Source organism: Aeromonas sp. 25-248 (assembly GCF_053005425.1).
Map to the genome: position 1 here is coordinate 679,656 of NZ_JBRKTB010000001.1, position 51,957 is coordinate 731,612.

Annotated in this window: 46 protein-coding genes, 2 tRNA genes, 1 pseudogene and 1 other annotated feature (1 of these 50 cut by a window edge); of the genes and pseudogenes, 22 read left to right on the forward strand and 27 right to left on the reverse strand. The window is 61.1% G+C overall.

What is annotated here, in order from left to right:
* From ACVDHI_RS03145 to ACVDHI_RS03175, 7 genes are all read left to right on the forward strand, one after another.
* Nucleotides 1-60, forward strand: partial view of an efflux RND transporter periplasmic adaptor subunit gene (locus tag ACVDHI_RS03145; protein ID WP_447211673.1) — the 3' portion only. 1,098 nt of this gene lie to the left of the window's left edge; only the last 60 of its 1,158 coding nucleotides appear in the window; its start codon lies off the left edge, out of view; its stop codon occupies nucleotides 58-60.
* A gap of 14 nt (nucleotides 61-74) precedes the next feature.
* Nucleotides 75-3,209 (forward strand): multidrug efflux RND transporter permease subunit, encoded by a 3,135-nt coding sequence (locus ACVDHI_RS03150; protein WP_447211674.1) that lies wholly within the window; start codon nucleotides 75-77, stop codon nucleotides 3,207-3,209.
* A gap of 33 nt (nucleotides 3,210-3,242) precedes the next feature.
* A complete protein-coding gene (locus tag ACVDHI_RS03155; RefSeq protein WP_447211675.1) occupies nucleotides 3,243-3,656 on the forward strand; it encodes a hypothetical protein in 414 nt (137 codons plus the stop codon).
* A 362-nt stretch (nucleotides 3,657-4,018) separates the two neighbouring features.
* The gene (locus ACVDHI_RS03160; protein ID WP_447211676.1) at nucleotides 4,019-5,368 is read left to right on the forward strand and encodes a putative glycoside hydrolase; all 1,350 of its coding nucleotides are present in this window, start codon (nucleotides 4,019-4,021) and stop codon (nucleotides 5,366-5,368) included.
* A 61-nt stretch (nucleotides 5,369-5,429) separates the two neighbouring features.
* Nucleotides 5,430-6,719, forward strand: a complete 1,290-nt coding sequence (locus ACVDHI_RS03165) for a carbohydrate porin (protein WP_041214661.1) — start codon at nucleotides 5,430-5,432, stop codon at nucleotides 6,717-6,719.
* Nucleotides 6,720-6,793: 74 nt separating this feature from the next.
* The gene (locus ACVDHI_RS03170) at nucleotides 6,794-7,663 is read left to right on the forward strand and encodes a MalM family protein (RefSeq protein ID WP_039041337.1); all 870 of its coding nucleotides are present in this window, start codon (nucleotides 6,794-6,796) and stop codon (nucleotides 7,661-7,663) included.
* Between the two features lie 139 nt (nucleotides 7,664-7,802).
* Complete coding sequence (locus ACVDHI_RS03175; protein WP_447211677.1) at nucleotides 7,803-8,825, forward strand: LacI family DNA-binding transcriptional regulator; 1,023 nt, start codon at nucleotides 7,803-7,805, stop codon at nucleotides 8,823-8,825.
* Nucleotides 8,826-9,152: 327 nt separating this feature from the next.
* On the opposite strand, the gene ACVDHI_RS03180 is transcribed toward ACVDHI_RS03175, so the two are convergent.
* From ACVDHI_RS03180 to ACVDHI_RS03190, 3 genes are all read right to left on the reverse strand, one after another.
* Nucleotides 9,153-10,484, reverse strand: a complete 1,332-nt coding sequence (locus tag ACVDHI_RS03180) for an ABC transporter substrate-binding protein (protein WP_447211678.1) — start codon at nucleotides 10,482-10,484, stop codon at nucleotides 9,153-9,155.
* A 10-nt stretch (nucleotides 10,485-10,494) separates the two neighbouring features.
* The gene (locus ACVDHI_RS03185; RefSeq protein ID WP_447211679.1) at nucleotides 10,495-12,468 is read right to left on the reverse strand and encodes a methyl-accepting chemotaxis protein; all 1,974 of its coding nucleotides are present in this window, start codon (nucleotides 12,466-12,468) and stop codon (nucleotides 10,495-10,497) included.
* Nucleotides 12,469-12,561: 93 nt separating this feature from the next.
* Nucleotides 12,562-15,240 carry a glycoside hydrolase family 3 N-terminal domain-containing protein gene (locus tag ACVDHI_RS03190; protein ID WP_447211680.1) on the reverse strand — a complete coding sequence of 893 codons (2,679 nt, stop codon included), beginning with the start codon at nucleotides 15,238-15,240 and terminating at the stop codon, nucleotides 12,562-12,564.
* 754 nt (nucleotides 15,241-15,994) lie between these two features.
* Here ACVDHI_RS03190 and ACVDHI_RS03195 point away from each other — a divergent pair.
* From ACVDHI_RS03195 to ACVDHI_RS03220, 6 genes are all read left to right on the forward strand, one after another.
* Nucleotides 15,995-18,310 carry a glycoside hydrolase family 9 protein gene (locus tag ACVDHI_RS03195; RefSeq protein WP_226043867.1) on the forward strand — a complete coding sequence of 772 codons (2,316 nt, stop codon included), beginning with the start codon at nucleotides 15,995-15,997 and terminating at the stop codon, nucleotides 18,308-18,310.
* Between the two features lie 832 nt (nucleotides 18,311-19,142).
* Nucleotides 19,143-19,448, forward strand: coding sequence for a PTS sugar transporter subunit IIB (locus ACVDHI_RS03200; protein ID WP_010673339.1), 306 nt, complete (start codon nucleotides 19,143-19,145; stop codon nucleotides 19,446-19,448).
* A gap of 27 nt (nucleotides 19,449-19,475) precedes the next feature.
* Nucleotides 19,476-20,828, forward strand: coding sequence for a PTS cellobiose transporter subunit IIC (locus ACVDHI_RS03205; RefSeq protein WP_010673338.1), 1,353 nt, complete (start codon nucleotides 19,476-19,478; stop codon nucleotides 20,826-20,828).
* A gap of 57 nt (nucleotides 20,829-20,885) precedes the next feature.
* Nucleotides 20,886-22,265 (forward strand): glycoside hydrolase family 1 protein, encoded by a 1,380-nt coding sequence (locus ACVDHI_RS03210; RefSeq protein WP_447211681.1) that lies wholly within the window; start codon nucleotides 20,886-20,888, stop codon nucleotides 22,263-22,265.
* 10 nt (nucleotides 22,266-22,275) lie between these two features.
* Complete coding sequence (locus ACVDHI_RS03215) at nucleotides 22,276-22,587, forward strand: PTS lactose/cellobiose transporter subunit IIA (RefSeq protein WP_010673336.1); 312 nt, start codon at nucleotides 22,276-22,278, stop codon at nucleotides 22,585-22,587.
* A 240-nt stretch (nucleotides 22,588-22,827) separates the two neighbouring features.
* Entirely contained in the window at nucleotides 22,828-23,523 is a 696-nt protein-coding gene (locus ACVDHI_RS03220; protein ID WP_080560416.1) for a family 16 glycosylhydrolase, read from the forward strand.
* Nucleotides 23,524-23,617: 94 nt separating this feature from the next.
* Here the strand turns inward: ACVDHI_RS03220 and ACVDHI_RS03225 are convergent.
* Nucleotides 23,618-23,705, reverse strand: a tRNA-Ser gene (locus tag ACVDHI_RS03225).
* Between the two features lie 198 nt (nucleotides 23,706-23,903).
* Here ACVDHI_RS03225 and ACVDHI_RS03230 point away from each other — a divergent pair.
* The gene (locus ACVDHI_RS03230) at nucleotides 23,904-24,653 is read left to right on the forward strand and encodes a DsbA family protein (RefSeq protein WP_167825342.1); all 750 of its coding nucleotides are present in this window, start codon (nucleotides 23,904-23,906) and stop codon (nucleotides 24,651-24,653) included.
* Nucleotides 24,654-24,827: 174 nt separating this feature from the next.
* Here ACVDHI_RS03230 and galE read toward each other — a convergent pair whose 3' ends face one another.
* From galE to ACVDHI_RS03330, 20 genes are all read right to left on the reverse strand, one after another.
* On the reverse strand, nucleotides 24,828-25,853 hold the full coding sequence (galE, locus tag ACVDHI_RS03235) for a UDP-glucose 4-epimerase GalE (protein WP_104454618.1): 1,026 nt from the start codon (nucleotides 25,851-25,853) through the stop codon (nucleotides 24,828-24,830).
* Between the two features lie 85 nt (nucleotides 25,854-25,938).
* Nucleotides 25,939-26,958, reverse strand: a complete 1,020-nt coding sequence (locus ACVDHI_RS03240; protein ID WP_447211682.1) for an FAD-binding oxidoreductase — start codon at nucleotides 26,956-26,958, stop codon at nucleotides 25,939-25,941.
* A gap of 100 nt (nucleotides 26,959-27,058) precedes the next feature.
* Nucleotides 27,059-28,708, reverse strand: a complete 1,650-nt coding sequence (gene hcp, locus ACVDHI_RS03245; protein ID WP_447211683.1) for a hydroxylamine reductase — start codon at nucleotides 28,706-28,708, stop codon at nucleotides 27,059-27,061.
* Nucleotides 28,709-28,944: 236 nt separating this feature from the next.
* Complete coding sequence (locus ACVDHI_RS03250) at nucleotides 28,945-29,412, reverse strand: Dps family protein (protein ID WP_447211684.1); 468 nt, start codon at nucleotides 29,410-29,412, stop codon at nucleotides 28,945-28,947.
* Between the two features lie 130 nt (nucleotides 29,413-29,542).
* Nucleotides 29,543-30,085 (reverse strand): DUF3833 domain-containing protein, encoded by a 543-nt coding sequence (locus ACVDHI_RS03255; protein WP_223956357.1) that lies wholly within the window; start codon nucleotides 30,083-30,085, stop codon nucleotides 29,543-29,545.
* Nucleotides 30,086-30,096: 11 nt separating this feature from the next.
* On the reverse strand, nucleotides 30,097-30,639 hold the full coding sequence (locus ACVDHI_RS03260; RefSeq protein ID WP_029313899.1) for a chalcone isomerase family protein: 543 nt from the start codon (nucleotides 30,637-30,639) through the stop codon (nucleotides 30,097-30,099).
* Nucleotides 30,596-30,814, reverse strand: coding sequence for a TIGR02450 family Trp-rich protein (locus ACVDHI_RS03265; RefSeq protein WP_010673326.1), 219 nt, complete (start codon nucleotides 30,812-30,814; stop codon nucleotides 30,596-30,598). The genes ACVDHI_RS03260 and ACVDHI_RS03265 overlap by 44 nt, the downstream gene beginning before the upstream one ends.
* Nucleotides 30,811-31,290, reverse strand: a complete 480-nt coding sequence (locus ACVDHI_RS03270) for a DUF2878 domain-containing protein (protein WP_052816343.1) — start codon at nucleotides 31,288-31,290, stop codon at nucleotides 30,811-30,813. Before ACVDHI_RS03270 ends, ACVDHI_RS03265 begins: the two co-directional genes overlap by 4 nt.
* 2 nt (nucleotides 31,291-31,292) lie before the next feature.
* Nucleotides 31,293-32,549, reverse strand: a complete 1,257-nt coding sequence (locus tag ACVDHI_RS03275) for an SAM-dependent methyltransferase (RefSeq protein ID WP_039041352.1) — start codon at nucleotides 32,547-32,549, stop codon at nucleotides 31,293-31,295.
* A gap of 106 nt (nucleotides 32,550-32,655) precedes the next feature.
* Nucleotides 32,656-33,435: a DUF1365 domain-containing protein gene (locus ACVDHI_RS03280; protein WP_039041353.1), complete on the reverse strand. Its 780-nt coding sequence runs from the start codon at nucleotides 33,433-33,435 to the stop codon at nucleotides 32,656-32,658.
* Entirely contained in the window at nucleotides 33,432-34,691 is a 1,260-nt protein-coding gene (locus tag ACVDHI_RS03285; RefSeq protein ID WP_447211685.1) for an NAD(P)/FAD-dependent oxidoreductase, read from the reverse strand. The genes ACVDHI_RS03280 and ACVDHI_RS03285 overlap by 4 nt, the downstream gene beginning before the upstream one ends.
* Nucleotides 34,688-35,422: an SDR family NAD(P)-dependent oxidoreductase gene (locus ACVDHI_RS03290; RefSeq protein ID WP_010673321.1), complete on the reverse strand. Its 735-nt coding sequence runs from the start codon at nucleotides 35,420-35,422 to the stop codon at nucleotides 34,688-34,690. The genes ACVDHI_RS03285 and ACVDHI_RS03290 overlap by 4 nt, the downstream gene beginning before the upstream one ends.
* Complete coding sequence (locus ACVDHI_RS03295; protein ID WP_010673320.1) at nucleotides 35,419-35,847, reverse strand: nuclear transport factor 2 family protein; 429 nt, start codon at nucleotides 35,845-35,847, stop codon at nucleotides 35,419-35,421. Before ACVDHI_RS03295 ends, ACVDHI_RS03290 begins: the two co-directional genes overlap by 4 nt.
* A 1-nt stretch (nucleotide 35,848) precedes the next feature.
* Nucleotides 35,849-37,273 carry a deoxyribodipyrimidine photo-lyase gene (gene phrB / locus ACVDHI_RS03300; protein WP_447211686.1) on the reverse strand — a complete coding sequence of 475 codons (1,425 nt, stop codon included), beginning with the start codon at nucleotides 37,271-37,273 and terminating at the stop codon, nucleotides 35,849-35,851.
* Nucleotides 37,270-38,157 carry a MerR family transcriptional regulator gene (locus ACVDHI_RS03305; protein ID WP_324031190.1) on the reverse strand — a complete coding sequence of 296 codons (888 nt, stop codon included), beginning with the start codon at nucleotides 38,155-38,157 and terminating at the stop codon, nucleotides 37,270-37,272. Before ACVDHI_RS03305 ends, phrB begins: the two co-directional genes overlap by 4 nt.
* Nucleotides 38,158-38,296: 139 nt before the next feature.
* The gene (locus ACVDHI_RS03310) at nucleotides 38,297-39,241 is read right to left on the reverse strand and encodes a YbgA family protein (RefSeq protein WP_010673317.1); all 945 of its coding nucleotides are present in this window, start codon (nucleotides 39,239-39,241) and stop codon (nucleotides 38,297-38,299) included.
* 174 nt (nucleotides 39,242-39,415) lie between these two features.
* Nucleotides 39,416-40,045, reverse strand: a complete 630-nt coding sequence (locus ACVDHI_RS03315; protein ID WP_447211687.1) for an outer membrane beta-barrel protein — start codon at nucleotides 40,043-40,045, stop codon at nucleotides 39,416-39,418.
* Nucleotides 40,046-40,223: 178 nt separating this feature from the next.
* Entirely contained in the window at nucleotides 40,224-40,778 is a 555-nt protein-coding gene (locus ACVDHI_RS03320; protein WP_042864298.1) for a DUF3157 family protein, read from the reverse strand.
* Between the two features lie 88 nt (nucleotides 40,779-40,866).
* Nucleotides 40,867-41,697: a hypothetical protein gene (locus ACVDHI_RS03325; RefSeq protein ID WP_045523647.1), complete on the reverse strand. Its 831-nt coding sequence runs from the start codon at nucleotides 41,695-41,697 to the stop codon at nucleotides 40,867-40,869.
* A 147-nt stretch (nucleotides 41,698-41,844) separates the two neighbouring features.
* Complete coding sequence (locus tag ACVDHI_RS03330; protein ID WP_447211695.1) at nucleotides 41,845-42,444, reverse strand: HAD family hydrolase; 600 nt, start codon at nucleotides 42,442-42,444, stop codon at nucleotides 41,845-41,847.
* Between the two features lie 191 nt (nucleotides 42,445-42,635).
* Nucleotides 42,636-42,769, forward strand: a sequence feature (Phe leader region).
* A gap of 38 nt (nucleotides 42,770-42,807) precedes the next feature.
* Here ACVDHI_RS03330 and pheA point away from each other — a divergent pair.
* Nucleotides 42,808-43,980, forward strand: coding sequence for a prephenate dehydratase (pheA, locus tag ACVDHI_RS03335; RefSeq protein ID WP_103244400.1), 1,173 nt, complete (start codon nucleotides 42,808-42,810; stop codon nucleotides 43,978-43,980).
* Nucleotides 43,981-44,559: 579 nt separating this feature from the next.
* On the opposite strand, the gene ACVDHI_RS03340 is transcribed toward pheA, so the two are convergent.
* Both ACVDHI_RS03340 and ACVDHI_RS03345 read right to left on the reverse strand, forming a co-directional pair.
* Complete coding sequence (locus ACVDHI_RS03340) at nucleotides 44,560-44,985, reverse strand: LPP20 family lipoprotein (RefSeq protein ID WP_010673311.1); 426 nt, start codon at nucleotides 44,983-44,985, stop codon at nucleotides 44,560-44,562.
* A gap of 88 nt (nucleotides 44,986-45,073) precedes the next feature.
* On the reverse strand, nucleotides 45,074-45,694 hold the full coding sequence (locus ACVDHI_RS03345) for a FlgO family outer membrane protein (protein ID WP_010673310.1): 621 nt from the start codon (nucleotides 45,692-45,694) through the stop codon (nucleotides 45,074-45,076).
* A gap of 265 nt (nucleotides 45,695-45,959) precedes the next feature.
* On the opposite strand from ACVDHI_RS03345, the gene ACVDHI_RS03350 reads away from it, so the two are divergent.
* The 5 genes and pseudogenes from ACVDHI_RS03350 to ACVDHI_RS03370 all read left to right on the forward strand — a co-directional run bounded on the left by ACVDHI_RS03350 (nucleotide 45,960) and on the right by ACVDHI_RS03370 (nucleotide 50,291).
* Nucleotides 45,960-47,111 (forward strand): flagellar assembly protein FlgT, encoded by a 1,152-nt coding sequence (locus ACVDHI_RS03350; protein WP_039041370.1) that lies wholly within the window; start codon nucleotides 45,960-45,962, stop codon nucleotides 47,109-47,111.
* 50 nt (nucleotides 47,112-47,161) lie between these two features.
* A tRNA-Arg gene (locus ACVDHI_RS03355) sits at nucleotides 47,162-47,238 on the forward strand.
* Between the two features lie 235 nt (nucleotides 47,239-47,473).
* Nucleotides 47,474-48,424: a DUF932 domain-containing protein gene (locus ACVDHI_RS03360; protein ID WP_324063479.1), complete on the forward strand. Its 951-nt coding sequence runs from the start codon at nucleotides 47,474-47,476 to the stop codon at nucleotides 48,422-48,424.
* 94 nt (nucleotides 48,425-48,518) lie between these two features.
* Nucleotides 48,519-49,314: pseudogene (locus tag ACVDHI_RS03365) on the forward strand (YqaJ viral recombinase family nuclease).
* The gene (locus ACVDHI_RS03370) at nucleotides 49,311-50,291 is read left to right on the forward strand and encodes a recombination directionality factor (protein WP_447211688.1); all 981 of its coding nucleotides are present in this window, start codon (nucleotides 49,311-49,313) and stop codon (nucleotides 50,289-50,291) included. Before ACVDHI_RS03365 ends, ACVDHI_RS03370 begins: the two are co-directional and overlap by 4 nt.
* Nucleotides 50,292-50,302: 11 nt before the next feature.
* Here ACVDHI_RS03370 and ACVDHI_RS03375 read toward each other — a convergent pair whose 3' ends face one another.
* Nucleotides 50,303-50,653, reverse strand: a complete 351-nt coding sequence (locus tag ACVDHI_RS03375; RefSeq protein ID WP_447211689.1) for a helix-turn-helix domain-containing protein — start codon at nucleotides 50,651-50,653, stop codon at nucleotides 50,303-50,305.
* Between the two features lie 161 nt (nucleotides 50,654-50,814).
* Here ACVDHI_RS03375 and ACVDHI_RS03380 point away from each other — a divergent pair, with 161 nt between their 5' ends.
* Nucleotides 50,815-51,648 carry a hypothetical protein gene (locus ACVDHI_RS03380; RefSeq protein WP_447211690.1) on the forward strand — a complete coding sequence of 278 codons (834 nt, stop codon included), beginning with the start codon at nucleotides 50,815-50,817 and terminating at the stop codon, nucleotides 51,646-51,648.
* A 3-nt stretch (nucleotides 51,649-51,651) separates the two neighbouring features.
* Nucleotides 51,652-51,885, forward strand: coding sequence for an IrmA family protein (locus ACVDHI_RS03385; RefSeq protein WP_447211691.1), 234 nt, complete (start codon nucleotides 51,652-51,654; stop codon nucleotides 51,883-51,885).
* Nucleotides 51,886-51,957 lie beyond the last annotated feature (72 nt).

Here is a 51,957-nt window from a genome sequence, read left to right on the forward strand (position 1 = left end):
ATTGCCCATCCCTGGCAATCCCCCGCCCTCAGCCAGCAGGCCGACGCCGGTAACCGTTGAATCGGAGACATTTCATGCCGCAGTTTTTCATTCATCGCCCGGTGTTTGCCTGGGTGATCGCCCTCTTCATCGTGCTGGCGGGGGTCATCGCCATCCCCAAGCTGCCCATCTCCCGCTATCCCTCGGTGGCGCCGGTGTCGGTGACCCTCTATGCCACCTATCCGGGCGCCACGCCGCAGACCCTGAACGATGCGGTGGTGAGCCTGATCGAGCGCGAGCTGTCTGGGGTGAAGAACCTGCTCTACTTCGAGTCGTCGGTAGATGCCTCCGGCAGCGCGCAGATCACCGCCACCTTCAAGCCGGGCACCGATCCGGAGCTGGCCCAGATGGACGTGCAAAACCGCATCAAGGCGGTCGAGCCTCGCTTGCCACAGGCGGTGCGGCAAACCGGCCTGCAGGTGGAGTCCGCCTCGTCCGGCTTTCTGATGATGGTCGGCATGACTTCACCGGATGGCCGCTTCGATGAGGTCGCGCTGAACGACTACATGGCCCGCAATATCGTGCAGGAGCTGCGCCGCATCGACGGCGTGGGGCGAGTGCAGCTGTTCGGCGCCGAGCAGGCCATGCGCATCTGGGTGGATCCGGGCAAGCTCGCCGCCTACGGGTTGACCATCAGCGAGGTGGCGCAGGCCATCGAGCAGCAGAACGTGCAGATTGCACCGGGGCGCCTCGGCGACGAACCCGCCCTGCCTGGCCAGCGACTGACGGTTCCCCTCACGGTAGAGGGGCAACTGACCACTCCCGAGGCGTTCGCCGCCATCGTACTGCGGACAGGTGCCGATGGCGCCAAGCTGGTGCTGGGTGACGTGGCCCGGGTCGAGCTGGGGGCGCAATCCTACGCCTTTTCCAACCGCGAGAACGGGGTGGCTGCCACCAGCGCCGCCATCCAGCTCTCCCCCGGCGCCAACGCCGTGCGCACCGCCGATGCGGTGCGCACCCGTCTCGCTCAGCTCGCCCCCACTCTGCCGGCGGGCATGGCCTATTCGATCCCGTTCGACTCGGCCCCCTTCGTCAAGGTCTCCATCGACAAGGTGATCCACACCCTGCTGGAAGCCATGGTACTGGTGTTCCTGGTGATGTTTCTCTTCCTGCAGAACCTGCGCTACACCCTGATCCCGGCCATCGTCGCCCCCATCGCCCTGCTTGGCACCTTCGCGGTGATGCTGCTGGCCGGCTTTTCCATCAACACCCTCACCATGTTCGGCATGGTGCTGGCCATCGGCATCATCGTCGACGACGCCATCGTGGTGGTGGAGAACGTCGAGCGCCTGATGGCCACCCAGGGGCTATCGCCCAGGGAGGCGACATCGCGGGCCATGAAGGAGATCACCGGGGCGGTGATCGGCATCACCCTGGTGCTCACGGCGGTGTTCATCCCCATGGCGTTCGGCAGCGGCTCCGTGGGGGTCATCTACCAGCAGTTCACCCTGTCGATGGCGGTCTCGATCCTGATGTCCGCCTTCCTCGCCCTGACCCTGACGCCGGCGCTCTGCGCCACCCTGCTGCGTCCGGTCAGCCCGAGTCACCATGAGAAGCGCGGTTTCTTCGGCGCCTTCAACCGGGGCGTCGAGCGGCTCACCACAGGCTACAGCGTTCGGGTCACCCGGCTGGTCGGGCGCAGCGGACGCGTGATGACTACCTTCGCCGCCCTCTGCGCCGTGCTGGCCATTGCGGCCACCCAACTGCCCTCCTCTTTCCTGCCGGACGAGGATCAGGGCTATTTCATGACCTCCATCCAGTTGCCGACCGGCGCCACCAGCGAGCGCACCCTGGCCGTCATCAAGGAGTTCGAGGCCCATGTGGCCTCTCGCGAGGCGCTCGACACCAATCTGGTGGTGCAAGGCTTCAGCTTCTCCGGCGCCGGCCCCAATGCGGCCATGGCCTTCACCATGCTCAAAGACTGGGACCAGCGTCATGGTGCCACGGCTGCCGAAGAGGCTGAGCTGGCACAGGCCGCCATGGCCAACAGCAAGGAAGGCACCGTGATGAGCCTGCTGCCGCCCGCCATCGACGAACTGGGCACCTCTTCGGGTTTCACGCTCTTCCTGCAAGACAGGGCCAACCAGGGGGAGGCCGCGCTGCTGGCCGCCCAGGCGCAACTGCTGGCACTGGCGGCCCAAAGCGAAGTGGTGAGCGATGTCTATCCCGACAGCCTGCCCCCCGGCGAGAGCATTCACCTCGAGATCAACCGGCAGAAGGCCGAGGCCATGGGACTCTCGTTCACCAGCGTGAGCAGCACCCTCTCGGCGGCGATGGGGTCGCTCTACATCAACGATTTCCCCAACGGCGGGCACATGCAGCAGGTCATCCTGCAGGCCGACGCGTCGGCGCGCATGCAGCTTGATGACGTACTCGGCCTGCGGGTGCGCAATGCCAGCGGCGGCATGGTGCCCCTGCGGGAGGTGGTGACGCCGACCTGGCGCCAGTCGCCGCAACAGATGATGCGCTTCGAGGGCTTCCCCGCCGTGCGTCTCTCCGGGAGTGCCGCCCCCGGGGTGTCCAGTGGCGCCGCGATGGCGGAAATGGATCGCCTGGTGGCGCAATTGCCGCCAGGCTTCGCCCTGGCCTGGACGGGACAGTCGCTGCAGGAGCGCCAGTCGGCGGCCGAGGCCCCCCTGCTGATGCTGCTGTCGGCGCTGGTGGTCTTCCTGGTGCTGGCCGCGCTCTACGAGAGCTGGTCCATTCCGCTCTCCGTGATGCTGGTGGTCCCCCTGGGCCTGCTCGGCGCCGTGGCGGCGGTGATGCTGCGCGGCATGCCCAACGACGTCTTCTTCAAGGTGGGCATGATCACCATCATCGGCCTGTCGGCCAAGAACGCCATCCTCATCGTGGAGTTTGCCCGCCAGTTGCACGGCGAAGGGCGCTCGCTGCTTGACGCTGCGGTGACCGCCGCCCGCCTGCGCCTGCGCCCCATCCTGATGACGTCGCTCGCCTTCACCCTCGGCGTGGTGCCGCTGATGCTCGCCAGCGGTGCCAGCGCGGAGACCCAGCATGCCATCGGCACCGGCGTGTTCGGCGGCATGATCAGCGGCACCCTGCTGGCCATCTTCTTCGTGCCGGTCTTTTTTGTCTTCGTCATCGGCACCCAGGCGCGCATTCAGGCCTGGCGGGCACAGCGAGCACAGCGAGCACAGCACCGATCATGCTGACCGCTGCGCGGGTTTGCTGGCCCTGGGGAGGCGATGATCATGCTATGCATGCCTGGCACCATTTTGCGTTCCTTCGAAGAGGATGAGCGCGCCATGGTGCCGGGCCTGTGGTTCATGACCGATGCTGCGGGGCGACCCTATCGCGGGTTGCCTCTCCTGGGTTTGTGTCCAGCCCTCCGTCGCCGGTGCATCCTTGGTCTTCTCCAAGATGGCGATCTGCTATCTGGCACAGGGGGCTTGCACCATCCCGGGTCGGTGCCGACCCAGCAGGAACCCGGCCTCAGCATCGCTCTGACGGCCGACTCCCTTGGCCTCATCGACTGCATGCTGTCTGCCATCACCAGTCAAGGCTGGACACTCCTGGTGCTTGAACCGCTGAAGAGGCCCCGCAAGGTTGATGACAGCCTGGTTCTCATGCAATACACCATGAAATCGAAGTCAATTTAAGTGTTGCTCAGAAATCGACACATCGCAATCACCTCAGATACATTGCAGATCTACTCCGATACTTTCCCTCTGATCGTCAGTCTCAAGAGAAAAATAAAATAAACCATTAAAAACAACGCAATAAACTCTTTTCATTTAAAGATAACTCTTTCTTGCACATCCCATCAGCTGGTCGTCAGGACACGTTTTCTGTGATTTGAAACACAAACTTTGATCATCACAGGGGATAAGCATTGCATTGGAAATCGATTTCAAGAAAATGAAGCCAGCATGATTTGTCTTGGCATCGATTGCATAGCGTCTGTTTGAGTCTTGACGGTTCATCGCGGTGGATATTTTTCCCATTGATTGGAGTGGTCAGTATGAATGCATCAAAAAAAGGACTTTTGGCGTCGTTGATCGCCGCTGCCCTGCTTGGCGGGTGTGGTGGGGCCGATAATATCGACTCGAATAGTGGCAACACCGGTGGTAATAACGGTGGCGACAACGGTGGCACCACGCCCCCTGGCGACAGCACCCTGATCCTGTTCGGGGTCGGTGCCAATGGGGGTACAACCCCCAGCATCCAGTCAGAGAAGGACAACTGGAGCTTGCAACCGGTCACCGCTTCTCCCGTCGCCATGACCAGCATCAGCGCCGTGCTCATCAACAATGCCGGTACCGATGACACCGCCGATGTGCAGGTAGCCGGTGACGGAGATGGCACCTTCATGCTCAAATCCGCCACCCCTCTGAACCTGAGCAAATACGCCTCCGGTTTCATCGAGTTCCAGCTGCGGACCAAGAGCAAGGTGCCGGAAGTGCTCAATGCCTCCATCGACAACGAGTATCCCAACCGCAGCAGCCTGCCCATTGCCAGCGCCCTGACCGGTTCGGGCGACTGGGAAACGCTCACGCTGCCCATCAACTGCATGAAGCCCTTCCCCGGTGCCACGGCCATCAACCTCGCCACTGTGGGCACACCGTTCCACCTGGCCACCAAGGAAGCCTTCAACTACGAAATCACCAACATCAAGTACCTGCTCACCACCTCGGCCAAGCCCGTTGTCGACCCGGTCACCTGTGAAGCGCCTGGCGGTGCTACCGACCCGGGCACAGACCCAGGCACCGACCCGGGAACCGATCCTGGCACCGATCCAGGTACCAATCCGGACACAGGCTCCGGCGTCAACAATGCCCCCGCGCTGGTGGCCACCGATGCCGCACTCTACTACTCCGGTGACAAGAGCCAGGCCTTGGACCGCAGCTCCGATTACCCGGCAGCCAGCTTCGGCGGCACCCTGACCGATGAAAACCAGGTCATCACCATGGACCTGCCAGGCAATGGCGCTGCCTTCCTCGGGACCGACAGCGCCAATGGGGATCTCTCCGCCTATCAGGACGGCGCCATGCTGCTCGACCTGAAAGTCTCCAGCTACGGTGACTCCCCCAACATCCAGATCCGCATGGACGGTACCGCAGGCCCGGACTTTGGCACCTTCTTCACCATGGACAGCAACATCGTGCCCGATGACGACACCTGGTACCGCTGCATCCTGCCGGTCGCCTCTCTCATTCCGGCGGCCAACACCGGCTCGGTGCAAAAGGCGCTCTACCTGAGCGGGGCCTGGGACTCCATGGCCGGTCTGCGCTTCGCCTTCACCAACGTGGCCCTGAAAACAGCCATCCCGGCAGACTTTGACAGCAATCAGCCCTGCCAGCAGATCAAGTGACAAGGCATTGAATCTTCGAGAAATCGATTGAAAATAATTTTCTACGGATTGGAGCAATAAGATGAAATTGAAGTCACTCGCCTTGTTTGTCGGGGCATGTTGCGGGCTGGCAATGCCCGCAGTATCGAATGCCGCCGAGAGTTTTGGCTTCCACGGTTACATTCGTGCCGGCTCGATGTTTGACGCCAAGGACAACTTCGCCAAGGCGGGGTACGAATATGAGATGGACAAGACCATGGGGCGCCTGGGCTCCGAGCTGGACAACAGCTGGGAAGCGGGCCTGAACAAGTTGTGGGATCTGGGCAGCAACAAGTCGGTCAACATCCACTTCAAGGTGGAGTCCGATGCCGACGGCCTGCAAACCCGTGCCGCGCCTCGCGAAAGCGGTGTGTCAGAAACCTATGTGGAGCTGGGTGGCATCACCCCGACCGGGACCATGTGGGGCGGCCTGCGCTATTACGACCGCGAGAACTACATCTGGACCACCGACTATTTCTACACGGACTACTCGGGAACCGGCGTCGGCATCAAAGCCATGGAGATGGCGGGTGGCAAGTGGGACTTTGCCTATATCAACAGCAACGACACCAGCCACTCCGACCGCGCCAATGGCACTGAAGCCACCATGCACACCCTCCACACCAGCGCCCTCTATGGTGCCTGGGACATGGAGATCGCACTCAAGCAGATGCCCAGCAACGAGTTCACCGGCGACAACAAGCAATATGCGACCAAGGGGGCAGAAGGAACCGTCATCTATTCCCGCGACGACTTCTTCTTCATGCCGGGGGGCTTCTCCAAGTTCATCGCCCAGGCAGGACGTGGGCTGGGTTCAGGGGACTTGCTGGGTGCCAACCTGACCAATACCGCCATGTATCGCAAGGGCTCCCTGTATCAGAAGACACTGCAGGACAAGGCGGATGGCTATAAACCCTACCAGTCCAAGGTGATGGAAGGCGATCAATCCTACCGCCTCTTCCTCTGGGGTGGCTGGTATGGCGCCAATATTCATCTGCTGCCGACCCTCTCCTACCAGTACAACGACTACGAGCTGGGTGGCCATGATTCCTGGTATGCCGCATCTCTGCGCCCGGTATTCCCGATCAATGAGTTCTTCTCCATCCAGACGGAAGTCGGATATGTGAAAAACAACCTGATCATCGACAACGTCGAACGGGGTGGCACCTCTCACAAGGTCAGCATAGTGCCGACCTTCACCGTCAATACCGGCATGGGGCCCTCACCGGAGATCCGCATTCTGACGACCTATGTCGATCACAACAACGAGACCCCCTGGCAGGAAGACCGGGAAGATTTCCTGGTCGGTGTACAGGCGGACATGTGGTGGTAGGTTAGGTCGCGATACTTATCTGCACTATAATCTCGGGTCCCTTGGGGGACCCGCATTGCATACGAGGAAACACGATGAAGGGAACGAAGCAGTGTCTGCCTTTCCTGGTCAGTCTGCTGATGGCCGGATGCGCCGGCATGGGCCCGGAGCATTCGCCAGGATCGGCAGTCTCCGCCCTGCAGCAACAGGTTGAACAAGGTCGGGAACAATTGTCGAACAAGGTGGCGGTCGAGTCGTTCAAGGAACTTCGCTTCCAGTCCCTCGGGCAGGAGAGCCGCTGGGTCGATGTGAGCACCGACAGCCAGGTCTATGCATTTGATTCAGGCAAAAGCTATGTAATGGCCTTCTCGCTGCCCGAAGTCAGCCAGGCGACTCGCGTCAAAATAACCATTCCGGTCGACTATACCGTCTTCCTGCCCAGCATCCTGTTGCTGGACGAGCAATACAACGCCGTTCAAACCATTCCCGGTTCCACATTCAGTTATGACGGTCGTTCGTTAATTTCAGGGCAGAACATTCAGGGGGAATTCACCATTCCAGCCCCCATCGGCAGCGCTCGGGCCGCCTATATGGTGATCTATTCCACGGCGAAGGACATGCAGGGCAGTACCCGGCTCAACCCGGACGATCTCCAGCGCGCCATGCAATATGATCGCACCACGGATGTCGCCCGCCTCATCAATGTGGAAGTGCCTCACTCTGCTACCGGACGCCTATATTTGACGCTGGACGCAGAGCCCGCTGCAAATGCGACGCAGATCGCAAAAACCATATCACCCGTGATGGTCTCACCCGATAAATCGTTGGGTGAACTGGATTATTATCAGCATATTCGCACTGCCGTTCAGAGCAAAAACTATGAGCAGGCGCTCGCCTGGGTCAAAGCCGCCGAGCAAGCCGGTTTTACCAAGGCAAAAGAGGTCTTTTTTGCCGCCCAGCAGTAGCATTCCCTCCCCTGGCAAGGCGCATCATCGCTTGTCACCACCAGGGGAAACGGGTATCCTAACTTGCTGATTTATTAAGAAGATATTCATATAACACTGGCCATGACCAGGGGTTTTCACAGTCGAGTACGGAGGGGGGATGTCGAAGTCAGCTCAGGAGAAAAAAGCCACTGTCTATGATATCGCCCGCCGAGCCGGTGTCTCGGCAAGCACTGTATCCCGGATATTGAACGGCTCGGCCAAAGTGGCCGCAGATAAACGTCAGGCGGTGGAAGATGCCATTCAGGAATTGAATTTTCGTCCCAACCTGATGGCGCAATATTTGAAAACGGGTCAGTCCATGACCCTGGGTGTTTTGACCCAACATGTGGAGAGTCCATTTTCCAACGAAATGTTGCGGGGTGTTGAACACACTCTTCAGGGCATGGAGTATGTGCCGCTGATTGTCAGCGGTCACTGGAATGCGGAAGAAGAAGTTGAGCGGTTGCGCCTGCTGGTGGCACGGCGGGTTGATGGCCTTATTATTTTGACCGGCCACGTCAATCAGCAAACACTGCTCGAGTTTTCCCAGCAAATACCGATTGTGGCCACAGGTCACAATATCATGACCGAGCGGGTACACTCCTTCAGCATCAATAACCGGCTGGGTGGCTACATGGCGACTCGCTATTTATTGGATCTGGGTCATCGTAACATCGCCCATATCGTCGGTTTGCCGGATCATAACGATGCCATCGAGCGTCATCATGGCTATCGCCAGGCCCTGGTGAGCGCAGGTATCGAATATGACCCCTCCCTGGTCATCCAGGGGGATTTCGCCGAAGTCGGCGGGCTCAATGCCGTCAAGAAGCTGGTGGAGAGCGGCCGGAAATTCTCCGCCATCTTCTGCGCCAACGATCAGACCTGTTACGGGGCCATTCTGGGTCTCAAGCAGTGCGGCTTGCGGGTGCCTGAGGATGTTTCTCTCATCGGTTTTGACGACCTGCCCTTCTCCACCTTTTCCAACCCGCCATTGACCACGGTGCGCCAGCCCATCTACGAGATGGGTGTCAAGATGGTCAAGACTCTGTTGGGTTTGATCGAGAACACGGAGCTGAACTCGGACGAACTGCCCGAATTGAGCATTGTGGTGCGTGATACCACACTGCCGTATAAGGGGTGAACACAGACCGGGGCAGTTCTCTGCGCAGCATCAGATCCCAGCACAGCATCAGCGCAAAGCGGCCTTCGGGCCGTTTTTCTTTTGTCAGCCACCTGTCCAGCGAGCGACGAGTCCCTGCCGCGACTTCCACCTTGACTCTCTGACATAGCACAGAGACCACACACAACCTGGCGTCCCTCTTCTGCCGGCCCCTCAATCCGGCCTGGCCCCATGACACCAGCCAAAGCCTGGCAATGGCAACCCGATGGACCCGGTCGACCTGAATGAAACAAGGCGCCTGAAGGCGCCTTGGGGAGTGTGCAGATCCCTGCGGGAGCGTGGCCACCGTCAAGGCGCTGCGAAGGGGGATTCCGTCCCGGTGGCCGCGCTGGTTGCCAGCGTGGGGAGAGGCTCGTCCGCTTCACACAGACTGGCTCTTCTCGTGGCCGCCTTCTGGGGGGGATACCAGCTTGCCAACCCCTGCTGGATGCGCGCGGCGGCCGCTTCCGGCGTCATGGTGCCGAGCACCACGGATTGCGATACCTCCGCAAGCTCTGTGGTAAGCAATGGCTCACCCCGGGTGAGGAACTGCGCCCCCAGACGCAAGGTGGAATCGCAGGTATCCCGCCAGCCCATCATGGTGCTCGCCACCGGGTCCTTGAGCTCGAAGAAGTGATTGGAGAGGGAGAAAAAGCCGGGCACCGAATTGGAGAAACGCTCGGCAAAGTCGGCGCTTGCCATCCACTCCACCAGTTTCAGGGCGGCCTCCTTGTTCGGGCTGGCGGCATTGATGCCGATCCCCATGTCGGTGTGATCGGTGAAATAGCAGGTGTCCCCCTCCCGCGCGACGGGGGGCGGGAAGGCACCAAAATTGACCTTGCCGGTGAACTGGGCCAGCGACCAGGAGCCCGCCACTATCATGGCGGCCTTGCCCGCGGCAAAGGCATCCACCGCCTGTGCTTCGGTGGCATCGGCCGGATGATCCCCTATGTAGGGCCGCCAGCTCGCCAGCTCACGAAACGCCGCCACATAAGGGGCATCGGTCACTCGCGCCTGACCGTTGATCAGCGCCAGGCGGCCATCTTCCCCATGCCAGTAATTGGGACCGATATTCTGATAACCAAGCTCGGAGACCACCCAGCTGTCGTGAGCCGCCAGTGCCAGCGGCAGATAGCGGCCATCCTGCTTCACCTTCTCCAGCACGGCGAAGAAGTCGGCACGGGTTCGCGGCGGTGTCAGCCCAAGGGCGTTGAAGATATCGACATTGAAGTAGAAACCCTGGATCACGGAGGCAATGGGCAGGCAGAAGGTCTGGGCCCCGGAGTCGGTCTGCCAGGCGGCCTTGGCAAAGCTCGGGAAGTTCTCCATCCCGGGCAGGTCCGTCAGATCCAGCAGATGCCCCTGCTGGAACAGCCGCAGGGACTGATCATAAGGACGGCAAGTGATGAGATCCCCCGCCTTCCCCGCTGCCAGCCGCTCGGCAAGCTCCCGATCGTAATCCGCCGAGCGCTGCGAATGCAGCTTAAGGGTGATCTCGGGATGGATCGCCTGAAAACGGGGCAGAAACTGCTCCTTCCAGAGTGCCTCGTCATCCACGCGCCTGGTTTCCAGCACCAGCTCCTGGGATACCGTCGCCGTACTCAGCCCCCAGACCAGCAGGGCACTCACAGATTTCCACATCGCCTCTCTCCTACACCTTGAAACGGGCCACCAGACTCTGCTGCTGGCTGGCCAGCCCCGACAACACCTCACCACTGCTCGCCGATACCCGGGACGCCTGCTCGGTCTCGTGAGCCACGTCTGCGATGGCCGCCACGTGCTGGGCCACTCCCTGACTCACCGAAATCTGCTCCGCTGCGGCATAAGCCATGTGATCCGCAATCTCCTTGATGGCCTCCATGCGCGAGGCAATCCCCGCCAGGGCACTTTCGACATCCCGGGTCTGCTGCACACTCTGCTGGGTCTGCTCATGGCTCTGGGCCATCACGCTCGCCACATCGCGGGCGCATCCCTGCAGGTTGTCGATCATCACCTGGATCTCCTGGGTCGCCCCTTGTGAACGGGTAGCCAGCGCCCGCACCTCCTCGGCCACCACGGCAAAGCCCCGCCCGGCCTCCCCGGCACGGGCCGCTTCGATGGCCGCATTGAGGGCCAGCAGGTTGGTCTGTTCAGCCATGCCACGGATCACCTCGAGAATGTTGCCAATGTTGCTGCTGTAGCCTTCGAGCTTGCGGGTGATCGCCATGGCCCCGGCGATGTCGGTCGCCAGTTGCTCGATGCCATCCCGATTGGCCTGCATCAGATGACGTCCGCGCCGGCTCTCGTCATTGGCCTCCCCCACCTCCCGACGAACATGATCGCTCGAGCGCGCCACTTCGGTCGCACTGGTCTCCAGCTCGAAGATGGCGGCCGCCACCTGATCGGTCTGGGCCTTCTGCGCCTGCACCTGCGACATCACCTGCTCGCCGATCTCCGCGGTCTTGCGCGTCTCGCTCACCAGGTACTCAGAGCCGGTCTGGACCTCCATCAGAAGCGTCTTGGTGTGGTGGGCCAGTTGGTCGATGGAGTTCGCGACCTCACCAAGCTCGTTCCTGGCGGGGTAGCGAACCCGCAGCGTCATGTCCCCTTGTGCCATCAGACCGAGAACCCGATTGATCCGCACCAGCGGCACCTGGATGCTGCGGGCCGTACTCCAGGCAACAATGAGGGCGATGAGCACGGAACACAGGGCCACCATCACGATCCAGGTGCGGGCGCTGTCAACCGCGACGTCGGCACTCAGCCTGTCCTCCTGCATGCTCTGGTTGCTGATGGCGATAAGCCTGTCCAGGACCTCTCCCAGTTGGTGGCTCTGCGCCTCCTGCTGTTCACGCAAGCCATGGAGTTGCTGGCTGATTTGCTGACGGCGCACCAGGGTGGCAATCAGCCCCTTGTCGCCAAATACCAGCTGGGGAATGCGCGCCACATGGCGGGTGAACCTGGCCTTGACGTCATCGGGGACAACAATCCGCTCCAGACGCTGGTTCGCAATGTCGATGTCTTTGGCCAGCACCCCCTGTAGCGCCACCAGATCCGTGTTGCCGTCGGCACGCAGGATCAGCTTGAGATCCCGTGCAATACCGCTGGTGATGAGCTCCGCCTTGTTCTGCAAAGAGCGCCGCCCCGCCGTGTAACGCACCAGCAGGTCTGCCGCCGAACGGTAGTTGTCGTCCAGGTGCAGCAGCTCGCTCCGCATCCGTGAGAGCACCCGCTCCAGCTCGACCGACTCTTCGTGCAGGCTCATCAACTGCTCAGAGATGGTAAACAGCCGGGGGGCCTGGTCGGTGACCCGGGCGAGTTGCCGCTCACTCTCGGTATCGAGTGTCAGGGCCGCGAATGCCTTGATGTGCTGCTCATAGCGGACCTTGTCATGGGCAACACGCTGACGGGACTCGGGGAACGCCGACGTCTCCCAGATGGCGAGATGCGCCAGGCTGTCCCTGTCAGCCATCAGCAACGCGGCGCGCAGCCGGCTGGCGGTCAGGGCTTGAGGCGTCGCCTCTTCGGTCACCTGCTGGAAACGACCGTGAATGGAGGTCGTCTTCAGGTAACTGATGGCCCCGAGCAATAGCAACAGGACCAGCAGCAGCGTAAAGCCCAATCTGATCCGCTGTACGATCGACATCCTTCTCTCCCACCTCTCCCTCCGCATCGGGGCGGAGCCGGTTATCAAGGCACCAGGAGCCCGACAGGCATCCTGGTGCATCTGGCTGACGGCTTATCGACTCAACCTGCCCTGGCAATCGAGCCTGACCACTTCCCCTGAGGCCCCCAGCAGAGAAGCCGGTACCCAGCGTACGGTCGCCATGTCGATACGCGCCTGTCCACTGGTGCCCAGGATGAAGGGGGTATTGACCTTCGCGAAGTCCATGCCCTCTTCGAGGCAGCGCAGGGGCAGACTCAGGGTCACCCACTTCTGCGGGGGCAACTGGCGCAAGGCCGGAGCAATCTCGATGGACTTGCCGCAGGGCCAGCCACACTGCAGCCCCAGCGTCATGTCCCCCGCTGGCGCCTGCTGCACCCGCAGCGTCACCTGCAGCTCGCTCTCGCCCTTCAGGTAGGTGCGACGATCCGCCCCCTTGACCTGGGTGGTCTGCAACTGGATCGTGGCCCCGGAGTCGACACCCGGCTTGTCCGCCCCGAGGAAGGTGACCGCTCGCGCATCCTGCTGGCGCAGGTAGTCGATGGGCTGAACCTTGATGAAGGTCATCTCGGTCACGCTGTTGCCGGAGACTTCAGTCCCCGTCCAGTTGCTGGCATCCCCCATGCGCAGACGGTGTTCTTCACCCGCCTTTGGCCCGAACAGCTCGAGCACCTTGTCAGCGGCGCTCAGTTTGGCGGGGTCGCTCTCGTTGCAGCCGAAGGTACGTTTATCCAGGGTCAGGGTATTGAGGTTGCTGACCCGGGCCGCCACAGGGGAAGGTTTGCCGTAGCTGAGCCCGTAGCCATAGGGGAAGAGCGGTGCGTACTCACCCGCTGGATCCTGCTCGAAGGCTGGACGCTGCCAGCCCGGGATATGGGTGGGCGTGTGATTGATGGTGGTGGCGCACTTGCTGAAGGGCCACGAGAAGGAGAGGCGTCCCTGGAAGTCATGGGCCACCTTGCCCTTGGCATCCCTGAACAGCAGATCGGTGATCCCCTCCCCCTCGGTGCCCGGCAGCCAGGCGGCGACAAAGGCGGAAGAGAGATTGAGCTCCTCGTTGACGTAGAGCGGACGTCCGGAGAAAAGCACGGTCACCACGGGGATGCCGGCCGCCTTCAGCCGCTTGAGGGTCAACAGGTCCTCGTGATAGCTGCTCTTGAGATCCCCATAGGCAAGGGTTTTGTTGTCAGGAATGTCGCCGAACCACTCGGCATAGGGATCCTCCCCCATGACCAGGATGGCGACATCGGGCTTGGCTCCCGCAAACTCACCGGATCCCGTGCTCACCTGCACATGATCCGCACCGACGGTGGCGGTCACCGCATCCAGCACGCTCTGGGCACCGGGGAAATCACCGCGCCCGTTTTCGCTGCCTTGCCAGGTCAGGCTCCAGCCCCCCACCTGCTTGCCCAGATCATTGGCGGCGCTCCCAGCCACCAGCACCCGGCTCTGCCGGCTCAGGGGCAGGATCCTGCCCTCGTTCTTGAGCAGCACCAGCGACTTGCGTACCGCCTCCCGGGCCAGCGCCTTGTGCGTCACGGCACCAAGTTCACCCTGCTTGCCCGCCAGCTCACGGGCCGATGGCATGGGTTTCTCCCACAGCCCGGCCCGCATCTTGACCCGCAGGATACGCGTCACGGCATCGTCGATCCGGCTTATCGGGATCTGCCGGCTCGCCACGCCATCGAGCAGGCTCTGGCGAAACTCCATCCAGTCCTTGCGCGCCGTGACCATGAAGATGTCGACCCCGGCCAGCACCGCAGGCAGGCAGCTCCCCATGGTGCAACCGGCGATCTCGCTGTGACCGTTCCAATCAGAGACGACAAGGCCATCAAAGCCCATCTTGCCCTTGAGCACGTCGGTCAGCAGATAGCGGCTGCCGTGCAGCTTGCCGTTGTACTCAACCCCGTCTTCTGGCAGCACGTCGCGGTTGAGCTCGTTGTGCCAGCTGTTGAACGAAGCCATGACCACCTGGGCACCGGCATCCAGCCCCGAGAAGTAGCCCACCGCGTGCAGGTTGCGCAGGTCCTCTTCCGAATAGAAGTTCTGACCCCGGTCGACCCCGTTCAGGGTACCGCCGTCCCCCACGAAGTGTTTCACGTTCGAGATGACATGGCGCTGGCCGCGCAGATCCGTCGCGGAACCTTGCAGGCCACGCACCATCTCGCCGGCATAGTGATAGACGATGGCGGGATCTTCGGAATAGCCCTCATAGGTCCGGCCCCAGCGATCATCCCTGGGCACCGCCACCGTCGGGGCGAAGGTCCAATCCAGCCCGGTGGCGGCCACTTCCCGCGCCGTCACCTGGCCGATACGGTAGATGAGATCCGGATCCCGCGCCGCCCCCAGGCCGATATTGTGCGGGAAGAGGGTCGCCGCGAAGACGTTGTTGTGGCCGTGCACCGCATCGGTCGCCCACATGAAGGGGATGCGATACCCCCTGCCCTCAAAGCCCGCTTCCGCCGCCTGCCAATAGGTGTCGGCCTGGTGTGCCCAGTCCTGGGCCGACGCGTGTTTGTTGTTGCCGGGCCAGCCACCCCCCCCGTTGAGGACGGAGCCAATCTTGTAGCGCGTCACCTCCTCAGGTGTCACTTCACGAAAGTCGGGCTGGATCATCTGGCCAACCTTCTCCTCCAGGGTCATCCGGGAGAGCAGAGCCTGGATCTGGCGCTCCATCCCCTCGTCCCTGGCAATGGCGCTGTGGATCTGCGGCCAGGTGGAAAAATAGGGCATGGTCGACAACTCATCCGCCATCCCGGCACTCCAGATGCCGCACCCCACGAATAGGCAGGTCATAGACCTGGTGAGACCTGTAGTTTTACGCATTTTCCTTATGACTCTCCGGATGTTCTCGTTCATCGCCTGGACTCATCGTTCATGGCGAGTCGTCTTGAAAAACAGTCGAATTTGAAATCGATTGCAAGAATATTAAATGGTAAACAGAAATCTCTTCGTCATTCCAGCAGTATCTTTGTCATGCCATGACAAAGATCCCGCTGAAAGAGAAAATAGTGATGCAACTCACAAACTCGGGGGCGTGTCTCATCAGCAGAATACCCAGGAAGGAACAGAGAGAAGGGGTAGACTCATTGCAGGAAGATCAACAAAGTAAAATCAAAACAATGATTTAAATGCAGCCAATCACGTTGACTTGCCGCATGAGCTTCCTGGAACGACACCGATATGGCCAAACGGCTGGGGAGTCAGAGGAATGTTGAAAGGATTCAATTGAATTCAATTCAAGTGCATGAATATATCAATAAACGAAAATTTGCCGTCTCCATCACATTTCATAAAAGCAAACTTGATCTGCCAAAAAATTTACTGTTACCTGAATCGTGAAATCGATTTCCACTCAAGGATTGTGTGTGAATCTTGACAGTGAAATGCGGGCCGCAGGATGACTCGGTCATTTTCTGCGTGAGTGCGAAAATCGACGCCATTATTTCCGTCTGTGATCAAAGGGGTAACAATGAAAACATCTCGGCTTAGTGCCCTGACGCTTGCCATGTCTTGCGTCATTGGCTTGCATGGCTGCTCCCTGCCCAGCGCAGGAGCATCTGGTTCAGCGACCTCCTCGGCATCTGCCGGGCCTGTGGGTGAATTGCTGACCAATGGGGGCTTCCAGGGAACCGATGGATGGTGGACGGCCGGGGGGACCCTGAACGCCGAGAACCAGATGGGCTGTATCACCTTCACCGAGTCGGGCTCCAATCCCTGGGATGTCATCCTGGGTCAGTCCAATCTCGGCCTGGTGCAGGGGCAAACCTACAAACTCCATTTCACTGCCATGGCCAAGAGCGACATCAACGTCAAGGCCCTGATCCAGCATGATGGCGCCCCCTACACCAACTACATGGTGCAGGACCTCGCCCTCGGCAGCACGCCCAAACCGTTCGATATCCAGTTCACACCTTCTGCCACTGACGAGAAGACCCAGTTCCAACTTCAGATGGGCACCCAGACACCGACCACTGTCTGTATCGGTGAAGCCACGCTATCGGGCCCCTCCTTGATCAAGAAATCGGAGCTGGGCAGCGTGCGCGTCAACCAGGTCGGCTATCTGAGCAAGGCTCTGAAACGGGCGACCATCGCCACCGACAGCAAGGACGCGCTCCCCTGGACCCTGCGCAATGCCCAGGGTGAGACCATCGCGGAAGGCAAGACCACGCCCTTTGGCCTGAATGCCGCATCCGGCGAGAACGTGCAGATTGCCGACTTCAGTCAGGTCACCACCCCGGGCACCGGCCTGGTACTGGAGGTCGCCGGCCAGAAGAGTCATCCGTTCAGCATCGGCGATGACATCTATCACACCATGAAATTCGATGCCCTCTCCTTCTTCTATCAGCAGCGTAGCGGCATCGACATCGAAGCCAAATATGTCCAGCGCCCCGACCTTGCTCGCCCGGCAGGACACAAGCCCGAGAACGTAACCTGCTTCAACAAGCAGGACGCCAAGGGCAACCAGTGGCCTGGCTGTGACTTCACGCTGGATGTGACCGGCGGCTGGTACGACGCTGGCGATCAGGGCAAGTACGTGGTCAACGGTGGGATCTCGGTATGGACCTTGATGAACCTTTATGAACGGGAGCAGCTGGCGAAAGAGGGTGACAAGAGCGCCTTTGCCGACGGCAAGGTCAAGATCCCGGAACAGCACAACGGCTACAACGATCTGCTGGACGAGTCCCGCTGGATGATGGAGTTCTTCCTCGCCATGCAGGTGCCCGAAGGCAAGAAGGCCTGGGTGCCGGTAGGCGATCAGTCCAAGCAGCTCGACAGCCTGAAACTGACCGAGATCGATGCCTCCGGCATGGTCTTCCACAAGGTCGCCGACGAAGCCTGGACCGGGATGCCGCTCCCGCCCCACAAGGATCCACAACCCCGTTTCCTGAGCCACCCCAGCACGGCTGCGACTCTGAACCTGGCGGCCACCGCCGCCCAGTCTGCTCGCGTATGGAAAGATCTGGATCCGGCCTTCGCACAGCGCAGCCTGCAGGCAGCGGAACGAGCCTGGAAGGCGGCCAACCGCCATCCGGACGTCTATGCCTATGACAACTTTGTGGGATCCGGTCCCTATGATGACACCAACCTGAAGGACGAATTCTACTGGGCTGCCGCCGAGTTGTTTGCCACCACCGGCAAAGCCGAGTACAAGCAGGCCGTTCAGCAGTCCCCTCTCTATCTGGCCGCCCCCAAGGGGGATCGCAGCGCAAGTGGTGATCTCTACTGGCAGGATCTCAGCAGCGCAGGGACCATCACGCTGGCCATGGTGCCCAACAAACTGGGAAAACAGGAAGTGGAGAAGGCGCGCGCCGCTATCATCGCCGCAGCTGACGGCTACCAGAAGAGCGTGGCGACGGAGGGTTACCTTATCCCCTATCAGGCGACCGAATACCCCTGGGGCTCCAACTCCAACCTGATGAACCGCAGCATCTTCCTCGGGTTGGCCCATGACTTCACGGGAGAGCGCAAATACCTGCAGGCCATGTCCGATGCCATGGACTATGTGCTCGGCCGCAACCCCCTCGACCAGTCCTATGTGTCGGGCTACGGCAGCCGTCCGCTGAAGAATCCGCACCACAGGTTCTGGGCTCACCCCATCGACCCCGCGTCTCCCCTGGTTCCGCCAGGTGTACTCTCGGGCGGGCCGAACTCCATCAACTTCAGCGATCCCGTTGCCTCCACCCTCAAGGGCAAGTGTACCGGCCAGACCTGCTGGAAAGATGAGATTGGTGCCTGGACGCTGAACGAGGTCACCGTCAACTGGAATGCCCCCTTCTTCTGGACGGTCAGCGTACTGGATGAAGGTGGATTGACCCGCTGATCACCCTTCCAATGCTCCGTCCCCGTGACGGAGCATTGTTTTACTCCCCTGCCGTTCTTGCCCAGGACAGCTCCCGCACCTGTCGCCGCCCTCCACTCTACGTTTTCCGTTTCCCTTTTCCGTCATCATTCAGAGGCTGACGGCAGCAGAACCCTCTCTTATCGATCATTTCATTGCATCTGACCGCACCTTCGCAACCCTGCCTTTACATGTCCGTCTCTTGGCCACCTTATTTGCGCATCCACTTGATCCCTCATTTGCCATCAGATCTGCTGACGCCATCTGGGCATCACCGGCTCCCCGCCTCTTCTACAGTGCCCCCCCGCGCGAAGAAGGCGGGAAAGAAGGATACCCGGCTCCTGAATCGGGTTTCGTGACCCTCAGCGAGCACCACAAGGCAACCCCAGGCTGAGCCCGCCATCTGAGCAAGACACTGTACAGAGCCCCTTAGCCGACACCATGACCCCCTGCCACCAGGGGGTGAAGGATCACGGCAATGGGCTCGGTTACCCGGGGTTGCTGGCATGGGCGCCGGATCGGCACCATGCAGAAAGCGCCCCCTGCATCATGCAGGGGTCCAGGAGCAGCATGAAAACCACGACAAACTTGAAATCGATATTTCAACAATCCAAGTCGAACAAACATGGCGAAAGCCACATCACAAAAACAACGCCAATTTATTGATAAATAACGATATTTTATCTACACCGCCTTATATGAAATATCCATCAAGTGATCGCGATCACAATTACAAAACCCGATTCGTGAAATCGATTTCCCGTTTTATTGCATCGATCTATAGTGAGCCCAGCTTAATAACTGAGGAATGATCATGAAAAAAATCATGTTGTGCTGCTCTGCCGGGATGTCCACCAGCCTGCTGGTGAAAAAAATGCTGGTAGAAGCCGAAAAACGGGGCCTGGCTGCCGAGATCAAGGCTTTTGGCGCATCGGAGTTCGATGACCAGATGCCCCATTACCAGGTGGTCTTGCTGGGACCGCAGATCAAGTACATGCAACCGGAGTTGCAAGCCAAGGCGGCGGCTCACGGCATCAAGGTACAACCTATCGACATGATGGATTACGGCATGCAGCGCGGCGACAAGGTGCTGGACTACGCCCTCTCCCTGATTGGTTAAGCGTGCTCACAAGGAAGGACACACACTATGAGTTCACTCTATGGGATGCTGGTCAAGTTGATCGAACAACGGATCGGCCCATTGGCAGGAAAACTGGGCCAGCAACGCTATGTTCTGGCCATCCGTGACGGTTTTATTGCCGCGCTGCCGTTCATGATCGTCGGCAGCTTCATGCTGGTCTTCATCTTCCCACCCATCTCCAGCGAAACCACCTGGGGCTTTGCCAGAGCCTGGCTCGATTTTTCCAACACCTATCGTGCCGAACTCATGTTGCCCTTCAACATGAGCATGGGGCTGATGACGGTCTTCATTTCGGTGGGCGTCGCATCCAGCCTGGCCAAGCAATACTCCCTGGACCCCATCACCACAGGTCTACTCTCCCTGATGTCGTTCATGCTGGTGGCGGCGCAATATAAAGACGGCACCATCTCCACCCAGTATTTCTCCGGTCAGGGCATCTTTACCGCTCTTATTTGCGCCATCTATTCGACCGAGGTCTACGCCTGGCTCAAGCGCAACAACATCACCATCCGTCTGCCCGAGCAGGTGCCGATGGGAGTGGCGCGCTCCTTCGAGGTGCTGATCCCGGTCCTGGCGATTATCCTGACCCTGCACCCCTTCAACATGCTGCTGCAGGAAACCACTGGCATGATCCTGCCCGAGGCGATCATGTCCATGCTCAAACCGCTGGTGGCGGCTTCCGACAGCCTGCCTGCCGTCTTGCTGGCGGTGCTGTTGTGCCAGATCCTCTGGTTTGCCGGCATCCACGGCACCATGATCGTCACCGGCATCATGAACCCCTTCTGGATGGCAAACCTGGCCAGCAACCAGGCCGCATTGGCCGCCGGCCAAGCCATTCCCCACACCTTCCTGCCCGGTTTCTGGGATCATTTCCTCTTTATCGGCGGCGTGGGCTCCACCTTGCCACTGGCATTCCTGCTGATGCGCAGCCGTGCCGTGCACCTGCGCACCATAGGGCGAATGGGCGTGGTCCCCGGGTTCTTCAACATCAACGAGCCTATCCTGTTTGGTGCTCCCATCATCATGAACCCGGTCTTCTTCCTGCCCTTCATCCTGGTGCCGGTGATCAACGCCATCCTGGCCTGGTTCGCGGTGGATCTGGGTCTGGTTGAGAAGGTCGTGATGCTGACCGCATGGACCACACCGGCCCCCATCGGCGCCTCCTGGGCGACCAACTGGGCCTTCAGTCCGGTCATCATGTGCTTCATCTGCATGGGGATCTCCGCCCTGATGTATTACCCCTTCGTGCGGGCTTACGAACGCACCCTGCTCAAGCAGGAAGCCGAGACGGCTGAAGCGGAAGAAGCCGCCAGATCAGAAAAAGCAGACACAATCACACCGATTCAGAGTCAGGCGTAAGCGCCAGGCGTGCGGGCGCCACGCCGCCTGCACGCCGGTCATCAAGAGGAAACTGCAATGCAATATACATTCCCCGAAGGCTTCTGGTGGGGTAGCGCCTCGTCGGCCGCACAATCGGAAGGAGCTGCCAATATGGGCGGCAAGGCACCGACCATCTGGGATCACTGGTTCGAGACGGAGCCACACCGTTTCCACGGTCAGGTTGGCCCGGCCAACACCTCCACCTTCTACGATCGTTATCGTGAAGACATCGCATTGATGGAACAGATTGGCCACAACAGCTTCCGCACATCCATCTCCTGGGCCAGGTTGCTGCCGGATGGCCACACCGTCAATCAGGAGGCCGTCGACTTCTACAACAAGGTTATCGATGAGCTGCTGGCCAAGGGGATCAAACCCTTCATCGGCCTGTTCCACTTCGACATGCCGATGTACTGGCAGGAGCAGGGGGGCTGGGAGAGCCGCGAAACCGTGGCGGCCTATGCCGAGTACGCAGCGCTCTGCTTCAAACTGTTCGGTGATCGCGTCGCCTGCTGGATGACCTTCAATGAACCCGTTGTGGTAGTGGAAGGAGGGTATCTGTATGACTTCCATTACCCGAACCAGATGGACTTCAAACGGGCAGCCCAGGTGGCCTATCACATGATGCTGGCCCACAGTCTGGCGGTGAAGCGTTATCGCACACTCTCCCTGCCCGGCCAGATCGGCATCGTCCTGAACCTGACCCCCTCCTATCCGCGATCTTCAAACCCGGCAGACTTGAAGGCCTCGTTCATTGCCGACCTGTTCTTCAACCGCGCCTTCCTCGATCCTGCGGTGAAGGGGGTTTATCCCCAGGAGCTGATCGATATCCTGCGCGAGCACGATCAGATGCCCGTGGTGCAAAGCGGCGACTGCGAACTGCTGGCCGCCGGCAAGATCGATCTGCTCGGCATCAACTACTACCAGCCGCGGCGAGTGAAGGCACGCATGACGGCCATCAACCCGGACTCCCCTTTCCTGCCTGACTGGTTCTTCGAGAATTACGAGATGCCAGGCCGAAAAATGAACCCTTATCGCGGCTGGGAAATATATGAGCGCGGTATTTATGACATATTGATCAACCTGCGCGACAACTATGGAAATATCCCAAGCTATATCTCCGAAAATGGTATGGGTGTCGAAGGGGAGCACAGATTTATTGGTGAAGATGGTCAGGTAAAAGACGATTATCGTATCGACTTCATTCGCGGCCACCTCCAGTGGATTCATACCGCCATTGCCGAAGGAAGTAATTGCCGTGGTTATCACCTGTGGACCTTTATTGACAACTGGTCCTGGATGAATGCCTACAAGAACCGTTATGGATTCATCAACCTTGATTTGGAAAGCCAGCAGCGCACCGTCAAGAAAAGTGGTGAATGGTTCGCCAACGTCTCTCGTAATAATGGATTTTAAGGAGTCATAAATGATGGATCTTGAAGAAGCAGTCATGGGCATCATCGTCAATGCCGGCCAATCTCGCAGTCTCTGTTTCGAAGCCCTGCGTCAGGCTCGTGCTGGCCAGTTCAGCGAAGCGGATGCCTTGCTGCTCCAGGCCACCGACGCGGGGAAGGCTGCCCATGCCGTACAAACCAAACTGATTGAAGCCGATGAGGGCGAAGGCAAGACCAAGATGACACTGGTCATGGTACATGCCCAGGATCACCTGATGACCTCCATTCTGTGCCGCGAACTGGCCACCGAACTGGTCGAGATCTATCGCCGCCAAGCCAGCTGATTTTAACTCATCGGATCGGGAGTCCGTGCTTTTGCCACCGTTATATACGGTGGCTTTTTTTATTCTGGTTATACCAGCCAGCCGTCATGTCTTTCATACCTTTTTCAGGCAATTTCAAAAATATGAAACTGTCATGACGCGATACCAGTATAAGTTTCAATATCTGTTTATGGCTATTCTAATGCTGCTTGTAGTCATCAATAAAACACTCATTAATAAACACACAGGAATGTGGATAATATGCGTAAACTTGGACTGATGTCAGTATTGCTGATGGCGGGAGGATTATATTCCACTCAGGCATCGGCATGGTGGTGGAGCAATCAGGATTGGCAGGTCTCTGATGGTTGGCGCAATGGCGGGTCAGAATTCGACTGTACCTGGCGCGCCGCCAACGTCTGGATGGAGTCCGGCACGGCCATCCTCCATGCGAAATCCGACAAAGGAAACAAGAGCTGTGCTGAACTGCGAACCTACAACTACACCCGCAAGGGTCGTTATGAGGTGCAGATGCAGGCAGGATCGGTGCCCGGCACCATCAGCTCCTTCTTTACCTATACCGGAGATGCAGGCACCAGCTCTCACTATGAAGTCGACATCGAGCTGATGGGGGGCACCAACCTGCTCCATACCAACGTCTGGATCCAGGGGCGTCAGTATCCCCAGGACATCGACCTGGGCAAGTACGGTATCTCCATCTGGAACATGGAGCGCTACGCCTTCAACATCGACGAGGCGGGAGTCACCTGGCAGGTCTTCAGCCGTACCCAGAACAAATGGGTGAGCGTGCGCCGCGAGAGCCGCCCCGTCACCAGCTGGATGCAGACGTTTGTAAATAACTGGATCAGCGCCAACCCGAGCTTCCCGCCCAGCTCCTACAACGGCCAGCCCGTCTACGCCAAATACAAGTACGCCAATGTGACGCCCTGGGAGTGATTGCGATGGTCAACTAAATCCGGGCACACGGCGGCATACCCAAAACCGAAGACACAAAAAAGCCCAACTGAATAAATCAGTTGGGCTATATAGATGGCGGAGGAGGTGGGATTTGAACCCACGGATGGTCGCCCATCGCCGGTTTTCAAGACCGGTGCATTCAGCCGCTCTGCCACCCCTCCGCAGCAGTGCGACGCATATTACCCATGCCCCCAGCCCTTGTAAATCCCCACTCCGTTTGTTTGCCCATTTATTGGGCTATCTGGCGCACAAAACCGGCAAAACCGCTGCAAACCGTGCTTTTTCAAGCGGATGGCTTGACTTGAAAACAGACTCACCCACTATAGGGGCCACTACCACATCCCCAGCAAGATGGACTTATGAGAATCAAACATGCCCTGTTCGCCGCCCTGACCGGCGCGACCCTGCTTGTGGCGCCCGTGCAGGCGAGCGAGCTGACCAAGAGCGATGTCGAGCAGATCGTGCGCGACTATCTGGTCAAGAATCCGGAGATCCTGGTCGAGATGTCCAACGCCCTGCGTGCCAAGCAGGAGAGCCAGCAGGCCGAGAACGACAAGACGCTGATAGAAGCCCATGCCAAGCAGCTCTTCGCCAACCAGGATCCCGAGAGCGGCAATCCCAAGGGCAGCCTGACGGTGGTGGAGTTCTTCGACTACAACTGCGGCTACTGCAAGCGCGCTCATCCCCTCATTCAGCAACTGCTCTCTGAGGACAAGGAGATCCGCTACATCTACAAGCAGTTCCCCATCCTGAGCGAAACCTCCTACTACGCCGCCCGCGCGGCGCTGGCGGTGAAGCTCGGCCAGCCCGACAAATACCAGGCCTTCCACGACAAGCTGTACGCCCATCAGGGGCCCCTCTCCGACGAAGCCCAGGTGAAAGACGTCGCCAGGGCAGCCGGCGTGGACTGGAGCAAGGTAGAGGCGAAGATCAAGGACGGCAGCATCGATCAGAATCTGGGTACCAACCGGGCGCTGGCCGAAGCCATGGCCATTTCCGGTACCCCGGCCTTTATCATCGGCGATCAGATCCTGCGCGGCGCACCGCGGGATCTGGCCAGCCTCAAGGCCATCATCAAGGATGTCCGCGCCGGCAAGAGCATCCAGTAACCCGCGCATTGTTCATGAAAAAACGCCCCGGCATGCCGGGGCGTTTTGCTATTCAGGCTGCAAACCATCAGGCCTGATGGGCCGTCGCGAGAAACTGTCAGCAAGGCGAAGAGCAGCGCAGGGACCCGAGTTTATATGAATAAATGAGGTTTCCGAGCAGCCCATGACCCTTGATCACGGCTTCGCAGCAGGGCCATAACCGTTCGGGTTCTGACTTTGCCAGCGCCAGGTATCGATCATCATCTGCTCCAGCCCCCGCTCGGCCTGCCAGCCCAGCTCATCACGGGCCAGGGCCGGTTCAGCCCAGCACTCGGCGATGTCGCCGGGGCGACGGGGCTTGATCTGGTAGGGAATGGCACGGCCACTGGCTGCCTCGAACGCCTTGACCATCTCCAGCACGGAATAGCCCTGACCGGTGCCGAGGTTATAGGTGAAGACGCCGGTATCACTCTTGATGCGGGCCAACGCTTTGAGGTGACCGATGGCGAGATCCACCACGTGGATATAGTCGCGCACCCCGGTGCCGTCCGGGGTCGGATAGTCGTTGCCAAAGACCCCCAGCTCCTTGAGCTTGCCCACGCCGACCTGACTGATGTAAGGCAGCAGGTTGTTGGGGATGCCGTTGGGATCTTCACCGATGAGGCCGCTCTCGTGAGCCCCCACCGGGTTGAAGTAGCGCAGCAGCACGATGGCCCAGCGAGGATCGGATTTGGAGAGGTCACGCAGGATCTCTTCGACCATCAGCTTGGAGCGGCCATAGGGATTGGTGGCGCTGGTGGGGAAATCTTCCCGCAGCGGTACCGAGGCCGGATCCCCATAGACGGTGGCCGAGGAGCTGAACACCAGCCGGAACACGCCGGCCCTGGCCATCTCTTCGCACAGCACCAGGGTGCCGGTCACGTTGTTCTGATAGTAGGTAAGCGGGATCTGGCCGGATTCCCCCACCGCCTTGAGGCCGGCGAAGTGGATCACGGATGCTATCTTGTGTTCGGCAAACAGCCGCTGCAGGCAGGCTCTGTCCAGAATGTCCCCTTCCACGAAGGTGACCGGCTTGCCGGTGATCCGCTCGACCCGTTTGAGCGATTCGGGGGAAGCGTTGGAGAGGTTGTCCAGTACTACGACCTGCTGCCCGGTACCAAGCAGCTCGACCAGGGTGTGGGAACCGATGTAACCGGCTCCCCCCGTCACCAGAATTGTCATTTTTTATCCCGTACTTTGCTGAAACTGGGGTTGAGTCTACCCGCACGACCCGCCCGGGAAAAGCTCGGGATACCAATGACGCCCGTCAGTACTCCAGGCTCACATCCCCTCTGGCGGTGCAGGAACAGGCCAGCGCCACCCCGTTCTCGAGATCTTGCGCGCTCAGGGTCATCACGCTCTGGCGCTCGATTTCGCCTTCCGTGGTGCAGCGACAGGCGCCGCACACCCCGGCGCGGCAAGCGGCCATCATGGTCTCCCCCGCCCCCTCCAGTGCTGCCAGCAGGGTCTGGCCAGGCAGTATCTTCACTTTCTTGCCGCTCTTTTTCAGGGTCAGCCAGAAGTGGTCGCTATCGGCCGCAACTGGCGCCGCGCCCGATGTAACAGCAGGCAGACCGAATGACTCCTGGTGCAACTGTGCTGCCGGCAGTCCCAGCTCCGCCAGCATGGTGCAGACGGCGGTCATGTAGGGGGCTGGGCCACACAGATAGACATGGCGGCTCAAGAGATCCGGCGCCAGTTCCTTGAGCATCCCCGGTGTGAGCCGGCCAACCCAGGGATGAGCCGTTGGCGCCTCTTCCCCTACTTTCTCCAGCACTAAAGCATGGCGCACACCGGCATGAGCCTCGGCCAATGAAGCCAGTTCTCTCGCGAAGATCACATCCCCGGGGGTTCTGGCGCTGTGAATAAAGCGGATATCGGCGTCTGGCCGCTTGGCGAGCTCGTCCCGCAGCATGGCCCACATGGGGGTGATGCCGGAGCCGGCGCTGAGCAGCAGCGGCCGCTCGCAGGGCAAGGCAGTCAGGTGGAAGTCGCCGAAGGGGCCGTCTACCCGGATCTCGTCCCCCACTTGCAGGCTCTGGTGCAGATGGTGAGAGACCAGCCCCACATCCTTGATGGTGACCTGCCAGAAAGGATCCTGCGGGCTGGAGGAGAGGGTGTAGGCGCGGCAGTGGGGCTGGCCGTCAATCATCGTGTGCAGGGTGACGCACTGGCCGGCCAGCACGGGGGGCAGGTCGCCAGCCAGGGGTTCAAATTGCCAGCTCGCCACGTCGTGGGTCTCTACCCGGCGGGCTATACAGCGCAGGCTCAAAGAGGTGGAGGTCATCGCAAGGCTCCTCTTGCTCGGAAATAGCGTTGAAAAAAGGCGAGCCATCAGGCTCGCCAAAGGCTTACAACATGCTGAGCGTGTAAGGCTGTGTCTTTGCTCAGGCCGCCAGGATCTCGGCGAGATCCGCGTCTGCCGTGGTGGTGCCTTTCAGGCCAAACTGCTCCTCCAGCACCTTGAGCAGGGCCGGGGTGAGGAAGGCCGGGGCGGTCGGGCCGGTGCGGATGTCCTTCACGCCGAGTGCAAGCAGGGTGAGCAAAATGACGATGGCTTTTTGCTCGAACCAGGAGAGCACCAGGGTCAGGGGCAGATCGTTGACGCCGCACTCGAACGCGTCGGCGAGCGCCAGGGCCAGCTGGATGGCGGAGTAGGCATCATTGCACTGACCCACGTCCAGCAGACGCGGAATACCACCGATGTCGCCGAAGTCGAGCTTGTTGAACTTGTACTTGCCGCAGCCCAGGGTCAGCAGCAGGCTGTCCTGCGGGATCGCCTTGGCAAACTCGGTGTAGTAGGCGCGCTCGGCACGGTCACCGTCACAGCCACCGACCAGGAAGAAGTGGCTGATTTCACCAGCCTTGACCTTGTCGATCACCGCCGGGGCGGCCTGCATCAGGGCGTCGCGGGCAAAGCCGATGGTGATGAAGTGCTCGAGCTCAACGTGCTTGAAGCCTACCAGCGCTTGCGCCTTGGCGATCACGGCAGAGAAATCTTCCCCTTCCAGATGAGTCACGCCCGGCCAGCCGACGATGGAGCGAGTGAAGATGCGATCCGAGTAGTTGCCCACGTTCGGGTCGATGATGCAGTTGGAGGTCATCACCACGGCGCCCGGGAAGTTGGCAAACTCCTTCTGCTGGTTCTGCCAGGCAGAGCCGTAGTTGCCCACCAGGTGCGGGTACTGCTTGAAGAAGGGGTAGGCCAGGGCCGGCAGCATCTCGCCATGGGTGTAGACATTGATGCCGGTGTCCCTGGTCTGCTCCAGGATGAGCTTGAGATCCACCATGTCGTGACCGGAGACCAGAATGCACTTGCCCGGAACCGGAGTGACGCGAACCTGGGTCGGCTCGGGGTGGCCGAAGGCGGTGGTTTCACCGAGATCCAGCATCTCCATGATCTTGAAGTTGAGCAGGCCAATGTCCATGGCGCACTTGAACAGGGGATCCAGATCGCTCGGATCCGTACCGAGCCAGCTCATGATGCGATGGAATTCGGCGGCTACCCCAGCATCCTGCTGATCCAGCACCCGGGCGTGCTCCATGTAGGCGGCTGCACCCTTGAGGCCGTAGAGGCAGAGCAGGCGCAGCCCCATGATGTCTTCGTTGACTTCGTTCTTGCCGCGGTTGACCGCGGTCTGCGGCGCCTGGGCCAGCTGGGCCAGCAGATCGGCACCCGGCTCGAAACGGGCGGCAGCGGGCAGTGCATCGGCCTGCACCGCCAGCGGTGCCAGCTTGGCGGCCAGTTGCTGGCGATAGGCCAGCGCCTGGTTGACGTAGGCGACGATGCGAGCGGAGTCGAAGTTGACGTTGGTGAGGGTGGCAAAGAACGCCTTGGGCACGAAAGCGTCTATTTCGCTGTCGACGATGCCGTGCTCGCGGGCCGCCAGGGCCCAGGCGCTGAGCCCTTGCAGGGTATAGATCAGCACATCCTGCAGGTCGGAGGTTTCCGCCGTCTTGCCGCACATGCCTTGTGCATAGGCGCAGCCGTTGCCTGCCGGGGTACGAATAGTCTGTTCACATTGCACACAAAACATCATGTCTCTCCTAATTGGACATTTCAGTTATCTGTTTTGTGGCGATTCTATTCCCCTCCTGGAAAACTTAATAGGCATTCAATTTACCAATTAACATTTCATTGATGCAGATCAAATAGAAAAAAGCCGCCCAAATCGGGCGGCAAGCGGGTGGGAAATCAAGGAGAGACAACTCGGGTGTGCAACAACAGGGGCAATGATACGGGCCGGAGCATGGGCAGCCGGCCCCAGGTTCATCAGGCCAGATAGGCGCGCAGCATCCAGACCAGTTTTTCCTGCTGCTGCACATAGTCGGAGAGGATGGATGCAGTCCCTTCATCACCGGCATCGGCGGCCTGACCCAGGATGCGGCGCTGGGCAACCAGCAGTTCGCGGAAGCTCGCCAGCAGGGATCCCACGCAGGCACGACCGTCATGCAGCCCCTTCTGCTCGGGGATGGCGGACACCTGGATGTAGTCGCTGAAGCTGTGCAGGGGCACGCCATCCAGGGTCAGAATGCGTTCGGCCAGGGCATCGACTTTCAGCAGCAGGTCGTTGTAGATCTCTTCGAATTTCAGGTGCAGCTCGAAGAACTGGTTGCCGCGGATGTTCCAGTGGAAGCCACGGACGTTCATGTAGAGGATCTGGTAGCTGGCCAGCAGCTTGTTGAGCTCGGCGGCCAGGGCTTGTGATTGAACGGTATCAAGACCAATGGGGCTCTTCATGATTCACCTCCAGGTGGTAAGCATTATCGGGAACGGAGTCAGTTTATCCAGAAGCAGACTCAAAGGACAATCGTCTGTGCCTTGCCGATCCATAGCCAATGGCTATCGTCAGCAAAAAATGCACCGGCTTTCATTGCTCAAGCCGTTCGATATAGAGGATCACCTCGCCGAGATGAATGCCGAACTTGCTGATCTTCGCGCGGTTGATCAGGCGATCGTCGTCCAGCAGATACATCCAGTCATCAAAGCTCACCCTCACCACGCTCTCATCCGGCAGTGCCAGATCGAGTTGATAACGCCAGTTGAGGGCAAAGCCCTCTGTCTTGCCTACCGCCTCCCCCACCACGTCTGAAGCCGTGCCGCGCCAGTGGCCATCCGCCCCCTTGCTCAAAAACCAGGTGCGGGTCTGCCGACGGCCATCATCGAAGTAGAACTGCTCGAACAGCTCCCCCTTGCCCTCTCGCCAGTGCCCCTGCATCTCGACCCGAAAGCGACTGGTCACTTCGCCGCTGCGGTCCGTCACCAGGCCGTGGGCCATCAGCTTGCCATTGAAGAAACGGGCGAGATCCCAGCCCGGCCGGGAGCCGCGATAATCATCAAGACCCGCGCCGCAACCAGAGAGCCACAGCAGGGGCAGCAACCAGGCAAGACGCCACCAGGAAGAGAATTTCATGGAATACTCCATCAGGATTGGCCGCGCAGGCGGCGGGTCAGGGCGGGATCCCGGCTGTCGTCAGTCAGCCAGATGGCAAGAAACGCGGGGGCGAAGGCGGGATCATCAAGAGAGCCAAGGAGGCGATCTCGCAACCAGAAGTGGCCCGTGCCTTGCTCGTCCACATAAAAAACAAGCTTGTCGCCGGGGGCGACATCCGGCCAGAGCGTGGCCAGTCGAGCCAGCCAGCGTTGGCGCTCACTCTCGCTGCCAAGGCCGAGCCGCTGCCACTCGGCGGCGGTCGCCTCCAGCAGATCCTGGCGCTCGATGGCCCTCGCGTAGGTAATGCTGAGGGCCTGCGGGTAGCGCCCCGGCTGATAGCGACCGCTCTCGCTGTAGAGGGTGGCGTCATAGAGCTTGAACCAGAGCCAGCGCATCTCCCCCTGTCCCACGGTACGCAGCCCCTGCCAGGGGGCGGCAACGCTCTGGGCGGTCGCAAACAGTGGCAGGCTCAAGGCCGCCAGCAGCAGACTAGTTCCACCCCATGTGCCAACGGGCGGGATCCTCCAGTTCATGCCAGTCCATCTCCTGTTCCTGCAGGGTGTTGATATCCTGCATCACCACGCTCGCCAGATGCCCCTGGGCATCGCGCTGGCAGGCCACCACCAGGTAGAAACGCTCGGCCAGCTCGCACTGGCCATCCCTGGTCCACTTGGAAAACAACAAGGTGTCGGTCGAAAAGGTGTTCATCTCGTCTCACCCTCCAGCTTGACCGTTACCCACAGGAGTACGGGTAACCACCACATCCAGATCACCGCCAGCAGCACTGCGCTTGTCCAGATGCCCCAGGGTAAGTTTACTGCCCCCATGGCGGCCCCCGCCATATAAGAGGAGGCGCCCCCTACCATGCCGAACAGCCCCTGTTGCCAGCGCGGCAAGAGGCGAAGCCAGGGAAGGCCGTGGGAGAGGGTCAGGGCGAAACCGCACCAGAGCAGCAACAGCCAGAGCGGAAAACCGGACGGAAAGTGAAACAGGCCGAGGCGCCAGAGCAGGATGTCGAGCAGGCAGCCTGCCAGGGCGACCGGGATGAGGCGCCAGTCCTGCCCGCGGCGGGGGGAGAAGATGAAATGGAGCAGCAGCATCCCGAGCAGCGGGCCCGGTTGCTGCCATCTCACCGCCAGCAACCAGTAGAGGTTGAATCCCAGCAGGTGGGCCCACTGCCACATGATCAGCGACCGTGTGCCGGCAAGTCCCCGGACCAGCCATGGGGCCCCGGCTTGGCGGCCTCCAGTTGCACCAGGCTGATGGCCCGCTCCCAGAATCCCCCTTCACAGTAGGCGAAGTAGAAGTGCCAGAGCCGGATGAAATCCTGGCTGTAACCGAGTTTGGGCAGCTCCGGGGCCAGCGCCAGGAAGCGTTCGCACCAGTGGGCCAGGGTGCGGGCATAGTGGTGGCCGTGATCGTGCAGCCGTACCAGCTGCATGTCGGTCTCCCTCGCCAGCAGACCCGCCATCTGGGAGACGCAAGGCAGGCAGCCTCCCGGGAAGATGTAGCGCTGGATGAAGTCCACCCCGCGCAGATACTGGGCGTGGCGCTGATCGGCGATGGTGATGGCCTGGATCAGCAGGCGTCCGCCGGGCTTGAGCAGGCGCGACAACTGGCGGAAATAGTCGGGCAGGAAGGCGTGCCCCACCGCCTCGATCATCTCGATGGAGACCAGCTTGTCATAGCGTCCCTCCAGCTTGCGGTAATCCTCCAGCAGCAAGGTGATGCGATCCCCCAGCCCCTCCCGCTCGATCCACGCCTTGGCATAGTCGTGCTGGGCCCGGGAGATGGTCGTGGTGGTGACCCGGCAGCCGTAGTGACGGGCCGCATAGACGGCGAGACCGCCCCAGCCGGTGCCTATCTCCAGCAGGTGGTCATCCGGCCCAAGCTCAAGCCGCTCACAGATGGTGCGCAGCTTGGCCTGCTGCCCCTCCTCCAGGGTGGCATCCGGGTGGGGATAGATGGCGCTCGAATACTGCATGTGATCGTCGAGAAAGCCCTGATAGAGGGTGTTGCCAAGGTCATAGTGGGCGGCGATGTTGGCGCGCGAACCGGTCAGGGTATTGCGATTGAACCAGTGGCGCACCTTGTTGAACGGGAAGCTGAGCCAGCCGAGGCGCCGTTCCAGGGCGTCGAGCAGCGGCAGATTGCGGGCCAGCAAGCGCACCAGTGCCACCGGCTCCGGGCTGGTCCAGAGACCCTCCACCCAGGTCTCTCCTGCGGCGATGCTGCCCCCCAGCAGCAGGCGGCGATAAAACGCCGGATCCTGCACCACCAGCTCGGCATGCAGGTCGCTGCCCGCCTTGCCGAAACGGTGGCACTCGCTGCCGTCGTGAAGCACCAGTTGACCCTGCTCAAGGCGCGCCAGCAATTTGAGCAGCAGTTGCTTGGCCCCCTTGTCGATGAAAGAGGCAGAGAGGGTTGATTGAGCAAGTTCCATTAGCGGCTCTCCGAATGGGTCAAGAGTGAGGTCGTTCGGTTGGGATGAACCCGCACCATGGGCTGCTGACAACACCAGGAAGCGGAATTAAACGGGTGTGTCGGCGTCATGGGCGGCTCTCCGGATGGGTGAAGACGGGGGTGCGTTTGATAAAAAGGCGCAGGGCCTGCCAGTAGATCCCGAGCAGCACCTTCAGGGTCATCCAGGGCCAGCGAACCAGCAGCGCCGCCAGCCCCTTGCGCGACAGCGGCGCGCGGCGCAGGGCCAGGGTGGCGTCAAACAGCTTGCTCTCACCGGATACGGGGTGGCTCTCGATATGGATCAGCGCCTCCTCTTTCGGCGCCCGGATGCGCCAGTGGTAGCGCATCCCCAGTCCCATGAAGGGGGAGACATGGAAATCCTTGTCATGGGGGGAGAGCGCCGCCAGATCCAGCAGGTAGTAGTGGCGCTCGTTCCAGGGGGTATTGGAGACCTCCGCCAGCAGGTAGCGGGTCTCCCCCGCCCGATCGCAAAAGTAGAAATTGACCGGGCTGAAATAAAACCCGAGGCAGCGCACGTTGCCAAGGAGCAGCACCCGCCCGCCGGGCTCCGCATCCCCCCCAAGGGCCGCCACCTTGTCCCAGACCGCCTGCTTGAGGGGCCCTTCGCTGCCCCGCAGATAGTCCTCGCGGCGAAACGAGAGCAGTCCGGCCCGCTCCACGGCAAACCAGCGCCCCTGCTCAAGCCCGGGCAGTTCGTCCAGATCCAGCCCCAGCATGAAGAGGCTGTATGAAAAAGCGTGGGCCCTGGGGGCGAAGCGGCGATGGCGCACCGAGCCTTGCCAGATGGCGCTGATCCCCTCCCCCATTCCCTCGTCCCCTTGCGTCAAGGCCGCGGCGCCGCTCATAGCTCGGCCCCGAAGCGTCTGGCCACGTCCAGGGCGCTGCGCACCCCGTCCTCGTGAAAACCGTTGTACCAGTAAGCCCCGCAGAAGTGGGTGCGCTGATGGCCACAGATCTCGCCCCGTCGCTGCTGGGCGGCGATGGAGCCCTGATTGAATACCGGATGATGATAGACGAAACGGCGCAACACCTTGCTCTCGTCCACCCGTCCACGGGGATTGAGGCTGACGCAGAAGGGCGCGGGGGAGCTCACCCCCTGCAGGATGTTCATGTTGTAGCTCACCAGGGGGCGCGCCCCGTCATCCTCACCGAGCTGGTAGTTCCAGCTCGCCCACGCCTTGCGGCGCATCGGCAGGCAGGAGGCGTCGGTGTGCAGCCAGACGTCGTTGGCCTGATAGGGCATGTTCCCGAGGATGGCCCTCTCTGCGTCGCTCGCATCCGCCAGCAGGGCCAGGGCCTGATCGCTGTGACAGGCGAAGATCACCTCGTCAAAATGGGCCTCCTGCCCCTGGCTGGTGACCACGACGCCATCCGCCCCCCGGCGCACCGCCTCCACCGGGGTAGCGAGGCGGATGCGCGACTGCCAGCCCGCCGTGAGCGGCCCTATGTACTCTCGCGAGCCACCCGGGATCACATACCACTGGGGGCGGTTCGCCACCTCCAGCAGCCCGTGGTTGGCGAAAAACCGCAGGAAGAAGCTCAAGGGGAAGGCACGCATGTCCGCCAGGGTGGAGGACCAGATGGCCGCCCCCATGGGCAGGATGTAGTGACGGGCGAAATAGTCGCTGAATTTCCCCGCCTGCAGGAAGTCCCCCAGGGTCAGCTCGGGGGTCAGCTCCCGCTGGCGATGCGCGGCCAGCCAGGTCCGCGCCTCCCGGTTGAAGCGCAGTATCTCGGCGACGAAGCGATAGAAGCGCGGGCTCAGCAGATTGCGGCGCCGGGCGAACAGGGTATCGAGGTTGTGGCCGTTGTACTCCATCCCCTCGGGACTCTTGACCGAGAAGCTCATCTCGGCGGGTTGGCGCCCCACCCCGATGCGCTCCAGCAATTTGAGGAAGTTGGGATAGGTGCGGTCATTGAAGACGATGAAGCCGGTGTCGATGGCATAGTGGCGCCCAGCCTGTTCCACCTCCACGGTGGCGGTGTGGCCTCCCAGGGTCGGCGCCGCCTCGAACAGGGTGATGTCATGCAGCTTGTGGAGCAGAAAACCGGCGGTGAGACCGGAGATACCGGAGCCGACGATGGCGATCTTTTTCTTCATGAAGGGCGTCCTTTCGAAACGAGTGTGCGGCCAAGGCGCAGCCAGAGCCCTGTCGGCAGGGCGCCGAGCAGGCGCAGCAGCCAGATGAAGCGACGGGGAAAGTGGATCTGGTGGCGACCGGCGGCAAGCCCCGTCATGATGGCGCGGGAAGCCTCTTCCACCGTCACCAGGCAGGGCATGGGAAAATCATTCTTGTCGGTGAGCGGCGTCTGCACGAAGCCCGGGCGGATCAGGGTCACCCCGATGCCCTTGCTGGCCAGATCCAGGCGCAACGTATCCGCCAGATAATCGAGAGCCGCCTTGGAGGCGCCATAGGCCTCCGCCCGTGGCAGGGGCAGCCAGCTCACCGAGGAGCTGACGATGGCAAGCCGTCCACCCGCCCCCAGCCGTGGCAGCAAGGCGGCCAGGGCGTTGCCGGTGGCGATGAGGTTGGTCTCGATGACCCGGGCAAACAGGGCGCCGTCAAAGCCTTCTGCCGGATCCATGTATTCACAGTTGCCCGCATTGAGAATGAGCAGGTCGAGGGCGGGCAGGCTCGCGGCCACCCCGGCCATGGCGGCGCTGTCGCGCGCATCGAATCGCAAAGGGGTGATCCCCAGGTCGGCCAGTGCCTGCAAGCGCACCTCGTCCCGGCCACAACCCCACACCTGCCAGCCGGCGCGCCGATAATCCAGCGCCAGCTGGCGGCCGATGCCCGAGGTGGCCCCGGTGATCAGCACCCGGCCGCTCATGTCCCCAGCCTCCCCTTGATGGCCCGTACCACGGGCCCCAGCAGCGGCAACTGCTCGTAGAGCATGGCCCCGAGATCGAAGTAGTCCCGGTGCAGGCACACCTTGCCCCAGGAGTCGAACGTCAGCCGGGTGGCCCCCTCGACCCTGACGGCCCGGCCACCGGCAATTCTGGGGTGGGAGAAGGTCATGACCCAGGCGAGCCAGGCTTCGTTGCCCGACTGCTGCTGACTCGTTATCTCGAAACTGCACTGGGCAAGGCGCTCATAAAGGGAGGAAAAGTAGCGGGTGAGCGCAGCCAGCCCCTCTATCCGGTGCGCAGGATCGATGAAGAGCACCTCATCGGCATAGACCTCCGGCAAGCGGTGCAACTGATGCTTGTCCAATTGCAGGTAGAGGATGACAAAGCGGGCCAGCGCGTCATTCATGCTAGTTTTTCTCCAGTTCGCGGAACATCTCGATGGCCCTCACCCGTGCAACGGCATGATCCACCATGGGGGCCGGATAATTCTGCCGCCCCTTGAGCCGCAACCAGTCGTGGGGCTCGTGGAGATAGGCAGCAGGCACATCCGCCAGCTCAGTGACCCAGGTACGAATGAACTCCCCTTGTGGATCAAATCGTTGCCCCTGGGTGGTGGGGTTGAAGACCCGGAAATAGGGCGCCGCATCGGCCCCGGTCCCCGCCGCCCACTGCCAGCCACCATTGTTGGCCGCCAGATCCCCGTCGATGAGCCGACTCATGAAGTAGTCCTCCCCGAGCCGCCAGTGGATGTGGAGATCCTTGGTGAGGAAGCTCGCCACTATCATCCGCAGCCGGTTGTGCATCCAGCCGGTGGCGTTGAGGCAGCGCATGGCCGCATCGACCACGGGGTAACCGGTGCGCCCCTCGCACCAGGCGGCGAAGGCATCCGGATCCCAGCTCCACGGCAGGGCCGCCGTCTCCGGCTTGAAGGGGCGGTTCATGGAGAGGCTCGGGATCAGCACCAGCAAGTGGCGGTAGAACTCGCGCCAGATAAGCTCGTTGAGCCAGACAAAACCGGGTTGGGCCTTCGACAGGGGCCGGTAGCCGAGACGCTGCTGCAGCGCCCCCACGCACTGGCGGGCACTGATGATGCCCGCCGCCAGATAGGGGGAGAGCACGGAGGTGCCCGCCAGCGCCGGAAAGTCCCGGGTCTCGCCGTAATCGAGCACAGCCTGATCCAGAAAAGCGTGCAACCGGCGGCTCGCCTCGGCCTCCCCCACCGGCCAGCGGGTGTCCGGCGTCAGATCCCCCAGCCCGTCGTCCACCCACTCCCGCTCGGCCAGGGGCAGCCACGGCAACGGCTCGCCGCGTGGTGCGGGGGCACGGTGAATGACGAAGCCATCCTCCTCGAGAGCCTTGAGCCAGGCGCGGCTGAAGGGGGTGAAGACCTTGAACATCTCCCCCGACCCGGTCAACACCCGACCGGGCGGCAGCACGCAGCAGCCGTTGAACCAGTGGCTGGTCATGCCCTGCTCCCCCAGCGCGGCGCTGACGGCGTGGTCGCGGCGCAGCTCGTCGATCTCGATGGCCTGGTTGGCGTAGAGCTGGCTCACCCCGAGATCCCGGCAAAGCGCCGTCAGCGCTGTCGGCACCTCGGCAAAGGTCTCGACCCGCAGCAGATGAAGCGGAATGCCGAGGGCCGCCAGCTCGCGGCCCATGGCATCCACCTGTGCCAGCATGAAGCGCTGGCGGACCGGGGCCAGCTTGTGCGTCTGCCACTGGGTCGGCGAGACGATGAAGAGTGCGGCGACCGGTTCATCTCCGGCGCAGGCGTGGCGCAGGGCCGGGTTGTCGGCCAGACGCAGATCGTTGCGAAACCAGACCAGCCTCATGACGGTGTTCTCCCGCCCTTGCCCTTCGCCTTGGCAGTACGGGGCGTCGCACTGACCTCTGCCAGGGTGGCGTGCCAGTTGCGGGCACGCCGCCACGGCTCATCGTAGAGGCGTCCCAGCTCGCCAAAGAAGCGGGTACCCGCAGGCCATTCGGCGGCCTGGTCCTGCTTGCCGAGCCCGGCCCCCAGCAGGATCAGCCAGGGGGGAGTGGCGCGCCCCTCCAGCAGGGTGGCATGGCGGGGCTCCACCGCCCCCAGCAGTTGCACCTCATATCCCTGACCGATGAGCTCATACGCAGCCCAGACCAGATCCAGCGGCCCCACCTGCCCCCAGCTTGCCAGGGTGACGGGGACGCCCTTCTCCTGCTCGATGAGGTGGCGGGCGAAGCGGGTATGCAGCCAGCCGAGCCACACCTGTTGCAGCAGCTCGCCATCGGGGCGCTCGCGCCACAGCCCCAGCAGCCGCTCCACCAGGGGCTGCAGCACCCGGTTGCGCACCAGCTCGAAGGGGTAGCTCGCCAGCAGATCGCCAAGCTCGGCCTCCGCCTTGCGCTGGTTGAAGGCGAGCAGCGCCTGGCTGAATTGCTCCAGGGTCTGCTGCCAGTGATCGCTCACCGGCGCACTCTGGGGCTCGCTCAGCAGCCCCTTCACCTGACCTATGCTCACCCCCCGCTCCAGCCAGCTCAGGATCTCGCCTATCTGGCGGATATCCTGCTCGCTGTAGAGGCGATGGCCCTTCTCGGTTCGGGCCGGTTGCACCAGCCCGTAGCGGCGCTGCCAGGCGCGCAGGGTGACGGCGTTGACGCCGGTGAGGCGGGAGACCTCGCGAATGGGGTAGACGCCCTCGTCGGGGAGAGGCGCGGCTGCTTGTGATTCATCAGACATGAGAGAGTCCATCAGACGTTGGGAAGAGGCCCCGGTCATCCGCCGGGGCCTGCACAGGGTGTTCAGAGCCCGTAGCGCAGCTTGAGCGTGTCGGGATGAAGGTCGAGGTAGGCCTGATCGGCCAAATCCAGCCACTCCTTCACAGCCCGTAACGCAATTTCAGCGTGTCGGGATGGGGATTGAGGTACACCTGCTCGGCGAGATAGGGGTTCGGGTACTCGCGCAGGTAGTGGCGGATCAGGGTAAGGGGCACCAGTAACGGGAAGACCCCGGTGCGGTACTTGTCGATGGTGTCACACAGCTCCTGCTTCTGGGCCGGGGTCAGCACCCGCTTGAAGTAGCCCTGCAGGTGCATCAGCACATTGGTGTGGCTGCGGCGGTTGGCCCGCAGGGTCAGCGCCGCCATCAACCCCTGGATGTAGCTGTCGGCCACCTCCTGCAGGTTGGCCTTGCCAAGGTTGGCGAGCAGGCGCCCCAGCGCCCGGTAGTGGGTGGTGGCGTGGGAGAGCACCAGGTACTTGTAGCGTGAATGGAAGCGGATCAGGGCTGAGGCAGTGATCCCCCGGGCGCAAAGCTGCTGCCAGTCGTGGTAGGCGAAGACCCGCAGCACGAAGTTCTCCCGCAGGATGGGGTCGCACAGGCGGCCATCTTCCTCCACCGGCAGCAGGGGGTTGGCCTCCATCAGCGCCTTGGCGAAGAGGCCGACCCCCTCCTTGGCGCTCCCCTCGTTGTTGGCGCCATAGATGCGCACCCGCTCCATGCCGCAGCTGGGGGACTTGGCGCAGAGGATGTAGCCAGAGAGGAAGTCGAGCTGGCGTGCCTTCTGCTCGCTGAAGGCAATCAGCTTGTCGGTGACGTCGAAGCTGCCGTTGCTTGCCTCGGCCCGCACCTCGCCCTGGCGCTTCACCAGCCGTATGGCGGCGCGGGGTGCCCCCAGGCCAATGGCCATCTCGGGGCAGACGGGGTGATAGTCGAAATGGGCACCCAGATCCCGTTCGCAGAAACTGGATCGTTTGTGGCCCCCGTCGAAGCGCACTTCCTGGCCGAGCAGACAGGCACTGATACCGACCTTGATCTTGTACATGATGAAGCCCCTTGTATAAGCCTTGAGTAAGTTATAGCAGTTATACAAAAGATTGGAAGCTGTATAACTATTGCGAACTGATACGGCCAGGGGGCGGCGGGCGGATCAGCCCCCATAAAAAAAAACCCATGACCGAAGTCATGGGTAAAGGTGAAGACCCTGCAGGAAGGATGATCAGAAGCTGTATTTCACACCCAGGCTGGAGATGGAGCCTTTTTGCAGCTCCCAGTTGCGATAGGTGTAGTCGGCGGTGAGGGCCAGGTTCTGGGTCAGCTTGTAGGCCGCCCCCGCCTTGAAGTCGTGCATGTCGTCGGTCATGTTGGCGTAGCGATAGCCGGTGGAGAGCTCGACGGCACCGATGTCGTAGCGCAGGCCCACTTCTCCGTAGAGGCTGCCGCTCTTCTTGCGGGCCAGGGTATCCCAAGCGGAGTGGTTCACGTCGGAGGCCAGCTCCCGTTCCAGGCTGTAGCCCATCAGGCCGGTTTCACCGTAGAGGTTCAGGCCGGTGCTGAGGGGGGTGTAGACACCCATCCCCAGGCTGGAGATGGCCATGCTGTCGTTGCCGCTGCTGCGGGAGGTGTATTCGCTGCCGATCCGGCCATAAACATTGCTGGTGAAGCTCTTGGAGAGATCCAGGCTCAGGCCGCCGAAGTCGCGGTTCTCCCCATCCTTGCCACCGATGTAGTCAGACTTGGTGTGGGCCCAGGTAGCAGAGCCCTTGGCATAGCTGAAGGCATCTTGCGCCAGGACGGAGGTGGAAGAGAGACCGGCCAGAACCAGAACAGACAGTGCGATCTTTTGCATTTTGTTGACTCCATGGGTTGAGTTAGGCGGACCTAACTGGAATGGAGCCATTGTGACGGGCAAAGGGGGCAACGCCGAGGGGCAAGCTGTTGCCAAACCATGTCAGATGTAAGCGGATATTGCTGGCGGTTACCGGTGCAACACTCTGCGGGGGAGCCAGGGCTCCCCCGCCGTCATCCTAGCGGAACTCCACCTCGTCGATCTGCACCCGCACCAGCGGCTTGCCGGTGAGGCCGGCGGGTCGTGCCAGCTCGATGGCCCGGGAGGCGCGTGCCTCCCCCTTGCGCAGGTAGGAGTCAGGCAGGCGGTTCTCCCCGACCCAGAAGCGCACGGGCTCGGTCGAAAGCTGCACCCCGTCGGCGCTGAACAGGGTCAGGCTGCCGTTGACGCGCACCACGTTGCGACTGCCGGTGTTGCTCACCACGAACTGCAGGCTGAGGGGATCGTCCCCCGCCACCTGGTCCAGCTTCACCGTGATGCCGTCCCGGGTCGCCTGGGAGAGCAAGTCGGGATGGGCCATGGCCTGCTCGGTCAGCACCGGGGCCGCGACACTCGCCGTCACTGCCTGACCGGCTACCGTGGCTGCCGGCTTGACCAGCAGGTATTCCCAGGTGAAATCGTCATTGAGTTGCACCTGGCGACCATCCGGCAAGGTGATCTGGTGCAGGGGAGCCGCCTCGGCCAGCAGAGGGCACAGACAGAGGGCGACCAGCAGTCGGGAGAGGGGTTTCATGGGCAGGCACTCGATAAAGGATGCGAAGGGGGCAGTATAAAGAGTCGTGCCCTCCTTGCCTATGACCCCCCTCACGTTACGCCCCGGCTCAGATGACCAGGGGGTGGGGATCCTCCAGCGTGGCCAGATCCAGGGTCACCAGATCGAACTGGGCACTCCTGAGGGCCTTCTGGATGGTGGGCTGCATGTCGAACACCAGGGCCCGCAGCCGTTCGGGCACCCGGATCCTCGCAAGGGTGGTGACCCTGTCACCCAGGGTATGGAAGAAGACCTGGGCGCCCCCCAGCCCCATGTCCACCAGCATCTGCTCGGCCATGTCGACCATCCGCAGGTGCCGCCTGTCCAGGGAAGTCATATCGACAAACCGCCGGCTCAGGCAGGCCTCCCCCACGTCTCCCCAGAGCGCCAGTTGCCGCTTGTGAAAGCCGTAGCGAAAATCCCGGTTGGTCATCCCCTGCTCGGCAAAGATCCAGAGGGTGTTGGCGGGCAGGCTGTGGAATCGGCGCAGGTACTCCCGCTTCTCCTCCACCGAGGCCGACATCAGCAGCGGCGGTCCCTCTTCATGTTCGAGCTGCTGGCAGAGGTAGCGCACCGGGTCGGTCACCTCGGCAAGGTGGCCCAGGTGGGCGCTGAAGATCATCTCGTCGGTCTTGAGCACCTGATGGGGGATGCCGTAGTGCCGGCAGTAGCGCTGTGCCCTGGCCACCGACTGGCGGCTGAGGGTGGGGTTGTCCAGGGTGATGGCGCGAAATCGCACCCCGCTGGCCCGGCACAGATCCATGCTGTAGCAGGATTCCAGTCGGCCGGAGAAGGAGACAAGCAGTTCGCTGTAACCGGCCAGGGTGTTGATGAGCCTCTGTTCCCTGGCTTGAAAGGTCTGATCGTATCCCCGATGCAGCGCAACGACATTGGCATCCATAACAACAACTCCGGATGATGAACTGGATACCATTTTGCCCGCCCCAAGCTGAATATACACTTAAAGAGTGCGGGTAAAACTGTACATTATTTGCTCCAAATCAACGCTTCCCCCACTTTTTTCGCTGCGAAGCGAAACTGGCTCCCCTCAGGCAGGCAACAACCCCTGAGCGATCAGATGCGCCCGGCACCGGGCCGGATCGGTGAAGACCAGCCCCCGCAGACCGAGCGCCTCGGCCGCCGCCACGTTGGCCGGGCTGTCGTCGATAAAGAGGCACTCCCCAGCCTTGAGGTCGAACGACACCAGCAGATAGCGGTAGATGTCGGGCTCGGGCTTGAGCATCCGCACCCGGGCCGACACTACCTTGCCGCTGAAGAAGCGCCAGAAGGACTGATGCTGCTCCAGCCAGTCGATGCTGGCGTGCCCCATGTTGGAGAGGGCATAGAGGGGGTGGCCTGCACCGTGCAATTCTTCGATGAGCGCCACCATGGCGGGATCCGGCACAAGGGAGGACGGCACCGCCTGCAAGATGGCCAGATTCTCCGCCATCGACAGGCCGGTGCGCCCCTGCGCCTGACGGGCCATGGTGTGCAGGGAGAGGGTCCCCCTGTCCACCTCCAGCCAGTCCGGGTGGTTGAACAGCTGCTCCGCGATCGCAGTCGCCCCCTCGGGTCCGCGCACCCCACTCACTATGGCCACCGGATCCCAGCGCACCACCACCCTGCCCAGATCGAAGATCACCGCCATCGTCTCGTCCCCTCTATGTGTTGTTGCCACGGATGTGGTCACGGCGGTTGCCATAAACAGGGACCAGAACGACGCTCACTCTCCCCCGGCAACCCGAGCCACCACCCTGCCCCGTTCAACGCCCCCGGGCAAGTTTTACTTGCATCGCACCGCCAAATCCCTTAATGGTTATGGCGTTACATTCAGGACACGCCCATGAACACACCATTCTTCTTTGTTTTCTCGTTTACCCGGCCCACATGAGGGAAGGCCCGTCGTCACGTGAACCATTCGCGTAAACAGAAACCAAAGACGAATCGAGCCTCCCCAGCGGAGGCTTTTTTTTGCACCACACACCACAGAATCACTGGATAGGGAACCACCATGGCAACGCTCGACGAGATCAGACACGACATCACCCAGTTGGATCAGGAGCTGCTCGCCCTGCTGGCCAAACGCAAGACCCTCAGCATCGAGGTCGCCCGCGCCAAGCAGGCCAATCCCCGTCCCATCCGTGACCACCAGCGCGAACAGGACTTGCTGGTCGCCCTGATCCAGAAAGGGCGCGCCCTCGGACTGGATGCCCAGTACATCACCCGCATCTACCACACCATCATCGAAGACTCCGTGCTCTCCCAGCAGGCCTACCTGCAGAGCCTGCTCAACCCCCAGCAGCAGGAGCCCATGACCAGCGTCGCCTACCTGGGACCGCGCGGCTCCTACTCGAGCCTGGCCGCCCGCAAGTACCTGGCCCGCTACAAGGATCAGGTGATCGAGGTGAACTGCCAGAACTTCCGCGAGGTGCTGGACACCGTGGAGTCGGGCCGCGCCGCCTTCGGGGTGCTGCCCATCGAGAACACCAGCTCGGGCTCCATCAACGAGGTGTACGACGTGATGCAGCACACCACCCTCTCCATCGTGGGTGAGCTCACCTATCCCATCGAGCACTGCATCCTCACCGCCGTGCCCACCGAACTCTCTCGCATCAAGACCTTCTACGCCCATCCCCAGGTGTTCCAGCAGTGCTCCCATTACCTCAGCAAGCTGGAAGGGGCGCGCCACGAGATCTGCGACTCCTCCTCCAGCGCCATGATGAAGGTGAAGGAGCTGGCAAGCCCGGAAGCGGCGGCCATCGGCAGCGCCGCCGGCGGCGAGCTCTATGGCCTGGACGTGCTGGCCGAGCAGCTCGCCAACCAGAAGGAGAACTACAGCCGCTTCATCGTGGTGGCGCGCAAGCCCATCGACGTGGCGCCCCAGATCCCGGCCAAGACCACCCTCATCATGTCCACCTCCCAGAAGCCGGGCTCCCTGGTGGAGGCGCTGCTGGTGCTGCGCAGCCACGAGATCAACATGACCAAGCTGGAATCCCGTCCGGTGCAGGGCAACCCCTGGGAGGAGATGTTCTACCTGGATGTCTCCGCCAACCTGCAGACCCCGGCCATGCAGGCCGCCCTGCTGGAGCTGACCAAGATCACCCGCTACATCAAGGTGCTGGGCTGCTACCCGAGCGAAGACGTCAAGCCGACCGCCGTACCGCCCGTCTTGATGGGAAGCTGATGGGAAGGGGATCCCGCCCCTGCCACACAAAGGCGAGCCCCGGCTCGCCTTTGTGCTCTCTGCGCCCTCCCCGTGAGACGCGGCCCAGTCCCGCCCTTCCCTTCCGGCGTTAAACCGCCCTCCACCCCCTTCCTCGTGGACCCGGGATCCTGGCGCTGCTGTCTTTCCACTCACCATCAGGCCATCTTCCTCCCGTTGCGGCCCCCTTTTGCCGCCTGCCGGGCCTATCTATCGTTTGGCTTTATTTAACGATATGACCATATCGTTAGATTTCCCTAAACAAAAAAGGCCGCCATTCCGACCCCCGGGCACCTCTTGTTCTACTTCAGCCCCCTGTTTCCTCGCCACAGGCCGGATCCCGCCCGGCACCTCAACCCCGTTTCTCCTGCCGAAGACCAGTTCCCCCCAAGACGCCAACCCCGGTTATCCTCCCCAGGCCCAATGCAGTCCAAGGCACCAACCCGGTTATTCCCCGCAGATCCGAGCCCCTTCCCGACCAAACAAAAAGGCGAGCCTGCGCTCGCCTTTGTCTGTGCCGTGATGATCGCCGGGCTCATGCCGGCGCCCCCCGGACCCGCCCTAGAACTGGCCCGCCATCAGCTGGTTCAGGTGATAGAGGTTGCGGGTATCGAGCTCCAGCTCGGTGGCATAGGTGTTGCCACGGGGATAGGTCGCCACCACCCGGGCACCGCGCACCATGCCCGCCACCGACACATCCAGGGAGTTGGAGGTCTGGGTCAGGTCCTTGTAGCTGCTCTGGCCGCGCACCTGCTGGCCATTGAGCTGCTCCGCCAGCTCCCGGTAGGCGTCCATCTTGGAGGCGCGGATCGCCTGCAACATCTTCTCGGACTGGGAGGGACCGGGCTGGATGTCGATCACCGCATACCCCACCGCCTTGAGCACCGGGAAGTCATCGGGCTTCTCGCCCACGTCATAGTTCACCACCCGGTTGCCACTGCACGCCGTCAGCAACATGGCCATCAGGCAACCCAACAAGATTTTCATCGCTGTTTCCCCGTTTTCCTGTTCACCACACCCGATGTTTCACGGCTCAATGTCAGCCAGCCCGCTTCACGCTTCATGACGCGCCACCTCAAGGGGTCAGGTTGACCAGATGGCCGGACGGGCTCTGGCCCCCCCGCATCAGGTAACCGCGATTGATGGAGGCCCGGCCAAAGGAGTTGCTGGCACCGGACAAATATTGTTTCGGGATCAGGCTCTGGGCCGTGGTCTCCACCATCTTGGTGCGCAGATCGATGATGCGGGCGTTGACCAGGATCCCCTGCTGATTGCGGCTGAAGGTGCCGGTCAGGATGCGGGAGATGGGCAGCCGGGACGAGAGATCCTTGTAGTTGCGGCTCATCACGAAGTCCCCCTGCGGGGTCACCTGGATGTTGCCCGTGGTCTTGAAGTCCACCACCACCTCACCGCGCCGGTTCAGCTCGTAGATGAAGCTCTCCTCGATCTGCTGCCCCATCCAGTTGGTGTCCTTCAGGGTGTCGAGATCGACAAAGGAGGCGACCGCAATGGGCTCGGTCAGGGTCGTGAGAGACTTGCGCTCCATCAGCTGATCCGTCATGCGGGCCACCAGCCAGTTGAGCTCCATCCCCTTCGCCGCCTGGCGGGGGTCTCCCAGCTCCCGATTGATGGGGTCGGCCGACCCGCAACCGACCAATGCCAGCGCCACCGCCAGCACCGTGATAACTCTCTTCATGGATACCTTTCCTGTATCTGCACCTGACCTGTTATCGGTCGCAACCGCCAACACTTGAGGCGGGAATGCGCGCAGGATCCTCGATGATCCCCGGGCAAAGGCGCGCACTGTGCCACCGGAGCCCGCCGCGCGGGCTCCGGCCGGGGAAGAAGGCATGGTTCTTGCTTTTATTTGGTCACCCGCTCCGGTCCAGACCGGATCTGTGTCCAGGATCCCTGACCCGCCCCACCGGCGGCAGCGGGGTCGCCCACTCAAGGTGTTTGTTATGAAAGTTTCGCTGCTGTTCACCCTGCTGCTGGCCAGCCTGTCGGCCAGGGCCGAACTTATCGAGGCCCAGGGCAGTGCCGCCATTCTGGGGGGCGACGAGGTCTACGCCCGCGAGCAGGCGACCCGGGATGCCCTGCGCCAGGCGCTGCTGGCCAGCGGTGCCTCCGTCTCCAGCATCCAGCGCCTGGAAAACGGCAGCCTGCGCTCCGAGCAGATCCAGATCCGCTCCGGCGGCGACATCCGCCAGTACCGCCTCAAGCGCGAAGAGGTGCGCAACGGCCGCATGTACATCACCCTCGTGGCCGACATCCAGGCGGAGCGGCAGATCTGCCAGACCCAGCACTACGCCAAGGATTTGACGCTGGTGCGTCTGCGCATGCGCTACCCGGACCAGGCGAGCACCGGTGCCCTGGACGACATGCCCGCCGATCTCTCCCGCCGGCTGTTTGAAACCCTGGCGACGACGCCCCAGGTGGTCGCGCGCCAGTGGCTGGACGAGAACCTGCGCATCGATCCTCTCCATCTGCAACAGGGGGATCGCAGCGCCCTCGAGGAGATCAAGGCCCTGAGCCTGCGCACCGACAGCCAGTATCTGGTGCTCGGCAGCATCGACGACCTCTCCCTCGAGCCCCAGGGCAACGCCCTCACCAGCTGGTATGAGGATCCCGTGCGCAATTTCTCCATGCAGCTCTACCTGTTCGACGGCATCAACGGCAGCCTGCTCGGCCGCAAGGAGTACAAGGGCCGCGCCAACTGGACCTTCTCCAAGCGGGAGCAGGTGGGCAGCAGCGGCGGCCAGTTCTGGCAGTCGAGCTTTGGCCAGGAGGTGGGCTACCAGTTGAAGGAGGCGGCCCAGGACATCGCCGCCGAACTCGCCTGTGCCCCCGTCACCGCCCGGATCGTGGCCCAGCACGAGCGCGGCCCCCACATCAACCTGGGCCGCCGCAACGGGGTCAAGCTCGGGGACCAGTTCCGGGTCCAGCACAGCGCCGACTTCGTCGACCCCTATGGCAAGTCCAGGGTGATGCGCAACCCCGCAGACGGTCTGTTCGAGGTGGTGCAGGTGTTTGAGGATGGCGCCATCATCAGCAGTCAGAACAAATATTCGCCGTTCAATGTCCAAATCGGTGACCTGGCCGTATTGGAATAGGAATCAAGGGTTTAAAAGCACAATGCTTCTTGTATAATGCCCGCCACAAGGTTCCCGTAGCTCAGCAGGATAGAGCGGTCCCCTCCTAAGGGACAGGCCACTGGTTCGACTCCAGTCGGGAACGCCATACAAAACAAGGGGTTAGCGTCGTCATGGTGCTAACCCCTTGGTCGTTTTTGGCCTCGTACCCCTCTCCATACCCCTCCAGTGCAGTTCATTGCACAACACCATCATGCTGTAACGCCCCTTAAAATAATGAGAACTTAATAGCAAATAATTCCTATTCAATAAACTTTCAAACCTACATCACCTCCATGAGTTAGCAGGCTGAATGTCTGCATTTCACTATTCCTGGAGGAGATATGGCTCACCTGATTGACACCATGGCCTACACTGGCCAAACCCCTTGGCATGGCCTTGGCAATGTCTTGCCCCCACAGCAATCTCTCGATATCTGGCTGCAAGCAGCCGGGATGGATTGGACCATCGAGCAGAGCGATGTGATGTTTAACGTCGCCTCCGATGCACTACATATCCGCCCCTACAGCGACAGCAAGGTACTTTATCGCTCCGATACCCTTGCCCCTCTGTCAGTGGTCTCAAGCCGCTACAACGTGGTACAGCCTCACGAGGTGCTGCACTTCTATCAAGATCTGGTGGAAGCCGGTGGCTTTGAGTTGGAAACAGCAGGCTCGCTCAAAGGTGGTCGCAAACTGTGGGCACTGGCTAAGACCGGCCAGGATCTAACACTCAAAGGCAATGACTTGGTAAAGTCCTATCTGCTACTGGCGACCAGTTGCGACGGCACACTCTGCACCACGGCGCAGTTCACCTCTTTGCGGGTGGTTTGCAACAACACCCTGCAGATGGCATTGCGCGGCGCTACTGGTGCCATCAAGGTGCCCCACTCCACTCAGTTCGATGCCGCTGCCGTCAAAGAGTCGCTTGGACTGGGGCTCTCTCATTGGGATGAGTTCAAGACGCAGACCAAGGCGCTGGCACAGCGGCCCGTCGCCCCCGAAGAGGCGCTGCGCTTTTTCAGCGATCTGTTGGCGCAACCGCTCGATGAGGAGAACATCATTCTCACCAAGCCGATACAACGGCTGCATGAGCTCTATCAGGGCGCAGGCATGGGCTCAGAACTTACGAGCTCCCGCAATACCGCCTGGGGGCTGGTCAATGCGGTCACTGAATACGTGGATCACCACCGCCGTGCCCGCAGCCAGGATCACCGGCTTGATTCCGCTTGGTTCGGTCAGGGTGCCCAACTCAAATCCCAAGCCCTGAATCAGGCACTCACTCTGCTGCAGTAATTACGCTTCCCCATTCAAACCGCATAACGACCTCACCCGGACTGGCGCAAGCCAATCCGGGCGTAGCCATTTATGCCGTCAACAAGGAATAGTCATGAAATCAAAAGCCAAATACGGCCAAGCCCTGCGGCTAGCCTCTACTACCCAGTTAACCCGCGAGCAGTGGCTCGCTATCCGTAAACTCGGCATTGGCTCCTCCGATGCCGCCGTCGCAGTGGGGCTCTCCCCCTACAAATGCCCGCTCAGCCTCTGGCTGGAGAAGACCGGTCGCAAGGAGCCGGAAGATATCTCCCACAAGGAAGCGGTGCTGTGGGGCATCGAGCTGGAGCCGGTATTGGCGCAGGTCTATGCCAAACGCACCGGCTATAAGGTGCGCCGGGTCAATGCGGTGCTGCAACACCCCGAGCAACCCTTCATGCTCGCAAACCTCGATCGGGAGGTAGTCGGCCATCCCGATGGGCCGGGCATTCTGGAGATCAAAACTGCCAGCTATCACAATGCTCCCCAGTGGGAGGAAGGAGTGCCGGTGGCTTACCAGTGTCAGGTACTGCATCAGCTGGCTGTTTCCGCGTGACGATGGCCAGACGGTGGATCTCTCCGATTCCCTCGAGTTCAACCAGCTGTTTGGCGATCTGCTGCGATTGCGCGAGCAAAAGGAAGCCGTCGAGCTGCAGGAGTCACAGCTCAAACAGCGGCTTCAAGCCACTTTGGGTGAAGCGACAGCCGGGCTGTTTGCCGACGGCAAGATCACCTGGAAACGCAGCAAAGACCGGCTGGCGCCGGATCTCGATAAGCTCGGTCAGGATCATCCCGACCTGCTCACCCGTTACGTCAAACCGGTACCCGGCGTGCGCCGTTTCACCATTCACCCCTTGAGGCAAACACCATGATCAAAGGACTGGCAATTACCCCGCCCGTGATTGGGCGGATCTGCATCGGCAAGCTGGTGCAAAAACAGGATAAGTGGGTACCGGAGAAGGACGACAGCTTCACCCTCACCACCCAGATACAGCAAAAGGGGGGATGGTTGCTCCATCCTCTGCATCAACACTACTCATCGCAAAAGAATAACCAAGGACAGGAGCAGACCAAGATCCGCGCTATTCCGGTGCGCGTGCTGTTCAACGACAGCGACTTGAATCTGCGGGCGGAATACAGCGCCTTTGACCGGCAAACCGGCAGGCCGCTCTGTGTCGGGAATGGGGAGATGGCAAGACGCGTGGGGGCACAAGGCATAGAGGAGGTCAGCTGCCCTGGACCTGAGCGCTGCGCCTTTGCAGGCCAACAAGGCTGCAAGCTGTACGGACGACTGAACCTGTTTGTGGAGGGGCAAGGTGATGAGTTGGGTAGCTTTATCTTCCGCACCACCGGCTACAACTCGGTTCGCACTCTGGCTGCTCGGCTGAAGTACCTGGAGGCTGTAAGCGGGGGCCATACCCGCTATCTGCCGCTCACCCTGCGGTTGCGAGCCAAGAGCACCACCCAGTCGTACCGCACACCGGTCAACTACGTGGATTTAACCTTGCGGGAAGAAACCAACCTGACTGAGACAGTCAGGCAATCACAAGAGGCGGCACAGCGTGACCAGGAGGCGGGTCTCGCCATCGACCAGATGGAGCAGGCCGCGCGTGAATTGCTGCGTAACGGACAGTTTGAAGATATCGATGAAGAGGTGCCGATGCTGCTGGAGGAGTTCTATCCCGAAGCCAACCGCAACGAGACGGCGAATGGTATCAATGGTTCTGAGGCGACAATCTCACCTCACGTCCCGCAAGGCAAAGCAACCAGAACGCCAGAGAGACCACAACCAAGAAGGAGTCCGCTCACCAACAAATTGGGGAAAGGGACCCCATCCCCTCCCCAGTGAATGGCGGGTGGTCAGCGGGGACGCGCCAACCGCTCCACCAACCGTTCTACCGTTTCCAGCAACAGGGTTCGGTCAGCATCATCGAGCCGAGCCAGTTGCTGGCTCAGCACAATGCCCTGCTCGGTCGGGCGGTTACTGGTCTCACGCAGGAAATCCGCCAGCTCGCAGCCGAAAAGTTGAGCGAGCTCCGCCAGCCGCACCACGGTCGGCACCACAATCCCCCGCTCCATCCGGGAGACGGCCTCCATCCCGATATTGAGGTGTTCAGCCACCTGCTCCTGGGTAAACCCGGCCTGGTTACGCTGACGCCCAATCACCTTACCCACGTTCTTGGCTAACTGCTCAAAGTTGATATCTGTCATAAGTCCTCCAACCAACCCCTATGGTTGGGTGTGGACTCGTTGACATGAAGAACCACAAAAGGCGAGGATCAACCCAAAAGGTTGTTATTGGGCATTATCTGCCTATTTAACCGGACTAGGGTTATCCCCTTCTCTACGACTTACTACCAATAGGAGTTCTCATGAAACGACTCGTTCCATTGCTCACCCTGGCAGTCACTGCACCGAGTATCATGGCCAGCAACACCAATCACATCTGGTCCTATCAAGACACTGATGGCACCACCTTGGCTCAAGCGTGTCATAACAAACGTACCTGTGATCTGATCTACAAAAACAGCCACTACCTTGCCTTCGTCAACAACAGCTCCCAAACGGGCTGTGCCACTGGTGATCTGCTGGTTGCCGAACACGCCAGTCGCAGCTTTAAGAAACTGGATACCGGCACCTGCAGCACCTCGGCCAGTATCGAGGTCAATACCTACAATCGACTGAACAACGTCGATGTCATGATCGGTGACCGACTCATCAAGCGTTATCCGTTAGATGCTTGGATGTGGGGAGAAATACGCAAGGCGGGTAAAGGGGCGTCTTGGAGCAAGGCAGAAGAGAATGCCAAGAAGCCTCAGATGCTGGATGCACCAAAAGGTACCCCTGCACAGTGGGTGGCCGAAGAGGGGCGCTGTGGCCCTCGTTATACCCTGACACAGGGCCAGGGTTACTCACGATACGTACTGGAAATCAAATGCGCCTATCAGATGGCGGGGGCAACCTGGCCCCTGCACTCTGAACTCAGATACACCAGAGCCTACGATGCCTCAAGCAGTGTTGAGGAGATCGAAGTCAATGGTCAACGTCTGTCCGGTGAAGCCAAAAGCCAGGCCGAATGGACTCAACTCGTCAACGCGATCCTCTCCGCCTCAACCCTGAGCATCTACCGTGGGCAGGATCAAAAAGCCACATGGACGGTCAAGCCTACGAAGTTGACCTCCACTTGCGACTATTACAACGGGTGAGTCATGAACATCACTTCAACCAAATGCTCGATAGCAGCCCTGATGGCTTGTGGACTGCTCTGGAGCCACCCAAGCCATGCGAAAGAACAGCACTACCTCGCTATCCAGCACACCGACACCATCTACGCCAACCAGGGCGTCTGCGCGTACCATTTCTCCCTTGATAGTGGGGGAGCTGATGAGTTTGGGCGGTTGTATATCACGCTGCAGTTTAATGACAAAAAGGGCAAATTGTAGTGGTCAACTAAATCCGGACACACAGTTAAGCCGATTTTCGGCCTCTGCTGGCGGTATCCCATCATTGTGTTG

What these genes read in the sequence shown, in the direction of transcription:
- ACVDHI_RS03150 (WP_447211674.1), top strand. Translation starts at nt 75, where the DNA reads ATGCCGCAGTTTTTCATTCATCGCCCGGTGTTTGCCTGGGTGATCGCC.
- ACVDHI_RS03155 (WP_447211675.1), top strand. Translation starts at nt 3,243, where the DNA reads ATGATCATGCTATGCATGCCTGGCACCATTTTGCGTTCCTTCGAAGAG.
- ACVDHI_RS03160 (WP_447211676.1), top strand. Translation starts at nt 4,019, where the DNA reads ATGAATGCATCAAAAAAAGGACTTTTGGCGTCGTTGATCGCCGCTGCC.
- ACVDHI_RS03165 (WP_041214661.1), top strand. Translation starts at nt 5,430, where the DNA reads ATGAAATTGAAGTCACTCGCCTTGTTTGTCGGGGCATGTTGCGGGCTG.
- ACVDHI_RS03170 (WP_039041337.1), top strand. Translation starts at nt 6,794, where the DNA reads ATGAAGGGAACGAAGCAGTGTCTGCCTTTCCTGGTCAGTCTGCTGATG.
- ACVDHI_RS03175 (WP_447211677.1), top strand. Translation starts at nt 7,803, where the DNA reads ATGTCGAAGTCAGCTCAGGAGAAAAAAGCCACTGTCTATGATATCGCC.
- ACVDHI_RS03180 (WP_447211678.1), bottom strand. Translation starts at nt 10,484, where the DNA reads ATGTGGAAATCTGTGAGTGCCCTGCTGGTCTGGGGGCTGAGTACGGCG.
- ACVDHI_RS03185 (WP_447211679.1), bottom strand. Translation starts at nt 12,468, where the DNA reads ATGTCGATCGTACAGCGGATCAGATTGGGCTTTACGCTGCTGCTGGTC.
- ACVDHI_RS03190 (WP_447211680.1), bottom strand. Translation starts at nt 15,240, where the DNA reads ATGGCGGATGAGTTGTCGACCATGCCCTATTTTTCCACCTGGCCGCAG.
- ACVDHI_RS03195 (WP_226043867.1), top strand. Translation starts at nt 15,995, where the DNA reads ATGTCTTGCGTCATTGGCTTGCATGGCTGCTCCCTGCCCAGCGCAGGA.
- ACVDHI_RS03200 (WP_010673339.1), top strand. Translation starts at nt 19,143, where the DNA reads ATGAAAAAAATCATGTTGTGCTGCTCTGCCGGGATGTCCACCAGCCTG.
- ACVDHI_RS03205 (WP_010673338.1), top strand. Translation starts at nt 19,476, where the DNA reads ATGAGTTCACTCTATGGGATGCTGGTCAAGTTGATCGAACAACGGATC.
- ACVDHI_RS03210 (WP_447211681.1), top strand. Translation starts at nt 20,886, where the DNA reads ATGCAATATACATTCCCCGAAGGCTTCTGGTGGGGTAGCGCCTCGTCG.
- ACVDHI_RS03215 (WP_010673336.1), top strand. Translation starts at nt 22,276, where the DNA reads ATGATGGATCTTGAAGAAGCAGTCATGGGCATCATCGTCAATGCCGGC.
- ACVDHI_RS03220 (WP_080560416.1), top strand. Translation starts at nt 22,828, where the DNA reads ATGCGTAAACTTGGACTGATGTCAGTATTGCTGATGGCGGGAGGATTA.
- ACVDHI_RS03230 (WP_167825342.1), top strand. Translation starts at nt 23,904, where the DNA reads ATGAGAATCAAACATGCCCTGTTCGCCGCCCTGACCGGCGCGACCCTG.
- galE (WP_104454618.1), bottom strand. Translation starts at nt 25,853, where the DNA reads ATGACAATTCTGGTGACGGGGGGAGCCGGTTACATCGGTTCCCACACC.
- ACVDHI_RS03240 (WP_447211682.1), bottom strand. Translation starts at nt 26,958, where the DNA reads ATGACCTCCACCTCTTTGAGCCTGCGCTGTATAGCCCGCCGGGTAGAG.
- hcp (WP_447211683.1), bottom strand. Translation starts at nt 28,708, where the DNA reads ATGTTTTGTGTGCAATGTGAACAGACTATTCGTACCCCGGCAGGCAAC.
- ACVDHI_RS03250 (WP_447211684.1), bottom strand. Translation starts at nt 29,412, where the DNA reads ATGAAGAGCCCCATTGGTCTTGATACCGTTCAATCACAAGCCCTGGCC.
- ACVDHI_RS03255 (WP_223956357.1), bottom strand. Translation starts at nt 30,085, where the DNA reads ATGAAATTCTCTTCCTGGTGGCGTCTTGCCTGGTTGCTGCCCCTGCTG.
- ACVDHI_RS03260 (WP_029313899.1), bottom strand. Translation starts at nt 30,639, where the DNA reads ATGAACTGGAGGATCCCGCCCGTTGGCACATGGGGTGGAACTAGTCTG.
- ACVDHI_RS03265 (WP_010673326.1), bottom strand. Translation starts at nt 30,814, where the DNA reads ATGAACACCTTTTCGACCGACACCTTGTTGTTTTCCAAGTGGACCAGG.
- ACVDHI_RS03270 (WP_052816343.1), bottom strand. Translation starts at nt 31,290, where the DNA reads ATGTGGCAGTGGGCCCACCTGCTGGGATTCAACCTCTACTGGTTGCTG.
- ACVDHI_RS03275 (WP_039041352.1), bottom strand. Translation starts at nt 32,549, where the DNA reads ATGGAACTTGCTCAATCAACCCTCTCTGCCTCTTTCATCGACAAGGGG.
- ACVDHI_RS03280 (WP_039041353.1), bottom strand. Translation starts at nt 33,435, where the DNA reads ATGAGCGGCGCCGCGGCCTTGACGCAAGGGGACGAGGGAATGGGGGAG.
- ACVDHI_RS03285 (WP_447211685.1), bottom strand. Translation starts at nt 34,691, where the DNA reads ATGAAGAAAAAGATCGCCATCGTCGGCTCCGGTATCTCCGGTCTCACC.
- ACVDHI_RS03290 (WP_010673321.1), bottom strand. Translation starts at nt 35,422, where the DNA reads ATGAGCGGCCGGGTGCTGATCACCGGGGCCACCTCGGGCATCGGCCGC.
- ACVDHI_RS03295 (WP_010673320.1), bottom strand. Translation starts at nt 35,847, where the DNA reads ATGAATGACGCGCTGGCCCGCTTTGTCATCCTCTACCTGCAATTGGAC.
- phrB (WP_447211686.1), bottom strand. Translation starts at nt 37,273, where the DNA reads ATGAGGCTGGTCTGGTTTCGCAACGATCTGCGTCTGGCCGACAACCCG.
- ACVDHI_RS03305 (WP_324031190.1), bottom strand. Translation starts at nt 38,157, where the DNA reads ATGTCTGATGAATCACAAGCAGCCGCGCCTCTCCCCGACGAGGGCGTC.
- ACVDHI_RS03310 (WP_010673317.1), bottom strand. Translation starts at nt 39,241, where the DNA reads ATGTACAAGATCAAGGTCGGTATCAGTGCCTGTCTGCTCGGCCAGGAA.
- ACVDHI_RS03315 (WP_447211687.1), bottom strand. Translation starts at nt 40,045, where the DNA reads ATGCAAAAGATCGCACTGTCTGTTCTGGTTCTGGCCGGTCTCTCTTCC.
- ACVDHI_RS03320 (WP_042864298.1), bottom strand. Translation starts at nt 40,778, where the DNA reads ATGAAACCCCTCTCCCGACTGCTGGTCGCCCTCTGTCTGTGCCCTCTG.
- ACVDHI_RS03325 (WP_045523647.1), bottom strand. Translation starts at nt 41,697, where the DNA reads ATGGATGCCAATGTCGTTGCGCTGCATCGGGGATACGATCAGACCTTT.
- ACVDHI_RS03330 (WP_447211695.1), bottom strand. Translation starts at nt 42,444, where the DNA reads ATGGCGGTGATCTTCGATCTGGGCAGGGTGGTGGTGCGCTGGGATCCG.
- pheA (WP_103244400.1), top strand. Translation starts at nt 42,808, where the DNA reads ATGGCAACGCTCGACGAGATCAGACACGACATCACCCAGTTGGATCAG.
- ACVDHI_RS03340 (WP_010673311.1), bottom strand. Translation starts at nt 44,985, where the DNA reads ATGAAAATCTTGTTGGGTTGCCTGATGGCCATGTTGCTGACGGCGTGC.
- ACVDHI_RS03345 (WP_010673310.1), bottom strand. Translation starts at nt 45,694, where the DNA reads ATGAAGAGAGTTATCACGGTGCTGGCGGTGGCGCTGGCATTGGTCGGT.
- ACVDHI_RS03350 (WP_039041370.1), top strand. Translation starts at nt 45,960, where the DNA reads ATGAAAGTTTCGCTGCTGTTCACCCTGCTGCTGGCCAGCCTGTCGGCC.
- ACVDHI_RS03360 (WP_324063479.1), top strand. Translation starts at nt 47,474, where the DNA reads ATGGCTCACCTGATTGACACCATGGCCTACACTGGCCAAACCCCTTGG.
- ACVDHI_RS03370 (WP_447211688.1), top strand. Translation starts at nt 49,311, where the DNA reads ATGATCAAAGGACTGGCAATTACCCCGCCCGTGATTGGGCGGATCTGC.
- ACVDHI_RS03375 (WP_447211689.1), bottom strand. Translation starts at nt 50,653, where the DNA reads ATGACAGATATCAACTTTGAGCAGTTAGCCAAGAACGTGGGTAAGGTG.
- ACVDHI_RS03380 (WP_447211690.1), top strand. Translation starts at nt 50,815, where the DNA reads ATGAAACGACTCGTTCCATTGCTCACCCTGGCAGTCACTGCACCGAGT.
- ACVDHI_RS03385 (WP_447211691.1), top strand. Translation starts at nt 51,652, where the DNA reads ATGAACATCACTTCAACCAAATGCTCGATAGCAGCCCTGATGGCTTGT.